The following is a 57,671-nucleotide window of genomic DNA, read 5'->3' on the forward strand; positions in this document are numbered from 1 at the left end:
ATGAAATGTGAAAAGCCAGCGTCTTTAGGCGCTGGCCGGTTTTAGGGGCTTATAGCCCCAGAGCAAACCACCCTTTTGAAGGGTGGTGCTGATTTATCTCTGCTGTATCTCGCTAGGTAGCAAAATCGTTTCCCTTGTGCCATCGTCAAAAGTATGGACTTCAGTAGGCAATCCGCTGACGTAGCGAAAAGGCAGATCAATGGTGATATCCATTTGGCTTTCTTTATTAGTAAAGCCAATGGAAACAAAGCCCTGATTGTTGATTAAAGTAAAAGTTAATAAGTTATCTAGAGGGAAAAGTCCCTGTAAATCATAATCAATCACAAACCAGATGCTATCAATCAGTTCGCTAGGCATACTGGAAATGACCCCGGTCGATGCATAACGGCGGCGATTCGTATCAAAAATTTCAAACATCGTAAAAACCTCACTTTCTTGGTGGTTTCTTATAAATAAATTTTAGTGACTTGTGCTAAAAAAATCAAACATTACGCTTTTATCTTAAAAATATTCTAAGGATTACTTTTAAGGAAAGAAATTGGCATCGCAAGTGTTGTTATGGTAAATTAGAAGAAGAAATTTTTTAACGACAGGAGCACAGGATGCGGCTAGATAAATTAATTGAAATAAGTTATCAAACTTCTCGTTCAGAAACGAAGCAGTTGTTAAAAAGTCGCCAAGTTTTTGTCGATGGCAAAAGTGAACTTTCTGGGAGCCGCAACGTTGATAGTCAGTTACATAAAATTGAGGTGTTAGGCAAAGGGTGTCCGCAAACGCAACATGTTTATTACTTATTAAATAAACCTCGGGGCGTGGTTACCACCGTTTACGATGCAGAAAAAGAAACCGTGCTTGATTTATTGGCAGCGGCGGATAAGCGAGAAAATATTTATCCGGTGGGGCGTTTAGATCGTGATACGGAAGGTTTGGTGTTTTTAACGGACAACGGGCCTTTAGGTTATGCTTTGATGCAAGCAAAGTTTCAAGTAGCGAAAATTTATGAAGCGCAGATTAATGCTGAAGTGACAGCAGCAGATATTGCGGCGTTTGCTGAAGGAATTGTTTTTGCAGATGGCACTCGTTGTCAACCGGCAAAATTGGAGATTTTAGCAGCTTGCGCTGATGAAAGTCAGGTGCGTTTAGAAATTGTCGAAGGTAAATTTCATCAAGTGAAAAAAATGTTTTTAGCTTGTGGGAAAAAAGTGACGGCTTTAAAACGGCTGCAATTAGGTCCGTTGAAGTTGCCTGCTGATTTAGCAGTGGGCGCTTATCGTCCGTTAAACGAAGCGGAGTTAATGACATTATTGCCGTTTTTTTAATGAAAGAAAAATTGTGAAGTAAGAAGGGTTAGCAATGAAATATCAAACATTATTATTTGACGTTGATGATACGTTATTGGATTTTCAAGCAACAGAACGGGTGGCTTTAAAGCGACTGTTTGCTTTTGCCGGAGTTACGGAAACACCAGCTTTGGTAGCGAAATATAAAGAAATGAATCACGAATTGTGGCGTTCCTTTGAAAGAGGTGAACGGACGCGAGATGAAGTGATTTATCAGCGTTTCGGGATGTTTTTTGAAAGTCTAGGTAAAAAAGTTGATGGCGTGGCTTTGGAAAATCAATATCGCATTTTTTTAGAGGAAGGGCATGATTTAATGCCGGATAGTCGTGAAATCATCACTGATTTAAGTCAGCGGGCGGATTTATATATTGTGACGAATGGTGTTTCCCAAACGCAATATCGCCGGTTAACAGATGCGAAATTATTGCCGTTTTTCAAAGATGTTTTTGTTTCAGAAGATACCGGTTATCAAAAACCGATGATTGAATATTTCGATTATGTCTTTGACCGAATTCCTAATTTTGCAAAAGAGCAAGCCGTCATTATCGGGGATTCTTTAACTTCTGATATTCAAGGTGGGATTACAGCGGGGATTGATACGATTTGGTTAAATCCGCAAAAAACAACTGGGATGATTCAGCCAACTTATGAAATTCAACAATTAACAGAGCTTTACGGCATTTTAGGTAGCTAAAAAAATTTTTCTTAATGGCAGAAAAGGCATAGCATTTCGCTAAGGTTTCGCTATAATAAAGATAATCAATTTAAACAAAATGAAAGAAGGCGGATTTATGGTAGCGGCCAAACCGATTATTATTGGGGTAACAGGTGGCTCAGGCAGTGGTAAAACCAGCGTTAGCCGGGCGATTTACAATCATTTTCCCAATCATTCTATTATGATGTTGGAGCATGATTCTTATTATAAAGATCAAGGTCATTTAACTTTTGAAGAGCGTTTAACGACAAATTACGATCATCCTTTGGCTTTTGATACGGATTTATTGATTGAACATTTACAACAATTGTTAAGTTATCAAGAAATTGAAAAACCAGTTTATGATTATGTGCGCCACACGCGCAGCGATCAAGTAGTTGTGCAAGAGCCGAAAGAAGTCATTATTTTGGAAGGCATCTTGATTTTAGAAGATCAGCGCTTGCGGGATTTAATGGATATTAAATTATATGTGGATACGGACGACGATATCCGCATTATTCGCCGGATTAAGCGGGATATGGAAGAACGCGGGCGGACATTGGATTCGGTGATTGAACAATATTTATCAGTAGTGAAACCGATGTATCATCAATTTATCGAGCCGACTAAACGCTATGCCGATATCATTGTGCCAGAAGGTGGCGAAAACCACGTAGCCATCGACCTAATTACAACTAAGATTGAAAAGATTTTTGCAGAATGCAACGATTAATTTACTGTTAAATGATTTTGTAACAGATCAGAGGAGCTTTTTTATGAAGAAAACCAAATGGTATGGTTACTTATTTGCGTTAATTATGATATTTATGTACGTGATGGGGATTTATGATTTTTTTATGATGCTAACTCATAATGAAGCCTATTACTTAAGCCATAATTATGGACCGCAAGTTATTGAATATTTTACTGCTTATCCCTTTTATTTTATGATTTTTTGGATAATTAACTTATTGGCAGGTTTGGCAGAGCCACTTTTATTCATTTTGAAAAAGAAAGCGGCAGTAATCACCGCCTTAACCGCTACTTTAGCGCAATTTATTTTGTTAGTCTTGACTTTTGCTTTGCGAAATAGGTTGGCTGTTTTAGGAACTGGGGTGGCGCTTTTTGATGTGGGAATTTTACTGCTGACGTTGCTTTTTTACTTGTATTGTCGCCGTCAAGTGTTGCGAGAAAAAGCCTAAAGAAAGGTGGTTGACGTGATGCCGCAAACAATTCGCTATGGCATTTTAAGTGCCGCTCAGATTGTGCCACGTTTTGTGGCGGGTGTGAGAGAGAGTCAAAAAGGAGAAGTTGTAGCGATTGCTTCCCGAAAACTTGAAACTGCGGAAAAAATGGCGCAACAGCTAGCGATTCCGCAAGCTTACGGGAGTTATCAAGCCTTATGTCAAGCGCCAGATGTCGATATTGTTTATATCGCCAACTATAACAAAGGTCATTACGCCGCGGCTAAGCTGGCTTTAGAAAATCAAAAGCATGTTTTATTGGAGAAGCCTTTTACTTTAACTTTGGCGGAAGCTGAAGCTTTATTTGCTTTGGCTGAAAAAAATAATTGTTTTATTATGGAAGCACAAAAAGCTGTTTTTTTACCAGTGATTCAGCAAGTCAAACAATTTTTAGCAGCCGGTCGCCTGGGCAAAATTCAGTGGTTGCAAGCAGTAATGGCTTTTCCCAATATCGACCATTTAACTTGGTTTCATGATTTAGCCGCTGGTGGCGGTGCTTTGCATGGCTCAGGCAGCTATCCTTTGACAGTAATGCAATATTTAACATCTGAAGGAATTGCTGATTTTGCTGGCACGAGTACGTTAACAGCTAGCGGAATTGATGAACAGTGCAACTTAACTTTCCAGCTGGGAGAAAAAATTTTAGGCGATATTTTTTTAACAGTAAATTTAGATTTACCAAGTCAGCTGACAATTTATGGTGAAAAAGGTAGCCTAACCATTCCCTATTTTTGGAAGGGAAAAGAAGCTGTGGTCCACTATCACGATGGCAAAGAAGAAAAAATCAGCACAGATTTCAGCAGTGAATTTGTTTTTGAAGTCAATCATGTCAATGACTGTTTGTTAGCTGGTGAAAAATTAAGTCCGTTGATGACTAAAGAGCGAACGCTGACGACTGTGAAAGTGGTAGAAACTTGCTATCGACAGTGGGAGAAAAAATAATTTATTGCTGTGAAAAAAATTAAAAAGATTGGCAAGCAAGGCAATCTGTGCTAAAGTGTCCTTATGCGACGGGTCGAGTAAGCTAAGTTAAGCAATTAACAAAAAATAGCTGAATGACTGCAGGAGTACACGATTGGCGACAATCACCTGCCGGATGCAGGGGTACTGGGCAAAGGATTTTGTGGAGAAAACTTTGTCTGCTTGTTTACAAGTATTGCAAAAAAAGCTCAAGTTTCTTAGGAAACTTGAGCTTTTTCTTTATCATCAATTTTAGTCAGGTAAAATATCTTTGGTTTTTTCAAATTCTTGTGCGATTTCTTCGGGTGTGTAGGTTTTTTTAACTAAAATGTTTTTGTCGCTATTATTATAGGCTTCTTTTCTAACCATAATATTTAGGTTTTTGCTTAAATCTTTGATTTCAAAAGCAATTGCGCCATCAATTGTTCCACCAGGTTTAATGTTTAATTGACTATTTTCATAACGATCTTTAAATGGTTCGTAATAAGAAAGTCTGTAAGAAGTGTATAAATCATCCTCTGATAAATCGTCTTCTTCAGTTGCGTCAATATAATCCCCAACTTCATTCCAAGCTTCCATTTTTTCATCACTATTATTAACAAGCGTATAAGAGAGAACAACATGACCTGCAGCGTCATCATATTTACCGATGTTTCCTAAGAAATCAACAGCAGTAATTGTAAATGAAATTTCATCATTTTCAAAAGTTGTATTTAATAATTCGCCACTAGCTTTTGGTTCTTCTTTTTTAGTTTCTGTTTTTTTATCAGTAGTTTTTTTCTCTTCTTCGCTAGATGCAACTGTTTTTTCATCGTCATCTTTTTTCGTACTTGGTTTAGTTACCGTTTTTTCGCTTTCTTCTTGTGCTTCCACTAAAGAATCAACCGTTTCTTCTAAAGCATCCACTTTTTTTGCTAGTTTATCAATTTTAGCAGTTGTTGCGGAATCTTCTGTAGCTGAACTACCACAAGCAGACAAAGCTAAAAGACAAACTAAAGCACCAGACAAAATAAATCTTTTTTTCATTTTTATACCCCTTTTTGTAAAAAATTATTTAATTTTTGAAAAATATTTCCTTTTCTATCATATCATTAGTAAAAGTCTTCATCAAGTTTGATAATCATTTCCAAAGGTCTTTGATTGCTACAAAAAACATGCTACACTTGATTAAATGCAGAAAAGGGGCGAAGAGATGCGGATTTTTATTGATGGCGATGGTTCGCCAGTGAAAGCAGAAACGATTGCTTTAGCAGGGGAGTTTGGGCTGTCAGTTGTGATAGTGACCAGTGTTGATCACTACACAACCAAAGAGTATCCGGCTTTCGTTTCTTTTGTTTATGTGGATCAAGGCAATGATGCGGCCGATTATAAAATTGTGAGTTTGATTCAAGCGGGGGATTTATTGATTACCCAAGATTATGGCTTAGCTTCATTAGTTTTAAATAAAAAAGTTCGCGTTTTTCATCAATCTGGTAAAGAATATACGCCAGCCACAATTGATCAAATGTTGGAGCAGCGTTATCACAGTGGAAAAATGCGCCAAGCTGGTGTGCGGACGAAAGGCCCGAAAGCTTTCACTAATGCTGAACGACAAGCCTTTTGTCAGCAGTTAAGAGCAGCTTTGTCGGAAAAATTATGATTTTTTTACAACAGAGAAAGCTTTTGTGGTAGAATATGAAAAGTGTAAATAGACGAAGTGAGATTTGTTATTTAAGATAACTGGTTAATTGGAGGATTTTTTATGAAAATTATTCTATTATATGGTGGTAAAAGTGCAGAGCATGAAGTTTCAATTGTCTCCGCTTTTTCAGTTTTAAATGCAATTTATTATGAATACTATACAGTCCAACTAGTGATGATCACGAAAGAAGGACAGTGGTTAAAAGGTCCGCTATTAACAAAAGCACCAACTAGTGAAGCGGAATTAGATTTAGTCGGTAGCAGCCAAGCGATGCAAATCAATCCTGGTGAGATTAAAGAAGAAGGTGCTGTGGTTTTCCCGGTGTTACATGGACCAAATGGAGAAGATGGCACGATCCAAGGTTTTTTAGAAACTTTAAATATGGCTTATGTGGGTACGGGTGTTTTAACTAGTGCTTGTTGCATGGATAAAATCATGACGAAATACATTTTACAAACAGCTGGGATTCCCCAAGTTCCTTATGTGCCAGTTTTAATTAATCAATGGCAAGAAACGCCACAAGTGATTTTTGAAAAATGTGAAGGCACGCTAGTTTATCCGATGTTTATTAAACCGGCGAATATGGGTTCAAGCGTCGGAATTTCAAAAGCTGAAAATCGTGAAGAATTAGCGGCAGCTTTAATAGAAGCTTATAAATTTGATACCCGTGCGATTGTGGAACAAGGCATTGATGCCCGTGAAGTTGAAGTGGCGATTTTAGGCAATGATGATGTGCGCACGACTTTACCGGGAGAAGTTGTCAAAGATGTGGCTTTTTACGATTATAATGCCAAATATATTGATAATCAGATTACCATGCAAATTCCGGCAGAAACAACGGCTGAAGTACAAGAAAAAGCCCGTGAGTACGCTAAACAAGCTTACACTATGCTGGGGGGCAGCGGGTTAAGTCGTTGTGATTTCTTTTTAACTGCTAAAAATGAATTGTTCTTAAATGAATTAAATACCATGCCAGGCTTTACGCCATTTAGTATGTATCCTTTGCTATGGGAGAATATGGGCTTACAGTATGGGGATTTAATTGAAGAATTAATTCAATTAGCGATTAAACGTTTTGAACAACGTCAAGGTTTATTTGCGGAAGAACGGTAAGAAAAGACCTTAAATTAATAAGGTTGAGATGAGGGAGTCCCCTTTTTCTCAACCTTTTTTACCGGCGTGAAATCGGATTTTTTAGGAAAGAAGGATAACAAAGTGAAGTTAACAGTAGAGGCAATTGCGAAGGCTGTCAAAGCAAAGCAAGGGCGCGGGGATAAAAAGACAGTAATTACTGGTGTCGAGTTTGACAGTCGTAAAATTACAGCGGGGAATTTATTTGTGCCATTGGCAGGCGCTCGTGATGGGCATGATTTTATTGAACAGGCGATTGCCAATGGGGCGACCGCAACTTTGTGGAGTCGCTCTTTAGAGGAAGCTCCGAAAACCATCACGGTAATCTTGGTAGCAGAAATTTTACCGGCCATGCAAGCTTTAGCTAAATTTTATTTAAAAACAGTGGCGCCAGATGTAATTGCTATTACTGGTAGTAACGGTAAAACCACTACGAAAGATATGACGGAAGCTGTTTTAGCGCAAAAATTTGCAACTTATAAAACTCAAGGAAATTATAATAACGATATCGGCTTACCTTATACGATTTTACAAATGCCTGATACGACTGAAAAATTAATTTTAGAGATGGGTATGGACCATTTCGGCGAGATTGAATTACTTTCGCAAATTGCTGAACCAACAGTTGCTGCCATTACGATGGTGGGAGAAGCTCATATTGAAAATTTAGGTTCGCGGGCGGGCATCGCTAAAGCCAAAATGGAAATTGTTAGTGGCTTGCAAAAAAATGGTGTTTTATTTATTCCAGCTGATGAAGAATTGTTGGCAAATGAGGTTGCTGAACTACCACAAAAAGTTAAAACTTTTGGTTTAGCAGCTGGGGATATTGCTGGTAGGGTTATTGCGGAAGAGGCAGAAGCCACCACTTTTGAAGTAGCAGGGGGGAATTTTACGATTCCTGTGATTGGTGCTTATAATGTCAGCAATGCTTTAATCGCTTATGGCATCGGAACTTGGTTTGGTTTAACGATTGCGGAAATTCGTGAAGGCTTAGGGAGTTTCCAATTAACTAAAAATCGGACGGAATGGTTGAAAGCCGCTAATGGTGCGGATATTTTAAGTGATGTTTACAACGCAAATCCAACAGCGATGGCGTTAGTTATCGATACTTTTGTAAAATTACCACGGGCAACTGGGAAAAAATATTTAGTTTTAGCAGATATGTTGGCGTTAGGGGAGCAGTCTTTTGAAATGCATGCTTCTTTGGAAAGTCATATTCAACCAGCAGATGTGGCGGAAGTCTTTTTATATGGACCGGAAATGATGGCACTCTATGTTTTATTAGTGAAAAAATTCCCACAACTAAACGTGCATCATTTTGATCAAGAAAACAAAGCGGGCTTAATTAACAGCTTGAAAAAAGTTTTACAACCAGAAGATGCTGTCATGTTAAAAGGTAGTAACGGTATGCAGTTAAATCAAGTCGTTGCCGCTTTAATGGAGCAAGCAGAAGAAGCGTAAAAAATAACCTATCGCAAAAATCAGTAATGATTTTGCGATAGGTTATTTTGTTTTATTTTAATGGTGTAGTTACGTATCTATTTTTTTGTATAGCCTTTAACTTCAAAAGTTTTAGCAGCTTGCTCATAAGATAAAGTTGAAAAATCAGTGCCTAATAATTCTTTCAGTTTTTCTGTGTCGGCTTTTTCTAAATCGAAATCAAGGGTGACTTCCATCGTGGTATCAGTAAAATCGAAAGTCGCTTTGACGCCTTCAGTATCAGTTAAATCAGCATATTCTTGACTGAAATTTTCTTGTAAATCATCTTTGATTTCATCAGTCCATTCTGTCGCAAAACTTTCCATCGGGTAAGAGGTGGTCTGTTTAATGGCAACAATTTTATCTTTTTTATGCGTTAAAGTGACGTCAACGATTGTGCCGCCAATATCACTTTCAAAAGTATCTGACTGAACTGAAGTGCTACAACCGCTAAAAATTAGTAAAAAGACAAAAGTTAATAAAAATCGTAAAGTTTTTTTCATAATCGGCTCCTTGATTAAATTATTTATTTGCTTGAAGGGTTAAAATTCGACGTCGCTAAAATCGTCGTCATCATCTGAAAAAGTTGGCGCGTCGTAAATCTGTTCTTGATAGTCAGATGTAACTTTTGAAGGTAGACAAGTCAGGACAAATAGCACAAAGCCACCAAATGGAATCAACTGCAAAAACATCAAGGCCCAATGAAAGCCAGCGTCGCGTAGTCTGCGAACCATTATTGATAAACTTGGTATAAAAATCGCTAAAGAGTACAACAATAACACAGCCATAAGTGCAATGGTTACTGAAAAAGAAAAATCAGAAACTCTGAAAGCTGTGACAGCGCTAAAGAAAATAGCACCAAAAATTAAGCTTACATAAATAATGAAATGCAGCAAAATGGCTAGCCAATAATCTGAACGGGTAGTGGTTCCTTCGAAATTTACGTAGTTTTTCCAAAAAGCAAGATAACTTTTAAACATTTAAATACTCCTTATTTTTAAAATAGTGAAAATAATTGCTATAAAAACAGTATAGCAAATAAAGTTATTGGTAGGAATCTCTTTTTTTGTTTGCACAAAAAGTTGGATACGGAGATTCTATGAATAGTTGGAATGAAACGCTAAATATCATTAAACAATTAAATACAGTCTTGGCTTTTTACAGACTTTCCTACGAAGGTTTCCCGTTTTCTGAAATTTTCATAATAATTTGAAATTTTTCGATTTCCGTGCTATAATAGTTCTTTGCAGAAAAAGAAAATTAACGACGAATAAAGTAATCTTTTAGATATATTGAAAGAAAGCTAGCACATCAGTGTTTGGCTTTTCTATTACTTGAAATAAGTGAGTAAATGTGTGCGGAGTGTGGCGAAGCACGGAACTTGGCGACACGGCGGTGAAGAAATCTTTTTTCTTTTCTTTTTCTGAGAATAAATGATGTTACAGTTAATAAAATTGGTTAACTGTAATAATTTCTAAGAATAAAGAAAACGTAGGAGGATTTTTTTTGAAATTTAAAGAATTAAATTTATCACCAGAGATTTTAGCAGCAGTAGAACGTTCAGGTTTTGAGGAAGCAACACCCATTCAGGCGGAAACAATTCCGTTGGCTTTAGAAGGTAAAGACGTGATTGGGCAAGCACAAACAGGAACAGGGAAAACGGCTGCTTTTGGTTTGCCAATGTTAGAGAAAATCGACACTAGCAAAGGAATTTTACAAGGGTTAGTTATCGCCCCTACTCGGGAATTAGCGATTCAAACTCAAGAAGAATTATACCGTTTAGGTAAAGAGAAAAAAGTTCGGGTTCAAGCTGTTTATGGTGGCGCTGATATCGGCCGTCAAATTCGTGGCTTGAAAGATCGTCCCCATATCGTTGTAGGGACACCTGGTCGGATGTTAGATCATATCAACCGCCACACTTTAAAACTATCAACTGTGGAAACATTAGTTTTAGATGAAGCAGACGAAATGTTAAACATGGGCTTTTTAGAAGATATCGAAAGCATTATTTCTAAAGTGCCAGCTGAACGTCAAACGTTGTTATTCTCAGCAACAATGCCACCAGCAATTAAAAATATCGGCATGAAATTTATGCAAAATCCTGAGCACGTTCAAATTAAAGCCAAAGAAATGACAGCAGATTTGATTGATCAATATTATATCCGTGCTAAAGACTTTGAAAAATTTGATGTAATGACTCGTTTGTTAGATGTTCAAACACCTGAATTAACAATCGTTTTCGGTCGAACAAAACGCCGGGTAGACGAATTAGCTCGTGGTCTTGAAGCCCGTGGTTATAAAGCTGAAGGAATTCATGGTGATTTATCACAACAAAAACGGATGAGCGTTTTACGAGCATTTAAAGGTGGTAACTTAGACATTTTAGTTGCTACAGACGTAGCGGCTCGTGGTTTAGATATTTCTGGCGTAACTCACGTTTACAATTACGATATTCCACAAGATCCTGAAAGCTATGTTCACCGGATTGGTCGGACAGGCCGGGCAGGAAAAGATGGTATTTCAGTAACTTTCGTAACTCCAAATGAAATGGGCTATTTACATGTGATTGAAGGTTTAACGAAAAAACGCATGTCTCCAATGCGCCCACCAACCGAAAAAGAAGCTTTCGTTGGTCAATTAGGCAATGCGATTGAAGAAATTGAAAGCAAACTTGATGAAAATGGTTTGGATAAATATTTACAAACAGCTGATAGCTTATTAGAAAAATATAGCGCCCAAGATTTAACAGCCTTGTTATTAAAAACTTTGGCAAAAGATCCAACATCAGTTGTTCCTGTTAAAATTACCCCTGAACGTCCTTTACCAGGTACGAAAAAATCACAAGGTGGTCGCGGTGGCGGCGGTAAAGGTGGTTATAACCGTAATCGTAAAGAAGGCGGCAACGGCGGTGGTTACCGTGGCAACAATAAAAATAGCGGCGGTAAAGGCGGCAGCCAACGTTCGAAAGAATATGGCAACAATAAAGGTGGCGGCAACAAAGGCAGCCAAAACAAAAACAGTAACTGGAGCGGCGGCAAACGTCGTAGCGATAAAAAATCAAGCTCTGGTTTTGTTATCCGCAACAATAACGATTAATAGTAAAGTGAGTGGGACAGTGAGTTTTTGTCCCGCTCCTTTTTTTGAAGCCTAAGTTAGCTAGCAAGGGATTTACTGTTTTTTTCAAAGCGAAAAGTGAATTGTAACTAGGCTTTTTCGTTTTTTTTTGCTAAAATAGAAATCAATTCAGCGATTTTACAAGGAAGACTGTGATAAGATGATAAAGGGCATTGGAATTGACGCTTTAGATTTGGCACGCGTGAAAGAAATTTTAGAAAATAAACCACGTTTTCCGCAACGGGTCTTGACGCCGGCTGAGTTTCAGCAATTTAGTCAGTTGCCACCTCATCGTCAAGTAGAATATTTAGCAGGCCGTTTTTGTTGTAAAGAAGCTTTTGCTAAAGCTTGGGGGACCGGGATTGGTAAAGGCGTTGGTTTTCAAGAAATTGAAATCTTAAGCAACGAATTAGGGGCGCCAGTAGTTACGCAATCCCCTTACAAAACTGGGCAGGTTTTTGTGACGATTACCCATACAGCAACGGTAGCGATGGCCCAAATTTTATTAGAGGGAGAGTAATAGCTATGGTAACTTCTTATTATCGACCAACCAAGGCAATTATACATAAAGAGCGAATTACTTATAATGTTGCCAGTGCTTTACAAAAACTCCCAGCCGGTACCGAACTTTTTGCAGCGGTTAAAGCAGAAGGTTATGGTCACGGGGAAATTGCAACGGCACAAGCGGCTAAAAAAGGTGGCGCAACCGGTTTTTGTGTGGCGACTTTAGATGAAGGAATTGCGTTACGACGCGCCGGTTTTAGCGAACCAGTTTTAGTGTTAGGGATTGTTGAACCAGAATTTGTTTTAGTTGCTTTAGAGGAAAAAATTTCTTTAACGGTGGCGACGAATGAATGGTTGCAAGCGGCGGCAACAGTTTTAGCTGACGTGGAAACCGCAACCGAATTATTATTACATATTAAAGTTGATAGTGGCATGGGACGAATTGGTTTTGCTGAATTACCAAGTTTGTTAACGGCTGTTGCAACGATTCAAAACAATACAAAAATGTGTTGGCAAGGAATTTTCACCCATTTTGCTACAGCGGATAGTGGTGACCAAGCTTATTGGCAGCAACAAGTTCAGCTGTTTAGCCAGTGGTTACAAGCTTTACCGACATTACCCCGCTACGTTCATACTGACAATAGTGCGGCGCTACTATTTCACGAAGATCAGTTAGGCAATATGGTTCGTTATGGTGTCGGTATGTATGGCTTAAATCCTGCTGGCGGAGAATTGACACCGTCTTTAGATTTACAACCGGCGCTAGAGCTTGTTTCTAAATTAGTCCAAGTGAAAAAAGTTCCCGCTGGCGCTTTTATTGGCTATGGAGCGACTTATCAAAGTCAACAAGCTGAATGGATTGGCACCGTGCCGATTGGTTATGCTGATGGTTGGTTGCGAAAAATGCAAGGATTTTCATTATTAGTAGAAGGGGAATTTTGTGAGATTGTCGGTCGGGTCTGTATGGATCAACTGATGATTCGCTTACCAAAAGCCTATCCCCTAGGAACAACAGTCACATTAATCGGCGAAAATGGCACTCAAGAAATTACGATGCAACAAGTGGCGGAGCATCTAGATACGATTCACTATGAAGTTGCTTGTTTAATTTCTAGCCGGATTCCTCGAGAATATACAGAATGAGGTTTTTTAACAATGGTTAAAAGAGGAGATATTTACTATGCGGATCTCTCGCCGGTCATTGGTTCTGAACAAGGTGGCGTGCGACCGGTATTAGTGATTCAAAATAATTTAGGTAATCATTTTAGCCCAACGATTATTGTAGCAGCAATTACCGCTAAAATGGCTAAGCCTAAGCTGCCTACCCATATTGGCATTCATGCGGATAGCCGTGGAATTGCCCGTGATTCAGTTGTTTTGCTAGAGCAAATTCGTACAATTGATAAAAGTCGTTTGCGGGAAAAAGTTTGTCAGTTAGATAAAACAACGATGCTGAGTGTCAATCAAGCACTTTTAATTAGTGTTGGTGTTGAAATGGCAGAAGTTGAGGAGAGTATCTGAAAATAGAAATTCTGTGTTGTTTGCTAAATGAGCAAATAGCACAGAATTTTTTTGCGTTGACAGTTAAGAAATAATTAAGGATTAGTTAATAATGGCGTTAAGGTTTAGCAGTTATTCTATAGATATAGAATAAAGAGTAAGTAAGGAGTGGGGAAATGGACGATTTGTTTATCCAAGCAGTTACAACAGTGTTGGGGAATTTTCTTCTTTTTGGCACCATACCATTAATATGGTGGGGGATTTTTCATCGTAAAGAACAATCATTTACGGAGTTTGTAGGTTTGACTAAGCCGCAATTGACGAAACCTGTCGGTGTATTAATTGTGTTTTTGATTTTTTATGGGTTATTTATGATTTACGGTGAAGATTTAACTTTTGCTTTTGTGGATAAAGAACGATTAGCGGGAATTATTGCTGAAAGCGGGAGTACATCAAAAGGAGAATATGCAGGTTTAGCTATGTTGGCTGCTGGACCAGCGTTTATTAAAACCGTTTTAGGGAATGGTTTTTGTGAAGAATTATTCTTTCGGGGCTTTTTAGTCAAACGTTTTAAAGAAAAAATGAGTAGTTGGTTGGCTGTGTTTTTTGTAGCGGCTTTGTTTGCGGGAATGCATAATGTGCTGTTTATACTTACTGGGTTACCAGTCGGTGTTGCCTATCATCTAGGTAGTTTTTTATTTGTGACACTTGGTTCAGCGTTACTAGGGCTTGCCAATGAAAAAATCTTTAATGGTTCTATTTGGCCAAGTATTATTTTACACGGATTTGGAAATTTTATTTTTGCAATGCTGGGCGCTTTTTAAAAAGACGAGCGTGAGTTGATTCAACTCACGATCGTCTTTTATTATCGATAGTTAAATTTTAGTCAATAGTATGTGATTTTGTTCGATCTTCTAACATTTGTTGGAGGATTTTTTTGATTTCACTTAAGTCGTATGGGCTACAAAAATCACCATAAGTGTAAACTTGTTGGTGAGGATTGGCTTTAATTAGCTGCTCAGTGGCAACATTTGAAACTAAAATATCGTATTCTTTGCCATCTTGAAAAGGTAGCACTTGAACGGGATAATTTTTCCCTAGTTCTTGTTGAATGGTTTGAATCACTAAATCTTCTAAATAAGGATTTAACGATTGGTGAACCGCTACGGTAATCAACTCTTGATTAAATTCAGCTAGTTGATTGAAAATCGTTGTATAATTGAGTTCCGCTAACTGATTACTAAAAGCTTGCCGCTCGTGATAATCACTAAAGGTTGTTTGGCAAAAATTAATTAATTTGCGGATATCTTGAGCTGTGTAAGAAGCTCGCAATTTTTGGGCTAATTCATTTAAGCTCCAACTATCAAAATTAATAATCACACCGTCAAAATAATAAATTTGTGAGTGAAATTGATAAAGCAGGTGCTCAATGTAAGCCAAGCGTTGCTCAGAAATCGTTGGCGATAAATAATTATGAACTTGCAAGTAGTTTAAAACCATTTGAGACATAAAGTTAATGTAAGAATGATCCGCTTTATGAGCTTTGGCTAACCGATAAGAGAAACTTGTCCGTGGTGAAAAGTTCCGCATGCCACAGAAAAAGTCATAAAACATATAAGCTTCATAAATCGAGTATTGTGGTTCACTTTTAACGGAATAATTAACTAAAATGCGATTGATTTCGTTAAATAGTGGTCGTTCATAACTATCATAAGCCGGATTGAAAACAAATTCTTGATTGCGATTTAAACGTTTAGCTGAAATTTTCATCCATAATTTAATTTGTAAAATTTCTGATGTTTGAAAATCAATTGCTAAGTCATGACTTAGTTGATTAATAAAGCTAACATATTGGTTTGACGTTTCATTGGCAAAGGTTTCTTTATCTTCTGATAAAAACCAGTAAAAACAGAAAAAGAAATAGCGAATTTGTTTTTCTTCACCAACTAAGCGGCGGCGTTTAATTTTTAAATGAAACTCTTTTAACAAATCGTTCAACTCGGTAATTCGGCGGTAGTAAGTGGCGGAGCTGATATTGTGCTCTGCTTGAAACATCTCGCTAGGAATTTCTCCCCGCTCGAAAAGATGTTGCAAAATTTTATATTTCATCGAGTTTTGCAAAAAGATTTGCGTACAGTGCTCAATTGGGAAAGTGGCTGATTTTTCCAGAGAGACTTGGTCGCTTTCAATTGTTAGTTTTAACTGAGCGCCAAAATCTTCTTTTTGGATAAAAGCGATAATTAAGCGGAGATATTCATTTAGGGTGTTGAAGCTTAGTTTAAAGACGCGAACCAGCTCAGCTTTGGTGACTATGTTTTGGGTATTATATAGGTAGAGAATAATATCGTTCATTACATCGTATGGCTTTTCAAGAAAATCCCGTTTATACATAGTGCACCCCCTTTTTTATCCTGTTAACTGAAAATATAGCCCAACCACAAGCTATAAGATATTTTAATTCAGTTAAATTTTAATGACTAATTGTGTTTTTCTTTACAATAAAATGACACATCTATTACAAGGATACTTCAACCAAGGAGAAATTTCAATGTTTTTTAGAAAAATCTAGCAAACCCTTGTAAAGACGAATTATTTTTTAAAATTTGAGACCTAAAAACGGGCAATTTATGTTATTTAAATACTTTTTTATGGTAATATGAACAGGAAAATATATTTTTCTTAATCAGTATGGTAAAATTTAAGTGAGTAACATGTTGAGAAAATATTTCGCTAGTTGATAAAATACACTTGATATTTAACTGGATTTTTGATAAACGACGTTAGAAGGTACGTGGTGATTTCCATTTAAAAGCTAGAAATAGCGTTTGTTGAGAACTAAATCACGCATTTTCCTTTTGGTACATTAAAGGAGTAATAAGATGAAAACAATTATTATTGGCGGTTCCCATGGAGGCATTCAAACAGCCTTAACATTAAAAAAAGTTAAACCTAAAGATACAGTCATTGTTTATGAACGCAATGATTTTATTAGCTTTATCGCTAGTGGCATTAATTTATATTTAAAAGGTGCGGTAAAAAAATTAGCTGATGCGCAACTGTTTAAAGAAAAAGAAGTGGCTAAAGCCGGCGTTGATTTAAAAAAACGCCATGAAATTACCGCCGTTGATTTTGCAGAAAAACGCGTGGAAGTCAAAAATTTAGCTACCAATCAAGTCAGTTGGGAAAGCTACGATTCGTTAGTTTTGGCGATGGGTTCCACTCAAAAATCGGTGGAGCTATCGGAAGAATCTGACGGCGATTTTGTGAAAACTTACAAGAGCTTTGCAGAATCACAAACTTTGTTAGCTGAAATTGAAGCGGCTGAGTCAATCACGATTGTTGGCACTGGCTATATTGGGGTGGAATTGGCTTGCACCTTCTGTCAAATCGGCAAGGGTCATAAGATTAATTTAATCGAAAGTGGTTCGTCCATTTTAAATCGTTACTATGAAGAAAAATTGGTAGCGTCAGTTGAAACGGTTTTTAAAGAAAATAATGTCAAATTGCTGTTAAATGATACAGTATTTAGCGTAGCACCTTTAGCTAACGGTAAAAAATTAGTTAAAACTACTAAAACGGAATTAGAGAGTGACTTAATTATTTATGCCATTAATGGGCGCCCGAATACCGGTTTGTTAGAAGGGCAAATGATTACTTTGCCAGACCATACGATTAAAGTCAATGAATATATGGAAACCAGCGTTCCTGATGTTTATGCGGTGGGGGATTTGGTGGCTTACCCAGTCACTAATGTTCGCGGCAGAATGTATACGCCGTTAGTGAATGAAACGGTGCGGACCGCTAATGTGGCGGCCATGAAAATTGCCGGAATGCCAGTCAAGTATCAAGCAAACCAGCGAACGACTTTTACCAAAGTTTGTGGTCGCTATCTTGGTAGTATTGGCATGACGGTAAAACAAGCCGACTTTGAAGGCCGCGATTATAAAACCTTTTTATATGAAACCAAAGATGGCAACGGTGAGTTATTGCAACTGTTTTTAGTTTTTGACGAAGTTAGTTATGTGGTTTTAGGTGCGCAAGTGACTGGTTCAGAAAATTTAAATGGCGTGATTGATTATCTCTCTTTAGTGATTAACCGCCAAGTGACAGTGGAAGAGTTGGTTACGATGGATTGCGCTTTTCATCCAGAAATTAATCTACCTTACCATTTTATTAATGAAGCAGCTTTACGCTGTATGCAAAAACAATTACGTCGCAGATAAAGTATAAGATTGTTGTGGGAAACCATGACAATCTTATTTATATCCCTTAGTTTTCGGTTTTAGCAGGAGCATTTTTGAAAATGTGACGGATTTTAGCGAGAGCTTTTAATAATCTCGAAAAAAATGTTTAAAATAAGTGGTTAATTATGATATGATTAAAGGGAGTGGAAATATTTCCTGATGTTTTTTGTTAAACAGAATGATTAAAATGATAAAGGTAAAACATGAGAGGTGGTAACAAAATGGTTGCATTGTTTAATTTTGGTAAAAAGAAAAAAGATAAATATGAAGATTTCGATGAGTTCGACGATTTTGATGAATTTGATGATGATGAAGATTTCGACGACGAAGATGAATTTGATGAGTATGATGATGACGAGGACTTCGACGATGAAGATTATGATGATGACGAAGAATACGACGACGATGACGACTTTGAAGATGACGACGATGATGAAGAATACGACGACGAAGATTTCGAAGATGACGATGAAGACACCGTCGATTATTTAGCTGAAATTAGCGAATTACAAGCAAAAGTTGCTGAATTAGAAGCAGCCAACCAAGCCCTTAAAAATCAGCCAGCTAAAATGACTGATGTGGCTGAGTTAGAACAAAAAATTGACGAACAAGAAGTTACAATTAGCGTTCTAACGACTAAATTGACTGAAACTAGATCAACAGAAATTACTGATGTGTTGAAAACACCTGAATATTTAATCTTACAAGATAAATACGCTGAGTTAAAAGCGGAGTATGATCAAAGCCAAGTTTCAGATGTTACTTTAAGTTTAACTCGTGAAGATATTGCAGAAATTTTAATGCAAGCAAAAGTGCAAGCGAAGAGTATTATTCGTAAAGGCACTGAGCAACGAGAAGAAATTTTACAAAAAGCCGATCAAGATGCGGCTGAAATTATTGTTAACGCTCAACGCAAAGCAGATGAAATTGAAGTGGCTGGCCAACAACGAGCTGATTCTTTAGTGAATGAAGCCAAAGGTCGCGCAGAAGTAGTGATTGCCGATGCCGAAGAGAAATTAAACGATTTTAAACGTTCTTCTGCTGAGTACAAAGCTAATTTTGAAAAAGCTAAACAAGAATCATTAATGCTGATGGATCGCTTAATTGCTGAATCAGAACAACTAGAAAATTCAAACTTGGAAATTAGCGAGTAGTAAGTTAGCAGGCTGGAGGGAAAAATTCCCCTGACAGCCTGCTTGTTATTGCTATGCTAGAGATTGGAAGGATTTGAATCAGCATGAGTAAAAAAGAGAGTTCACAGCAAAATCAAACAAAGAAAAATGTCATACATCTTGATTTGAAGAATGGAGGCGATGCCAGTATGGCGACAAAAACTTTTAGCAATCCCAATGAATCAGCTGAATGGCTAGCTTCAATGGAACAAGAAAATCGTTATTTAACGCGACAAATCATTCAATTAGAAGAAGAAAAAAAACGGCTGCAAGGAGAGTTAAAGCGTCCTTCACAAGCAGCACAATCCGCTGGCAATTTAGCTTACCCTGAGCAAGTGAACCAGTCATTAAGTGTTTTAGAAGAAAAAAGTGCCCGATTAGAGCAACAATTACTAACAGCTAAAAACTTTATTGATAAATTAAGTGAAGCAGCGGCCAATGATGAGCAAATTATTCGTGAAAATCAAACTTTGCAAAATCAATTGGTAACGACTCAAAGCGCCTTAAGTGATGAAAAAGTCCAACAACATTTGTTGCAAGAACAAATTACTACCTTGGAAGAAGCCATCACTTTAATGAAACGTCAAAGTGCTAGCAAGGTTGAACGGGAAGACTTAGAAGAATTACAAGCTCGAACTCATGACTTAGAAAATGATATTACTCGATTAACAACGGAACGCAATCGTTTATCTGTGCAATTGTTAGATGCCCAAGAGCAAGAAAAAATCTTAAGCACTGACGCTGGGAAAAAGCAAGAAACGATTCAAAAAATCAGTCAAGCTTTAGAGTTAGCGCAATTAGAGTTAGCGGAAGAAAAAGCTAAACACATTGTTGACCCTAAAACTTCACCAGAATATGTGGCGTTATTAGAAGAAAACATTAGCTTGCGCTCCCGCAATCCTAAAGATTCAGCTGATTACTTAGAATTGTTAACTGAGAAAAACAAATATGAGCAAAAATATAAAGCTTATAATCCTAAAGCCAGCAAGGAATATTTAGAGTTGTTAGTCATTACTGAGCGACAACGAGCGCAATTGGCAGAAATGATTGCCAGCCAAGAAATGATTCGCATTACTCAAGATGAAATTGCTGATATCTTATCAGAAGCACAGCGAAAAGCCCGTCGAATTATTGAACATTCTGAAGAACGAGCTTCTGATATTATTAAAGATGCCGAACGCAAAGCCCAACGGATGCGGACTTCATTGAATCATTATAATGAAGATTTGCAAGCGATGGTGACAACTTCGGTAGATGTATTTAGTAAATTAGCTGAACAAGCAGATGGTTTAGATCAAGATTTTGAATTGTAACATTTAAGGTAGACAGACTCATAAATACCGGTAGCGCGACGAAAGTGGCGGCTACCGGTATTTATATGAGGTTGAGGAGGTTTTATTTGAAAGGGGTGAGGGAAATGTAGTTGATTAAGAGAGTATTTGTCAGCTTGTAAGGGCTCCAAATAGCTTTTTTTCACCAATTTAGTTATCATAAAGATAATATATTTTAGCTGCACTGATTTGCTTTTCTATAGATAAAAACAAGTCGTTCCGCTTTAGAAGGTTAAAAAATTATTAGCAAATGAATTTAACGATAAATCAAAAATGGGTGGGGAAATGAAGCCGGAATTTTAGGTGTAATTTTTCACTGCTTTTTTATTGAAAGGCGTAAATTTAACTTGCTAAGTAGGGGAGAGATTGATAGATGATAAAAAAATTGCTTGCCAATGTTGGTGAGTATAAGAAGCAGAGTTTGATGACTCCCTTATACGTCGCTTTAGAGCTAGTATTAGATATGATTATTCCACTAGTTATGGCTAAATTAATTGATGAAGGCATAGAAAAAAATGACGGTGGGATGATTATCAGATTAGGCGGTATCTTATTTGTTTGTGCAATTATTGCGCTATATTTAGGAGCGATGTCAGGTCGGACGGCGGCTGTTGCTTCAGCTGGTTTTGCCAGCAACTTGCGGAAAAATATGTTTGCGAAAATTCAAACTTTTTCTTTTGGCAATATTGACCGTTTTTCAAGTTCCAGTTTAGTAACCCGCATGACAACCGACGTCACCAACGTTCAAAATGCTTATCAAATGATTATTCGGATGTTAGTAAGAAGCCCGTTGAACTTTACTTTTTCATTAATTATGGCTTTTACTATTAATCGTGAGTTATCAATGATTTTTGTGGGAGTTTTACCAGTTTTAGCGCTAGGTTTATTCGGAATTGTTCATTTTGCTCATCCGCTATTTGAAAAAGTTTTCCGGATTTATGACCGTTTAAACAATATCATACAGGAAAATTTACAAGGGATTCGCGTGGTTAAATCTTATGTGCGAGAAGACTTTGAAGAACAAAAATTCGATAATGTTTCAACCGATATTTATAAAGCTTTTTCAAAAGCCCAACGAATTGTGGCTTTCAATAGTCCGATTTTACAATTTTGTGTCTATACTTGTATGCTTTTACTTTCTTGGTTGGGTGCGAAACTAATCGTAGTTGATGGCTCTTTAACAACTGGGGAATTGGTAAGTATGTTTACTTATACAATGCAAATTTTAATGAGTTTAAACATGCTTTCAATGGTATTTGTAATGGTGATTACGGCACGTACTTCAGCAGAACGGATTGTTGAAGTTTTAGATGAAGAAAGTGATTTGCATAATCCAGTCAATCCTTTGATGAATGTCGCTGACGGTTCGGTGGCTTTTAAAGATGTTTGCTTTAGCTATGCCAATGACGCAGAAAAATTGGCCTTAGAAAAAACCAATTTAAGTGTTGCATCAGGTGAATTTATCGGGATTATTGGGGGCACAGGGAGTTCAAAATCTTCCTTAGTGCAATTAATTCCCCGTTTATACGATGTTACTGCTGGCGCCGTGGAAGTTGGTGGTCATGACGTTAGAGAATATGATTTAGAAACTTTGCGAGATGAAGTCAGCATGGTTTTACAAAAAAACACTTTATTCTCTGGTACGATTAAAGAGAATTTACGTTGGGGTAATGAAAATGCCACGGATGAAGATATTATTCGGGTATGTAAAATTGCCCAAGCCGACAGTTTTATTGAAGAGTTCCCTGATAAATATGACACGATGATTTCTCAAGGGGGAAATAATGTTTCCGGTGGCCAAAAACAACGCTTATGTATTGCCCGAGCTTTGTTGAAAAAACCTAAAATTTTAATTATGGATGATTCTACCAGTGCCGTCGATACGAAAACTGATCAAAGTATTCGGGCTGGTTTGAAACAAGAAATTCCAGGTACGACAACTTTTATTATCGCTCAAAGAATTTCTTCTATTCAAGATGCTGACCGCATTATTGTAATGGAAGACGGTAAAATTAATGGCATCGGCACTCATGATGAGTTGTTAGTATCCAATCAAATTTATCGTGAAGTCAATGATTCTCAACAGAAAGGATTTGGTCAAAGTGAAGAATAAATCAATTCAAAGAATCGGACGAAATCCTTTAAGAACTTTAAAACGTTTATTAACTTTTATGTTTTCGATGTATCGCTTACGTTTAGTTGTTGTCATTTTACTTATTTTAGTGGCAGCCTATGCCAACGTACGCGGCTCATTATTCTTACAAGTGGTGATTGATCAATATATTACGCCGATGCTAGCTACTTCAAGTCGCGATTTTAGTGGTTTGTTAAAAGCGGTTATCACGATGGCGGGAATTTATTTAACCGGGATTTTAGCGGCTTTAGTTTACAATTTATTGATGGTAACCATTAGTGAAGGTACGCAAAAGAAAATCCGCGATCAAATGTTTCAGCATTTAGAAAAATTACCCTTACGCTATTTTGACTCTCATGCCGATGGCGATATTATGAGTCACTTTACTAATGATACTGATACGCTGCGACAAATGATTTCCCAAAGTATCCCTAACTTATTAATGGCTTTAGTTACTTTTGTTAGTGTTTTTATTGCCATGATTAGTTTAAGTATTCCTTTAACGCTCTTTGTGGTTTGTTCAGTAAGCTTGATGTTTTTCGTGATTCGGACAGTTGCTAACCGTAGTAGCCGTTTCTTTGGTCAACAACAAAGAAATATCGGGTGGTAAATGGTTATATTGAAGAAATGATGCACGGCCAAAAAGTGGTTAAAATCTTTAATCACGAAAACAAAGCCAAAGCGGAATTTGCTGTTTTAAATGAAGAATTACGCCAAAGTGCTACGGATGCCAATAAAAATGCTAACCAATTGATGCCGATTATGATGAATCTCTTGAACATTCAATATGTTTTAGTCGCTGTGATTGGTGGTTTATTAGCGATTTACGGCAATGCGGCGTTAAGTGTCGGGATGTTAGTTTCTTTTCTACAACTAAGTCGTTCTTTAAATGGACCCATCAGCCAAATTTCACAACAAATTAACTTTGTGATTATGGCATTAGCTGGGGCAGAACGGATTTTTGATTTATTAGATGAAGAAGTAGAAGTTGATGATGGCTACGTGACTTTAGTTAATGTTGAACGCCAAGGGGAACAACTTGTTGAAGCCAGTGCTCGCACAGGTTTATGGGCGTGGAAGCATCCTCATTCAGATGGCAGCGTCACTTACACTCAGTTAACTGGTGATGTGGTTTTTGAAGATGTTGATTTTGGTTACAACAGCGATAAAATGGTTTTACATGACATTAATTTGTATGCTGAACCAGGGCAAAAAGTTGCTTTCGTTGGTGCCACTGGTGCTGGGAAAACCACGATTACCAATTTAATCAATCGTTTTTACGATATTCAAGACGGTAAAATTCGTTATGACGGCATTAACATTAAAAAAATCAAAAAACATTCATTGCGTCGTTCGCTGGGCATTGTTTTACAAGATACGCATTTATTCTCAGACACGATTCGCGATAATATTCGCTACGGAAAATTAGACGCAACCGATGAAGAAGTGGAAGCGGCAGCTAAATTGGCTAACGCTCACAGCTTTATTCAACATTTACCTGAAAAGTATGACACCCAACTTTCAGGCGACGGCGAAGGGCTATCGCAAGGGCAACGGCAGTTATTAGCGATTGCCCGGGCAGCGATTGCTGACCCACCGGTAATGATTATGGATGAAGCGACTTCAAGTATTGATACCCGAACAGAAACGATTGTTCAATCAGGGATGGATAAATTGATGGCGGGACGGACTGTTTTCGTAATCGCTCACCGTCTATCAACGATTCAAAACTCAGATGTGATTATGGTGATGGACCACGGTCGCATTATTGAACGGGGCAGCCATGACAGCTTATTAGCTGAAAAAGGCATGTATTATCAGTTGTACACTGGTAAAGTTGAATTAGATTAAAAAATAAAAATAAGCGCTTGGCTACCGAAAAAGGTGGTCAAACGCTTATTTTTTTAGTGGTTTTCGGTTAAATATTCCACAGCAAACTGAATTTTAGTTACGTTGGCTTGCGTTGTTTGTGGAAAAATAAAATAAGAATTATCTAAAGTGGATAAAACGACACAAGGTCCTTTATCACGATAATTGTATTCGGTATGAATGGAGTACATACTAGCGCTAGGAAAATTCAAAGTCGTTTCAACTTGGCTACCGTAATCTGTAAAGGTTAAATCACAACCTTGAACTTGCTGCTGCAAGCGACCTGTCCCTAAATCAATAAAATTGACAGCATTGGGTAAGGCTTCAATTTTAACAGGAATATCTAAGTGATAATTTCCCCGTTGGATTTCTTGAATGACTTGTTGCCGTTGCCATTCATACCAATCGGGAATATGAATTTTTGAAATGGCGAAATCGGTTGAACTTTTGTTAGTTGTTTCTAAAATTAATTCACCTAATGGCGACAGTTCCCACTGACTTTCGCAGTTTTGACAGCGTAATTTGCTGCCGGCAGAAGTCATTTGATATTCGCTACCGCAGGCACAACATTGATATAAAGCGTGATGTAAACCTTCTGCCCGCCAAGTTTCGCTAATTTCGATTTGTTGTTCTTTTTGCCAAGCGTATTCATCGTAGCTTAAAGCTGCTTGGATTTTTGCTTGTAAGGTTTCAACTGGTAAATCAGCGACTTCTTCAGCAGTGAATAATTGGGTCATTTCAGTAGTTAAGGGGATATTTTTGCGTTTTTTCAAATTCCAAATCGGACTTTGCAAGTAATTGCCATGCATATTTAAAGTCACTACCGGTACTTTCAGCATTTTTACCATTTTGCCAACTGAAGTGGGAAGTTGACTGTGGGTACCGACATTGGCGTAACGGGCTTCCGGATAAATCACCACAATCCGGCCTTCTTTAATCGATTGTTGGATATTTTTAATTAAAGCAAAATCATTCACAAATTTTCGCGTCCCTAAACAACCGGCTTGACGATAGAGCCACTCGCCGTAATATTCAAAACCATCCAACTCAGAAATGTAATTGGCCCGCTGTGGAAAAAGCGCTAAGGGTGTAATATAAAAATCCATAAAAGCGTGATGACTGCCTAAAACGAGATAAGGTGGTTTAAGTCCTTGCATATTGTGCTTCTGAATTTTTAAATGATTGCTTTTGCCAGTTACCCAGCAAAACAGCCAAATCAGTGGTAAGAAAAATAAATTTTGTTTAGGTGGTTTTCGTTTACGGTCAAAAGGAGTTAAGTCCGGTTGCCGTTTTTTTCGAAATAATTTCATGATAATATTTCCTTTTAGCTGCAAGATTTGTTTCTTTTATTATTCATGAAAAAATACCAAAAGACAATAGCTTGGCTAAGATAAAGCTGTAAAAGAATAGTTTACTTATAAAAAAGCCAGCACTTAGTTAAGCGCGCTAGCTTTTGTAGTTAATTTTTTAACAAATCGTAGAGAATATAAGCGGCTAAAAGGATTAAGAGGGTCAGCGAAAGTAGTAAGACTGCAATAAAATATTTAGGATAAGGGTAGCTTACCACCAAGTTGTTTTCACCTGCATGGTTTTCAAAGGTTGGCGTACCGATTTCCGATAGTTTTAAATCTGCATGAGTTAATTCTTTACCATTTAAAGTTAGCTGAGTATTTTGATAAACGACAACCGGAAGATTGATGGTTTGATTTTCTTGCCCCGTCCATTGAATGACTAGCTTTTTATCAACGACTTCTTTTACGAAGTTGTCGTTTTCGAAAATGATATTAATGGCATATTGGTCATATTTATTATTCTTGCTTTGGCGATAAATCGGAACGTAGTCAGGGGTTGATTTTTGCATCAACTTAAGGGCGACTTGTTTGTCAGCTGAAAAGAAGGCTTCTTTTGCCAAAGTAGGATCATCACTCATTAAATAAGTATGCTTGCCACTTTTAAAAGGATCGTCTTTTGTTTGCCAAGCCTGACATTCAACTGCCGATAATGTCAAAGCTTGAATTAAAACTAAAGATAATAAAGGTAGCAAGAATTTATTGGCGTATTTTCCTAGTTGTGAGTAATGTCTAGCAAGCAGTATTATAAATAAAACTGTCGCTGGAACGACAAAACGAAAAGGAAATTGAATCAAATTAACAATCGCTAAATCTTTTTCTGATAAAAATTTCCAAGGAACTAAATTAGTAGCTGCCGCTAAAAATCCTAAAGCAGCAATCAGCAAAAAGCGGTCAAAACTAGCCAAAGCTCGCCAATGATAAATGCTGAAAAAAGTAATCGTTGGAATTATTACAACCAACAACCATGAGTTGGTTATCCAGTGAGAGCTATGAGAGGTAATCGTGTTAAAATAAATCGTTTGATTAATAAAAGGAGGTAAAATTTCATTATGAGTATACAATTCGTAAAAACTATACCAAATATTTAAAGTTAGTAAAATGAAAACCAAAACAGCTCGAATCGCTGCCGAAAACAAGTCTTTAGCTTGTTGTTTATCTTTAAAAATCACGAAAATAAAACTGCATAGATAGATAATTACTAATAAAACCGTTGAAAATAAATGAACTTGCGCCATTAAAGCCACAAAAAAGCCAGTTTCCAACACTTTTAATTTATGTTGCGTCAGTAACGTCACCACTGGAATTAAACATAAGGGAAAAAGAGCCGCGCCCCAACTGGAAAAGCCTTGGCGAATTACCCAATACTGAATGGAGTAAGTGGTCACGTAAAAAATACTAAAGGCAACCGCCTGATTACTTTTCACTTGGCATTTTTTCAAAAGTAAAAACATGGCGCTGCTAGCTAAAAAGAATAACAAGAAATTTGAAAGTAGTTGATAGCCAAACCATGAAGGACTAAGCCAAACCAACAGCCCTTGCAAATAGCCCATTAAAGCCCCGTATAAAGCGTTAACGACGCGACCAGACTGCTGAAAGCCGTACATATTAATGAAATATTGAAAGTTGCCTTCTTGGATTTGTTGAGAAACATCATAAAAGCGATTAAAGTGAAACAACGAATCGGAGGAAATAACCATGCTCCGTGTTAATAATTGCGGTAAAATCAATAATAAAGAAACGAGAGCGAAGTAGCAAAAAGCTCGTTTATTAGTCATTTTTTCTGGTACTATTTTCTGTAATATATTTTTAAGCAAAAAAATCTTCCTTTCCAACATTTGAAATGGTCAGAATTTATTTGAATTACGAATTATTTAGTGAACGTATTTTATCTTAGCAAATTAATTTGTAATAAATGGTAGTTAACTATCGGGTTTAACAAAGACTTAATAAATAGTCTTTTGAAAGAAAAAGTTAAGTGAATTGTGAATAATTCTATTTACTTTACGGGAAAACGGTTGCTTTCAAGCAGAGACAGGAAATTTATTTTGAAAAAGGTGAAAAAGTTTCAACGAACAATTATCTGAAAATTCATTATTTTCTTTATTGACAAACTTTTCTGTTTACGATATACTAAATAACAATTCAACTGTTAGGAGATTTGATTATGAATAACTTACAACAACCACAGCTGAATAACATGTATTACTTTAGCTATTTTAGATAGGTTTGTATTCACAACATTGTGGGTGCAAACAGAACCAATGGTTTGTATCTATGATGGCTAGAGGATTTTGTCTTGAACAAAAACGCCACGTAGAAAATTCGCTAAGTGGCTAAATAAGTAATTTTTTGATTGCGTATTTCCGTCCATTTAGATGAATTGTCTAAATGGACTTTTTGTTTTCAATTTTAAAGAAATGGTTAGGGAAGCAAACTTTCAATACCAATTAGGAGGAAAAAAGATGAAAAAATTAGCTTTATTAGGGATAGCAGCTGCGGCGGGTTTAACATTAGCAGCTTGCGGTAATGGCGGAAGTGCAACTGAAAAAAGTGGCGACAGCGATGAAATGAAAAAAGTAGGTGTTTTACAATTAGTAGAGCACGGTTCTTTAGATGCTGCTTATGAAGGCTTTGTAGAAGGTTTAGCTGAAGGCGGTTATGTTGAAGGAGAAAATTTAAAAATTGAATTTCAAAATGCGCAAAACAGCCAAGATAATTTAATGAGTATGAGTCAACAATTAGTAAATAATAAGCCTGATTTATTATTAGGGATTGCAACTTTATCAGGGCAATCATTGATTAATCAAACAACTGAAATTCCGATTGTGGTAACAGCGGTAACGGATTTAGTCGATGCCAAATTAGTCGCTAGCAACGAAGAACCTGGTGGCAATTTAACCGGTACAACCGATATGGTTCCGATTGAAAAACAAATTGCTTTATTATTAAATATCGTTCCTGAAGCTAAAACAGTGGGCATTATGTACAACTCAGGAGAATCAAACTCTAAATTACAGGCTGACTTAGCGCAAGCTGCTTTAGAAAAAGCTGGCATTAAGGTAGAAGTTAAAACTGCTACTACCACCAATGACGTACAACAAGTAACCGAAGCTTTAGCGAAAAATGTCGATGCTATTTATGTGCCGACTGATAACACTTTTGCCAGCGCTGCTGCGATTGTCGGCGAAGTTGCCAAAACAACTAAAACACCAGTTATCACAGGTTCGGTTGAACAAACAACCGACGGCGGTTTGGCGACTTATGGCATCAACTACCATTCTTTAGGCAAACAAACCGGCGAGATGGCAGCGAAAATTTTAGATGGCAAAGCCAAACCAGCTGATACCGCAGTTGAATCTGCTAAAGAATTAGAATTAATTGTTAATACTGAAATGGCGGAAGCTTTAGGGATTGACCCTGACAGCATTGTCGCACCAGAATAAACAAAAAAATAGCGATTGAGAAATTGCTTAAACATAATTTGAAAAAAATCTCAGTCGCTAGCAGTTACATAGTCAAACAGTGACAAAATCAAACTATCAAAACGAATCAGGACGGAGTTTGCAATTATGAGTAATTTATTTTCTTTATTAACTAGTTCTTTTGCCCAAGGGCTTTTATGGTCCTTGTTAGCGATTGGCGTATTTTTAACTTATCGAATTTTAGATATTGCTGATTTAACAGCGGAAGGGAGTTATCCTTTAGGTGGCGGGATTGCGGCGATTTCAATTGTCAATGGCCTTTCACCGGTTGTCGCTTGCATTTTAGGCTTTTTAGGTGGCGCAGCTGCTGGTTTAGTTAGTGGTTTATTGCATACGAAATTAAAAATCCCTGCTCTTTTAGCCGGAATTATTACCATGACTGGTTTATATTCGGTGACGGCTCGCGTGATGGGGGCACCTAACTTAGCTTTAATTGGTGAAGATACGATTTTTAGCCTATTACAAAAACGTGGTTTATCCAAAGAATTAGTGGTAATTATTACGGGTTGTGTGGTAGTTGCCTTGGTGATTACTTTGTTAGTTTTATTTTTCAAAACCGAAATCGGCTTAGCAATTCGTTCCACTGGCGATAATATTGCGATGAGTGAAGCCAACGGAATTAATACGGATAATATGAAATTAATCGGTTATATGTTATCAAATGGCTGTATTTCTTTAGCGGGTGCTTTATTAGTTCAAAATAATGGCTTTGCCGATTTAAATTCCGGAACCGGTACAATCGTGATTGGTTTAGCTTCCGTGATTATCGCCGAAGTAATTTTCCGTAATCAGCCGCTATTATTCCGGTTGCTAACGATTGTTTTAGGAGCGACCGCTTATCGCTTTATTTTAGCTTTAGTCTTTAGCGCTAATGTGCAAGCCAGCGATTCAAAATTGGCTTCAGCCTTAGTATTAGCGGTTTGTTTAGCTTTACCAGAAGTGCGTAAAAAATTAGGCCTTGGTACTCGTAAGAAAGGGGACGCTTAAGATGACTCCAGTATTAGAAATTAGCAATTTACATCATTATTTTGAAAAAGGCACCGTCAATGAAAACCACGTTTTAAAAGGCATTAACTTAACTATGAATCCCGGCGAATTTATTACGATTATTGGTGGTAACGGCGCTGGTAAATCGACATTGTTAAACAGTATCGCCGGTACTTTATCCACAGAAATTGGTAAAGTGATGTTAAACGGCAAAGATGTGACGAAACGATCCGTGATGAAGCGTTCAAGCCAAGTGAGCCGAGTCTTTCAAGATCCTAAAATGGGGACAGCAGTGCGTTTAACAGTGGAAGAGAATTTGGCGCTAGCTTTAAAACGGGGGCAAAACCGCGGTTTTAGTGCCGGTGTTAAAAATAAAAACCGGGCGTTTTTCAAAGAACAATTAGCCACTTTAAATTTAGGCTTAGAAAATCGTTTAGGTACAGAAATTGGGTTACTTTCTGGCGGGCAGCGGCAAGCAATTACGCTGTTAATGGCGACTTTGCAACGGCCAGAATTAATTTTATTAGATGAACATACGGCGGCTTTAGATCCGAAAACTTCTTTAACGGTGATGAGCTTAACCGAAAAACTTATTCATGAGCAGCAATTAACCGCCTTTATGGTGACTCATGATATGGAAGATGCCATTCGCTATGGCAATCGTTTAATTATGCTACATCAAGGACAAATCGTGGTGGACCTTCCTCAATCTCAAAAACAGGATTTAACTGTAGCTGAGTTGATGGATTTATTCCATAAAAATAGCGGAACTGAGTTAAAGGATGACCAGCTATTATTAGCATAACCCCCCCTTACAACTTACTTTTTATTTTCAATAGCTAGGCATTCAAAGTTCCCTATGCAAAAAGAATCCTCAAGACACTTCATTGAAGGTTAAGTGTCTTGAGGATTTTTGTTTTATTTGCGTAGCTTTAATTAGTTACCAATTAAAAAGTCTAAAATATCCCAGCCGTCAGAATTTTGAGCTTTATACAATTCAGTATAACCACACTGGCTGCAACTTACAGTGATGAATTTTTTATTTTGCACATCGAAAATTTTTGCAAAATTGCCCCCGGTTGCTTGAAACTGATCTGACTCATAATGGGTGTTGCCACACTTCTCGCAAATATACTGTTTTTTCTCCATAATAATTTCTCTCCTTTAGTTGTAAGCTTTAACTTTATATTTATAGTATAGCGTTTTTTTGAAAAAAAGACTCCACCGAAAGACTGATTTTTAGCTGCTTATTTAGGCGGATAAATATTACGGAAAGCTTGATAGCAGTCTGTCAATTGATTTTGACAAAGAAAATTTTGCGTTTCCCACTAATTGCTAAAAAAATTTGGTATGATGAGCTTGTAAAAATGTGAGTGAAGGATGAGGACGATGACTTTTGGTAAAAGGTTAAAAGAATTACGTAATGCCCAACAATTAACGCAAGATGAGTTAGCGAAGAAAATTTGCGTTTCCCGTCAATCTATTTCCAATTGGGAAAACGACAAAGGTCAACCGGACTTGGCAAATTTAATTTTATTAAGTGAATTATTTAAACTTTCGATTGATGAGTTAGTAAATCAGAAGGGATCTGGAGAAATGAAGAAACCACTGTTGAAATCGCAGCTAGATAAAGCTAGTGTCATTTTGTTAGGAATTTGGTCGGTGTTACTGGTGGTTTTACAAATTGTTTTAAATGTTCAATCTACTTTGTTGCTGTTACTTTATGCTTTAGGTGGTTTTGGAATTACGATAAATTATATGCGAAAAACCAAACGCTTAGCCAATTTATTTGGTCAAGGGGAAGATACCTACGATATTGTTTTTTACGTATGGGTTTTCTTTGCAATGGCGATTGTTGCTAGCGTAACAGCACAAACTGCACTCTTTGGTGGAGGAGGACCACTTCAATGAAAAAAGGTCTGATTATCACTTTAGGGGAGCAACCCTTTAACAGTCTACAATGGGCGCAACAAGATCAAAATTATTTACCCCGTTTAAAAAATTATCTGCAGCTAAATTACCCTGATTATACTTGGGAAAGCCAGCCTTTTTATAAGCTACAAGCTAGCGATGATTTTGAAGCTGTGGCTGTTACGCCGATTGCCCAGCTGCATTTGAGGAAAGTTCAAGCCTGGTTTCCTGATATTCGATTAATTTCGGTGCCACAAGAAGATTTTATGCGGATGATGGCGGCTAAAGGCGCCGTTATGGGGTGCACTACTGGCTATGTTTTAAATGATGCGCCAGTTATGATTTCCCAAAAACAATTGGCGCAGTTAGGTGAGTTTTCTGCTGATGCTCTGCGAATGTTAATGCGGGACCAGCCGACAATTTATTGGAATGTAGTGCCTTTTGCTGAGTTAAAAGAACTTTTAACTCAAAAACAAAAAAATATAACGGTGGCTTTAACGCCGCGAGCGTATTCTTATAATAAATATTTGGCAATCAATTTTCCAGAAGTAAAAATAATCAAAGTTACCCCAGAAGCTTTTGAAAAGAAATCTTATCAAACGGAATGGTCTTTATTAGGAATCGGCGCTGCCACTTGGTTTATTTTATTATTATTAGTGTTATTTAGATAAAAAATAGTTTGGAGGTTTTATGATGAAAAAAATCGCCTTTGTTTTATATGGAAAACAATTAGTTAGTGTGACTTATATTGGCGGGCTACCTTATACTAAAGATTTGGAGAAAAAACTTCAGGCAGCGTTAGCTGATACTTATGAAGTAACCTTCAAATGGGAGGAAGCATTAAAAAACCAGACTGTTGATGCGCTAATTATTCCTGAGCCGTTTATGCCGATTTTAAATGAAGGGAATATCCCTGAAATTAAAGTGCCCGCCCACTTACTGCTAGATAAACAAGTCGTAGAAGTAAAAAGAATTATTGATGAATTTTTTTATTAAAAAACGAAAAGGCTTTCTTTTGAAAGAAAATCAGGTATAATATACTTAGATAAAAGAAAGGAGCAATTTACATGAAAAAAATTCTATTTGGTTTGGTTGCCATTGTTGGAATCTTTGCAGTAAGTCAAGAAGCTGAAGCAAGCACAAAAATGTATCGTTTATACAACCCCAATAATGGGGAGCATTTTTATACAGAAGCTTGGGTTGAGCGGGATAGCTTATTTACGAAAGGCTGGAATTATGAAGATGTGGCTTGGTTAGCACCAAGCAGTGGTGAAGCTGTTTATCGGATGTATAATCCTAATGCTGGTGACCATCACTATACGCGTGATAAAAACGAAGTGACAATGTTAAAAAATTCCGGTTGGAAAGAAGAAAATATTGGCTGGTATTCTGATTCGCAACAAAGAGTGCCGATGTATCGTTTATACAATCCTAATGCCAAAACCGGCACCCATCATTACACTGCTAATCAAGCAGAAGTCGATCAGTTGAAAAAAATTGGTTGGGAATATGAAGGAATCGGTTGGTACGCAGAAAATGTCGATACTTCTACCGGAGTTGTACCAGCAAATATTCGGGGAAACTTCCAAGGAACCAATAAATATGACGGTTCAGTTATTCGGGTAGCTTTCGCTAAAAATGAAATCATTGCTGGCGGAAAATCTTATGTTGCAACAGCAATAAATTCTTCAGGAGCTAATACTTTAGTCAGCTGGGATGTTGCTGAATTTGAAAAAAGATACAATGTGAAAGTCCCTGGTCCGCAAGCTTTTTGGATGCGTCCAGAAGGGAACCACTATATTTATGGTGATGTAAATACCGTTTATAAAAAATAATTAACAATTGCCTAATGACGATTTCTTAGTTGTTAGGCAGTTTTTTTATCCCAAAAGCTGCAGAAATCTGCTACACTAGAAGCAATAACAAATGCGGCTAAAAAGCAAGTAGCGAGGTAAATATGACGACGAAAGAAAAAGTTTTAGAAATTTTGCAATTAAGCAATACCACCGTTTCTGGTGAAAAAATGGCGCAAGTGCTGGCTATTTCAAGAACGAGCATTTGGAAAGCCATTAAAGAATTGGAAAAAGCTGGCTATCAAATTCAGCACGAAGCCACAGGTTATCGTTTAGTGGCTGCTGATGTTTTATCAGTCAAAGAAATTCAGCAGGCTTTGCTAAAACCTGAGTGGTTAGAGGAAATTCAAGTTTTTAACGAATCAGTTTCAACCATGATTGATGCAAAAAAAGTAGCGATTGAAAGTAATCCCCCCACTGCTTTATTTGTGGCGGACACCCAAACGGCAGCGAAAGGCCGCTTTGGTCGGCCGTTTTTTGCGAAACCTTCGCAAGGTTTATACTTTAGCTTGTTGCTAAATCCTTATCGCAGCTTTGAAGAGTTGCCGCAATACACCGTAATTATGGCGGTGGCGATTGCTCAAGCGATTGATAAAATCGCGGCTGTTGCTACTGAAATAAAATGGGTTAACGATATTTATTTAAACGGCAAAAAAATCTGTGGGATTTTATCGGAAGCCATGAGCGATGTGGAAACCATGCAAATTTCTCATATTATTATCGGCGCCGGCATCAATTTCAGTATTCCCCAACAAGATTTTGCGCCTGAAGTACAAGCAAGAGCTACTTCGATTTTTCCAGATGGGCAAACAGATTGCACCCGTAATCAATTAATGGCAGAAATTATCAACCAGTTTTTCACTTTATTAGAGGAGCCACAAAATGCTATTAAAATTTATCGCGAGAAATCCTTTGTCTTAGGGAAAAAAGTTTCTTTTGTTAAACAAGGAACGACTTATGAAGGCTTGGCTACCTCAATTACAAATCTTGGTGAGTTAGTGGTGGACGTCGATGGTGCAGCGATGGTTTTATCTTCAGGGGAAATTAGTTTAGCGAGTATTGAAAGATAAGTGGGTTAGAGAATAATAATAAAACTTCTGTTTCGGTGTGAAATGGAAGTTTTTTTGTTATTCTGTAGTTTTTTGCTGTATTTTAAGATTGGTTAAAAATAACAGCCCCATTCCACATTACAAAAATAGAATCCAATCTTGTTAACATTATTCTGCCAGAATTTTCCAGCTTATATGAAATTTTTGCTGTCTTTTACAATCGCGATAGTTTTTTTGTCAGAGCTGAGTATAATAACAGTAACTGAATAGATAGCGCATTCAATGAAGGGAATGAGGTGAGAGTCCTCAACAGCCCCTTTCTACTGTATAAGCAGACGAAATCGAAAAGAGACCACTTAACGGGAAGGTCAGAGAGTAGGACGAAGCAAAGTCAGGATACCTTGGTTGATTGTGAGTGGAAAAATTGGATTGGGAAGATTTTTATGGCTGAAAGCTGTTGTGACTAGCACAATAGTTTATTTAGCATGATTACGTCTCGAACTTTGTGTTTTCACATTGTTTGAGGCGTTTTTTCTTTTCCTTTGGCTATTCATTTATGAATGGGGGGGATTTATTGAGTCAATTTATTTGTAAGACGTGTCAATTTATTTATGATGAGGAACAAGGAGATAGTAAAAACGGCATTCCGCCTAAAACGCAACTCAAAGATTTGAAAAATTCTTTATGTCATACTTGCGGGATGCGTAATTTACAACGCTATCAGGTAATTTCACAAATTAGAAGCTGAAACGTATAATTTTTTTAGCGGACGTTGGCATGCGGATTTATTTATGGAGCAATTGCAGATAAAAACGATGATGAAAATTTTAGATGTTGGTGCAGGAACAGGTCGAGTAACCAGAGAATTATTACAGAAAAATTTGAAAGTGACCGCCTTAGAGCGTAGTCCGCAAATGATTGCTGAAATGCAAAGACAAAAATTAACAGAAAATACTGATTTTCAGCTAATTACAGGCGATTATCAACAAATGACGACACAACAAAAATACGACTGTTTAATTTTTTCAGATAATCTTTTGCAAGAATTATTTTGGGAAAGTGATTTGCAGACTGTTTTTACTAAAGCTACTCAGTTGTTAAAAAAAGGTGGCAGCATTTGGGTGGAGTTACTAATGCCATTAACAAAGACGATTAACTATCAACGCAGTAAACTAGCAAATTTACAAACAGAATATATGATGGAAGTTCAGCTAATAACGAATGAAGAAAAGGCCACTCTTCGCTATACAAATCAACTGGAGAAATTTGTAGCTGGTTATGCTACTGAGAAATATCGAGTGACCCGGGAGTTAAAAATCCTTTCAGAAACAGATATTATTGAAGCTTTACCAGGTAATTTAAAATTGGAGAGAGTGCTTGATGTAGCAAAAGAAATTCATTTTCCAGATACAACAGGGAATAATTTTCTTTGGGTAGATGGTGGTTATCCACTACCAAATTCTCACCCGCAAATCAGCAAAAAAGTTTTAATACTAAAAGAAAAATAAAGAAAAGAGGAAACCTTATGAAAAAAATCTGTTTATTATTATCAACTGTTTTTTTACTAACTGCTTGTGGTACCAACAAAGGCACGGAAACTAGCAGCAGCTCTGAGACGCTTGCTTCAACAACTAGTTCTACTACAACTGAAGAAACGCTGATTACAACTTATGATTTTGTAAAAAATCCTGTAGAATTGGCTTTTGAAAAAGTTCCGGAGCGAGTAGTAGCAGTTTATCAAAGTCCAATTGAAATTATGCTAGCTTTAGGTTTGGCAGATCATTTAGTAGCGACAGCGCAACTAGATACAGATGTGAAGCCAGAATATCAAGCAGAATTTGCAGATATTCAATATTATGATGTTTCACCAGGGAAAGAAGAAATTTTAGGTTTGAATCCTGATTTTATTTTTAGTTGGTACTCGTACTTTGGACCAGAAAAATTAGGAGATATTTATTTCTGGAATGAACGAGGTACTAATACTTACATCGCTCAAAATAGCGGTATTCAAACACCCAATACTTTAGCTCACGAATATGAAGATATCCGCAATATTGCTAAAATTTTTAAAGTAGAAGAACGCGGTGAAGAAATTATCGCGGAAATGGAAGCAGAAATAGCCAAAGCTAAGGATTTTGTTGAGGGTAAAGAAAAAGTCAAAGCGATTATTGTTGAAGTAGCAAAAGATGGAATGTATCGTGTTTATGGTGCTGACAGTATTGGTGGCGATATGGCACAACAAGTTGGCGCAGAATTAGTGATGGATAAAAATGGCACGATTAGTAAAGAAGAGTTAGTTGCTTTGAATCCAGAAGTTATTTTCTCAGTTTACTTTGGTGAAGCGATTGAATCTGAACAGGCGGTCAGTTCTTTTACTGAAAACGAAAGTCTACAAAATTTAAGTGCTGTTAAAAATCAGCGGGTTGAACCGATTGTTTTAAGTGAAGTATATGCAACTGGGATTCGGACGTTTGACGGTATTGTGACGATTTCTAAGGGTTTATACCCAGATTTATATGAATAAGCAAACAACTGAAAGCCAGCTACAACACTATCAAAAAGCTCATTGGAAATTTAGTTTAATCGTGATTGCATTAAGTTTATTATTACTGTTTTCAATTGTCTACTCAATAACGTTTGGCTCGGTAAATATTTCTTGGCAAATGGTTTATCAAATTATTTATGGACAAGTAACAGATAACTCAGCAATTTTAGCAGGGGTTGATAGTGGCTGGATTGATATTGTTTGGATGATTCGTTTACCGCGAGTATTATTGGCTACCGCAGTGGGAGCCAGTCTGGCGTTGACGGGAACGGTTATGCAAGCTATTTTACGAAATCCTTTGGCAGATCCTTACGTTTTAGGAATTTCCTCAGGGGCCTCTTTAGGAGCTACCTTGTCGATTATGTTAGGTGTCGGGATTTCTTTTGGAGCTAATTATATTGGTGTTTGTGCTTTTTTAGGAGCGCTACTGGCTTCTCTAATCGTTTTGTTTTTAGGGAATTTTCGCAATCGGGAAGGGATTTCCCGATTATTATTAGTTGGGGTGGCATTAAGCTCCTTGTGTTCGGCTTTATCGAGCTTTATTGTCTTTATCTCGGGGCGAAAAGAAGGCATGCAGACCTTGAATTTTTGGTTGTTAGGGAGTTTGACGGCGGCTAATTGGCAATTGTTAAAAGTTTTATTGCCATTAGTTTTGGTTATTTGCCTATTCTTTTGTTTTCAATCTCGTGTTTTAAACTTAATGCTTTTAGGAGATGAGACAGCACGAACATTAGGACGAGAGAATTTCTATTTTAGAATTTTATATATTCTGTTGGTGTCTATTTTATGTGGCTTTGTGGTTTATGCTTGCGGAATTATTGGTTTTGTTGGTTTAGTAGTTCCTCATATTACGCGGATTTTAGTAGGGGTTAATCATCGTCGGATGGTACCTGTTACCATCTTATTTGGAGCAATTTTTCTGATTTGGACAGATGTTTTATCACGAATGATTATTAAAGGTTCGGAAATCCCTATTGGTATCATCGTTTCGGCGATAGGTGCACCTTTCTTTCTTTACTTAGTGATGCAAAATCCCCAAAAGAGAGGGGGAAAATAAATGAGGGCTAGCTATCAAATTAAAGATTTAATAGTGGAATTAAATCATAAGACCATTTTGAAAAAACTTAACTTAACTTTAGAAAAAGATTGTTTTATTGGGATCATTGGTCCAAATGGTAGTGGGAAAACGACTTTTTTGAAATGTCTTTATAAAGAAATCAAAGGTTATCAAGGAAATGTCCATTTTTTTGAAAAAGACTTAAAAAACTGGAAGGCCAGAGAAATTGCGAAACATAACGCAGTAGTTACACAAATCAGTGAAGTTTCTTTTGATTTTAATGTTTTGGATATCGTTTTAATGGGGCGGGAGCCTTATAAAGAATGGTGGCAAGGAAATGTTAAAGCAGATATTGAAATTGCTTTAAAAAATTTGCAAGCAGTGGGGTTATCTGCCTATAAAGATGTGGCTTTTGCGCAGTTATCTGGTGGCGAAAAACAGCGGGTTTTACTAGCGCGAGCTTTGACACAAGAAGCAGAATGCTTAATTTTAGACGAGCCGACGAATCATTTAGATGTAAAGAACCAAATCGATTTTTTAAACTTAGTAAAAAATTTAAAGCTAACAGTGATTGCCGTGATTCATGATTTAAATTTAGCAGCTAATTATTGTGATCAATTATATTTATTAAAAGATGGTTTGATTCAAGCTGCGGGTGCACCTAAGGAAATTTTAACTGCAGAGCTGATTCAAGAAGTTTTTGAAGTAGAATGTAAAGTCTATCAGCTAGAAAATCAGTTGCAGATTGTTTATCGAATGAAAATGTAAAAATTTGTTGAGCTAAGCGTTTTAATGGTTTAGCTCTTTTTTTGTTAAAAAGAAACCATGAAGTTTTTGTGATTATAAATTCAAAAATGTGATATAATGGAAAAAATTAGTAGGAGGCGTTTTATGAACGAAGACAAACTGCTGATTAAAATAGCAGAAATGTACTATCAAGAAGATAAAAATCAAAGTCAAATTGCTAAAGAGCTGAATATTCATCGTTCAACGATAAGTCGGTTATTAAAAAAATCTCGTGAAGAAGGGATTGTGCAAGTTACAATTAATTATGATAAAGACGAGGCGTATGAACTGGAAAAAAAATTACAGGAAAAATTTGGATTAGAGCGAGCCAGTGTGGTTCAAGTTTCATCAGAAGTTGCTGAAGAGCAACGTCTATCAATGGTAGCTGTAACAGCTGATGAATATCTAACTTCCATCTTAGAAGACCAACAAATGATTGGTTTTTCTTGGGGAGGAACACTTTCTGCCTTTGCAACAAATATGAGTCCGAAAAATTATAAAGATATTTTATGTATCCCTTTAATTGGGGGGCCAGCTGGTAGATTAATTAGTGATTATCATGTAAATACAATTACCTATGAAGCGGCTAAAAAATTGAATGGTCGAGCTTTGTTAATTGATGCGCCCGCATTTCCGGAGTCAAAAGAAGTTAAGGAAGCATTAATGAATAATCCTTTTAATCAAGAGTTAATTGAGCACTGGAAAAAAGTTGATATTGCAATTTTTGGTATTGGTAGTCCACATTTAAGCGGTCGGCGGGCTTGGACTGATTTTTATGGGGATGATATGTTAAATCAGTTAACGCAACAAGAAGTAGTCGGCGATGTTATTTCGAAGTTTTATAATAGCCAAGGAGAACATGTGCTTAGTGATTTAGATGAACGAATTATTGGGGCGAGTTTAGAAGATTTGTTACAAATTAAAATCCGTATCGGGATTGCTGAATCTAAAGATAAAGCATTAGCGATTCTAGGTGCATTACGTGGGCGCTATGTTAATGTTTTAGTAACCACAGCAGAAACAGCTCGAGAAATTTTGATGTTAGATGAAAAACAAACGATCTAAAAGTGACTTGATCTTTTGTTATAAAATTTGAATTTGAGAGAGTTCTATATAAAAAAATACAGAGAATTTTACTTTTTTAGTAATAATTCTCTGTATTTTTTTATACCTTTTAGCACAAATGTGAACATCGTGTAAAAAAAGTGAAAAAAGTTATTGACAAAAAGAAAACGTTTCACTTATAATGAAGTCACAAAAGTTAAAACAAAATCACAAATGTTAGGATGATGGAAATGAATTGGTTAGCTATTGAAGGAAAAGTTGTTATTGTGACAGGTGGCTCATCAGGAATCGGTTTAGCGATTGTCACTGAACTTTGCGAATTAGGTTGTAAAGTAGTGAATGCAGATTTAGAAACGGGAAACTTTACTCATGAAAATTTACTTTTCGTTAAAACTGATGTATCTTCACGAACTTCTGTAGAAGCGATGCTGGAGCGGACTATTGAAGCTTATGACACTGTTGATGCGGTTGTTAATAATGCAGGGATTAATATGCCGGCTTTGTTAGCGGATGCGGCAAATGCCCATGGGCAATATGAATTGAATGATGCAGTTTTTGATAAAATAGTAGCGATTAATCAAAAAGGCGTGTATTTAGTCAGCCAGGCTGTGGGCAGAATCTTAACTGAAAAAGGTTCAGGTGTAATTATTAATATGTCTTCTGAAAGCGGATTAGAAGGTTCGGAAGGACAAAGTGCATATGCTGCAACAAAAGCTGCAATTAACAGTTTTACTCGTTCGTGGGCAAAAGAATTAGGTAAAAAAGGTGTTCGTGTAGTCGGAATAGCACCCGGCATTATGGAAGAAACGGGTTTACGAACACTTGCTTATGAAACTGCGTTAGCCTATACTCGCGGAATTTCGGTAGATGATTTACGATCTGGATATAGCAAAACCAGCACCATTCCGTTAGGTCGTAGTGGCAAATTGGCGGAAGTTGCTGATTTAGTTGCGTACTTTGTGTCAGATCGTTCAAGTTATATTAGCGGTGTAACTGTGAATATCGCTGGTGGAAAGACGAGGGGATAAGATGAAGCAAGTTATTTTAGTTGCTCATGGCAAATTAGCGCTAGAAATGAAAAATTCGGTAGAAATGATTTTTGGAGAGTTGCCAAAGTTTTCCGCTGTCGAGTTTTGTAAAGAAGACGGCTTAGATAGCCTTAAAGAAAAAATAAATCAGGCAGTTACGGATTCTACAGAGCAAGTCTTAATATTGGCGGATTTATTTTGTGGCACGCCCTATAATGCAAGTTGTGCAATTTGCATGGAAGATAAAGGGAAAGAATACGAAGTTGTTTCAGGAATGTCTTTACCGCTGGTTTTAGAAGTAGCCAGCATGATTGATAACACTAATATTAAAGAAATAGCAGAAATATTAAAGGAGGTATCAATGCAAACGGTTCGTTCTTTTAAAGGTCAAGAAATAGAAGAAGAGGAGGATTTTTAATTATGGAAATCAAATTAGCAAGAATTGATGATCGGTTGATTCATGGACAAGTAGCCACTGTTTGGGCAAAAGAAGCAGGTGCTGGTCGAATTATCGTGGTAAGTGAAGAAGTAGACAATGATGAAATTCGTAAAACATTAGTTAAACAAGCAGCACCTCCAGGAATTAAAGCAAACATTGTCAATGTTGAAAAAGCAGTAAAGGTCTATAACAATCCTAAATACGCTAAAGAAACTGTCTTTTACTTATTTACTAATCCAACTGAGGTTGTCGAAATGGTTCAAGCAGGTGTGCCAATTAAAACAATTAATATTGGTGGTATGCACTTTAGGGATGGTCGGACCCAAGTAACAAAAGCTGTTTCAGTAGATAGTAAAGATGTTGTTGCTTTTCGTAAATTAGCTGAATTAGGCGTGGAATTAGATCTTCGGGTAGTAGCAACTGATTCAAAAGGTAACTTTGAAGAAAAACTGAAAGAAGCAGGATTTTAAAAAGATGCAATTATAAAACAATAAGCGATAAATTGAGGAGGATAAAAATGGAATTATCAGTGATACAAATTATTTTAATTTTTCTTTTTTCATGTGTCTGTGGTGCAGGGAGTGTGCTTGATGAGTTTCAAACCCATCGACCATTGATTGCTTGTACCGTTGTCGGTTTAATTTTAGGGGATTTGACAACAGGTGTCATTTTAGGCGGCACTTTAGAGTTAATTGCATTAGGGTGGATGAATATTGGGGCAGCCCAATCTCCCGATTCTGCTTTAGCCAGTGTTATTTCAACCATTTTGGTAGTAGTTGGAAAACAAGATATTCAAGCCGGAATTGCGATTGCTTTACCAGTAGCAGCCGCCGGTCAAGTTTTAACAGTTTTTGCACGGACGCTTACAGTCGCGTTTCAACATGCAGCAGACAGAGCAGCAGAAAATGCTAATTTTAGCAGAATTATTTTCTTACATTTCAGTGCTTTATTTGTACAAGCACTACGGGTTGCGATTCCAGCAACAGCGGTAGCGGCTTTTGTTAGTGCTGAAATGGTAACTAATATGTTAGATATGATTCCTGATGTTGTAACTGGTGGATTAGCAGTTGCTGGTGGTTTTATTGTAGTTGTTGGTTACGCTATGGTTTTAAATATGATGAGTGTAAAATACTTAATGCCGTTTTTCTTCTTAGGTTTTGTTCTAGGTGGCTATTTGAACTTCAGCTTACTTTCTTTTGGCGTAGTGGGCTTAATTATGGCATTGGTTTACGTTCAATTAAACCCTAATTTTAGCAAGCAAGCAGCACAAGGTATGTTGGCAACTGTTGATGGTAGTTTAGATGACGAGTTAGAAGATTAGGAGGAAGTAATCATGGAAGCAACTCAATCAAATGAGATTCAATCAAAAATCACGAAGCAAGATTTAATTCGAACTTTTGTTTATTCAAATTTTCAACAAGCTTCTTTTAATTATGAAAGAATTCATGCCTTAGCGTTTTGTGTAGATATGATTCCAACGATTAAACGGGTTTATCATACGAAAGAAGACCAAGCGGCAGCCCTAAAACGCAATATGACTTTCTTTAATGTTACGCCAGCAGTTTGTGGTCCGGTTATCGGTGTAACGATGGCAATGGAAGAAGCCAAAGCTAACGGTGCAGATATCGATGAAGGAACAATCAATAGTTTGAAAATCGGTTTAATGGGTCCTTTATGCGGCGTGGGTGATCCGCTCGTTTGGGGAACTTTACGTCCGATTGCAGCGGCGATTGGTGCCTCACTTGCTTTAACAGGAAATGTTTTTGGTCCAATTATTTTCTTCTTAGTTTTCAATGCAGTCCGGCTTGCGATGAAATGGTTTGGCTTAACTTATGGCTTTAAAAAAGGCTTAGATATTGTAAAAGATTTATCAGGTAATTTATTACAGAAATTAACTGAAGGGGCAACTATTTTAGGGCTATTTATCATGGGGGTACTTGTGACTAAATGGACGACAATTAATATTCCGTTAGTTGTTTCTCGAACAGAAGGCGTTGATGGTCAAGAAGTCATTACAACTGTTCAAAATGTATTGGATGATTTGGTGCCGGGCTTATTAGCTTTAGGGTTAACCTTGTTAATGATGCGTCTGCTGAAGAAAAAAATCAGTCCGATTGTATTGATTTTTGTCTTGTTTGCAATTGGTATCTTAGGTTATGGTTTAGGCATTTTAGCATAAATAAAAGTAAATTTGGCAACGAGTGGTCATGAAGGAAGTTAAGGTTATAGCTCACTAAAGATATCAATAAACGGCAGCTATAATTTGAATCCCAAATTTAGTTGCCGTTTTATTAAGTGTCATTCAAGCTACTAAATAAAATTAGTATGAATGAACACTATAAAATGAATAAGTTAAGGAGAAGTAGCAATATGAAGACAAAAGCAGTTCGCATATACGGCAAAAAAGATTTAAGATTGGAAGAATTCGAGCTTCCAGCAATTAAAGAAGATGAAATTTTAGCATCAGTGATTACTGACAGTATTTGTATGTCAACGTGGAAGTTAGCAAATCAAGGAGCGGATCATAAAAAAGCGCCGAATGATTTAGCGGAAAATCCCATTATTATCGGTCATGAATTTTGTGGAGAAATTTTAGAAGTTGGTTCAAAATGGCAAGGTAAATATCAAGTGGGAGAACGTTATGTTTTACAAGCAAATTTACAATTGCCTGATCGACCTGATTGTCCCGGTTATTCATACGCTTATACCGGTGGCGATGCTACTTATATTGTAATTTCTAAAGATGTAATGGAACAAGATTGTTTAATTCCTTATCAAGGGGAAACTTATTTTGAAGGTTCTATGATTGAACCACTTTCTTGTGTGATCGGTGCTTTTGAAGCGAATTACCACTTAGTTCCTGGCTCTTATCAACATGCAATGGGAGTCAAAGCCGATGGAACAATGTTGATTATGGGTGGAACAGGTCCGATGGGATTATTAGCGATTGATTATGCTTTGCATGGTCCGATTACACCGAAAAAGCTGGTAGTTACAGATATGAGTCAAGAAAAATTAGATCGGGCTGAAAAATTATATCCTAGTCAAAATGGTATTGAAGTTCATTATGTGAATGTTGCTGAGATGGCTGATCAAGTTACTGAATTGAAAACGATTGTTGGCGATGCTGGCTTTGATGATATTTTTGTAATGGTTCCAGCTGCCGGCTTGTTAAAAGATGCTTCAGCTTTGTTAAATCCTGATGGCTGTCTGAACTTTTTTGCTGGACCACAGAATAAAGATTTTTCTGCAGAAATTAATTTTTATGATATTCATTACGCGTTTACCCATTATGTCGGTACTTCTGGCGGGAATACAGAAGATATGCGCAAAGCAGTGGCATTGATTGAAAATAAAAAAGTTCAAGTTGCTAATGTGGTAACTCATTTACTTGGTTTAAATGCTGTTGGAGAAACAACTTTGAACCAACCAGAAATTGGTGGTGGTAAAAAATTAGTCTATACTCATAAAAATATTGAACTAACTAAGTTAGCTGACGTTGCTATTCAAAGCGATTTAGGAAAAATATTAGAAAAAACTGATGGTATCTGGAGTAAAGATGCTGAAGATTATATTTTAGAAAGCGCTAAAGAAATTTAAATACAGAGGTGAAAAAACTGGCTTTAAGTCAGTTTTTTTATCCTATCTACCTTAGAGGTTAAGATAACTTATTAATAAAAAAGTTGACAGCCCTTTCATTCTGCAATATAATTTGGTTGATAAAGCAAAACAATTAAATATTGAGCAATGAAGCTCCTAAAAGAACAGTGACTAACTGGTTTCTTTAGGTGCTTTTTTCTTTTTAAATAGCGAATTATAATAAAATAGAATTCGATAGGGTGAAAGACAATGAATGGAAAAATTGTTATTGTTGATGATGAAGCAATTACTAGGATTGATATTAGAGGTCAGCTTCAAAGTGTTGGTTACGAGGTGGTTGGCGAAGCAGCTGATGGATTTGAAGCGATTAGAGTATGTAAAAAAACACTACCGGATGTAGTCATAATGGATATTCAAATGCCAAATTTAGATGGTCTTAGAGCAGGTAAAAAAATTGTGCAAGATAAATTAGCTAACAGTTTGGTCTTTTTATCAGCATATAATGATATTGAATACACGACTAATGCTAAAAAAATCGGAGCTATCGGTTATTTAGTGAAACCGCTCGATGAAAAATCTTTAATTTCTACAATTGAAATGAGCATGGCAAGAGGCAAAGAAATCAATCAAATGCTAATTGAAATTGAAAATTTAAAAAATAAATTGGCAGAGCGGAAAATTATTGAGCGTGCAAAAGGTGTTTTGAGTCGCGAAAAAGGTCTCTCAGAAGGAGAAGCATATCAAATGCTTCGACAATTGAGCATGGATAAGCGTTGTAAAATGAGTGAAATCGCTGAATCAATTATTATTGATGAAATATAGTTTTAACTGTAAAAAAATTTAAATATCAGACAACATCGATGTTGTTGGTAATAAGCAAAGGCGCTTAGAGAAAATCAGGAAGTAATTCCCTGTTTTCTTTAAGCGTCTATTTTTGAGAGGAGTGTTTTTTACAAATAAAAAGAGAAGTATGATTTTGAAAAATAGGAGGTAAAAGGATGCGAGATGATTTACTAAAAGCTAAAGTATTAAGTATGAAAATAATTACTAATGCAGATGAATCTTTGATTAAACAGTTAGAGTTGAAAGAAAATCAACGTTCTTTAGGAATTGTTACTGCAGATACTGATGACGTCACTTATGTAGCGTTAGACGAAGCAACTAAAACCGCTTCAGTCGAAGTGGTGTATGCCAAAAGTATGTATGCCGGGTCGGCTAATGCCAACAGCCAATTAGCTGGTGATGTGATTGGGGTTGTTGCTGGCCCTAATCCAGCTGAAGTAGCTAGTGGTTTAGCTAGAGTGGCTGAAGTTGTTGAAAATGAAGCTAGTTTTATTAGTGCTAATGCAGATGATACGATTGTTTATTTTGCTCATGTTATTTCACGCTCTGGAAGTTTTCTTTCGAAAGAGGCCAATATTAATGAAGGTGAATCAATCGCTTATTTAATTGCACCGCCGTTAGAAGCGATTTATGGTTTAGACGCTGCTTTAAAAGCTGCCGATGTTAAAATGGGTGTTTTTTATGGTCCGCCATCTGAAACCAACTTTGGTGGCGCTTTGCTTTACGGTAGTCAATCAGCTTGTAAGGCAGCTTGCAATGCATTTGCTCAAGCAATTCAAAATGTAGCTGATAAGCCGCTAGATATTTAAAAAAGAGAAATAAACGAGGAGGAAAAAATTATGTCAAGTACAAATGCTTTAGGAATGATTGAAACAAAAGGGTTAGTTGGTGCGATTGAAGCAGCCGATGCAATGGTTAAAGCCGCAAATGTTGTGTTAATTGGTAAAGAGCAAGTGGGTGGTGGATTAGTAACAGTAATGGTTCGTGGCGATGTAGGAGCAGTGAAGGCCGCGACAGACGCCGGAGCAGCAGCGGCTGAACGTGTTGGTGAATTATTATCTGTGCATGTAATTCCACGTCCGCATACAGAAGTAGCGGCTATTTTACCAAAATAAAAAGTCTGAATTCTGAAAAAAGATGACTACCTGAACTATATAATAAAATTTTAATCAGAAAGTGAGAATAATCATGGTAGAAAAAATATTAAGTGTTGGTATCGATGTGGGGACAACTACAACACAATTGATATTTAGCGAACTGTTGATTGAAAATACAGCTTCTGATTTTGCGGTTCCTAGTATAAAGATTGTAGATAAAAATATCGTCTATCGTAGTGCTATTTATTTTACGCCATTAATAAATTCAATGACTATTGATGTGATGAGAATAAAACAGATTATTGAAAACGAATACACTAAGGCTGGAATTAATAAAAATCAGATTGCTACTGGTGCAGTTATTATTACTGGTGAAACAGCTAGAAAAAAAAATTCTGAGTTGGTTTTAGAATCGTTAAGCGAATTTGCTGGAGATTTTGTAGTTGCCACGGCTGGTCCGGAATTAGAATCTATTTTAGCTGGTCGTGGAGCGGGAGCAGATATTGTTTCTGAAAAAGCTCATGAAATTGTTGCAAATTTAGATATCGGTGGTGGTACAACCAATATTTCAGTTTTTAAAAACGGAGAGATTATTGATACTTGCTGCTTAGATGTAGGTGGCAGGTTGGTTAAGGTGGACGAAAATACTAAACAAATAACTTATCTTTCTAAAAAAATTGAAAAATTAGCAGAATTAAAAAAAATCCCGATTAATCAAGGAACAATCCTTGACGCTGAGCTTGCTAAAGAGCTAGTTTTTTTACTAAGTCAAGCACTTGGCGAGGTATTAGGTTTTTGTGAAAAAACGGAGTTGTCAACATTTTTGATAACGGATAAAGATTTGAAAAGAGACTATGAAATCAATCAAATTATGTGCTCAGGAGGCGTAGCCGACTGTATTTATGTTGAAAATTTGAAGAATGATTTTGTATATGGTGATATTGGCGTTATTTTGGGTCGCGAAATTAAAAATAGCCACTGGTTTAATCAAGTTAAAGTTGCTCAGGCAAATGAAACAATTCGGGCGACTGTTATTGGTGCAGGTAATCATACCACCACGATTAGTGGTAGTACGATTTTATACTCTGAAGATCTTTTTCCACTAAAAAATTTACCAGCTATTAATATTAAACTTTCAAAGACAACTTTAGTTTCGGAAAAATTAGTTAGCCAGATTCGTGAAAAAATAAACTGGTTTAATTTATCAGATGAGCAACAGTTAGTTGTTTTATCGCTGACAGGAAATCGGCAGTTTTCATTCAATGACATTGAGGAGTTAGCTGAAATTATTTTATTAGGGATGAAAGAGTTACTGCAGAATAATGAACCATTAATTGTGGTAATCGAAAAAGATATTGGTAAAATAGTCGGCTTGATGCTACAAAAACTTAATCAAAAGAAGAATCCAATTATTTGTATTGATTCAGTTAAAATTAACGACGGTGATTATATTGATATCGGCTCTCCTTTGTCAAACGGAAAAGTAGTGCCGGTTGTCGTAAAAACATTAGCGTTGGGTTATTAAACAGAGAACTATTATGAAATAAAAAATAGGAGGGAATTTAATGAGATTAAAGACAACTGTATCAGGAACTTCTTACCAATTTACATCTGTTCGTGATGTTTTGGCAAAAGCGAACGAAGAAAAATCGGGAGATGTTTTATTAAGAATTGGTGCTAGAACAGCACAAGAGCGAGCAGCTGCAAAAGTTGTTTTAAGCGAGTTAACACTAGAAGATATTAGAAAAAATCCAGTGATTGATCCTGAAATAGATGAGGTAGCTCGAATTGAAGAAGAAACAATTAATGAAACAATTTATAATGAAATAAAAAATTGGACAGTTGGCTATTTAAGAGAAAAAATTCTTGCTCATGAAACCAATAGTCGTGAGCTGTTAAGAATAGGCAAAGGATTAAACGGTGCAATGGCTGCGGCTGTCGCTAAAATTATGTCTACGATGGATTTGATTTATGCAGGGAAAAAAATTATCGCAATTGCTACTTGTAACACAACAATTGGATATCCGGATTCATTAGCTTTTAGATTGCAAGGCAATCATCCAACGGATTCTACTGATGGAATTTTACTTTCTGTTATGGAAGGAGTTTCTTACGGATCGGGAGATGCCTGTATTGGTATTAATCCAGTTGATGATACAGTAAGTAATATTACTAAGATTATGGAATCTATTCATGAATTTACTATTGAATGGGAGTTACCAACGCAAACGGTTGTTTTAGCTCATATCAGCACACAAATGGAATGTGTTTCTCAAGGCGCGAAAACATCGATGTTATTTCAAAGTTTAGCTGGAACCGAAGATGCTAATAAGGCTTTTGGGATTGACGATAAAATGTTAATGGAAGGCTATGATTTAATTCATAAATATGGTGTGGCTAGTGGAGAAAACTTAATGTACTTTGAAACAGGTCAAGGATCAGAGTTATCAATTGGCGCAGCTCATAATATTGACCAGCTAACGCTTGAAGCTAAAAAATATGTGTTAGCAAGAAAATACAAACCATTTATGTTAAATACAGTATCAGGATTTATTGGTCCAGAAACAATTTTTGATGGAAAACAGATGATGAGAGCAGCAATTGAAGATCATTTTATGGGAAAACTTTTAGGGATTCCGATGGGGACAGCGCCTGTATACACTAATCATACAAAAATGGATCAAAATGATCATGAAATGGCTACGATGCTGTTATCTTTAGGTGGTTCTAATTTCTTTATGGGAGTTCCTTGTGGTGATGATGTTATGTTAAGTTATCAGGATACGAGTTATCACGATGATGCTACTTTAAGAGAATTAACTGGTAGAAAACCAATTAAAGAATATCACGAGTGGTTAATGAAACATGAAATTATGGATGAACATGGAATTCTTACACCAAAAGCAGGAGATGCAACATTATTTTATAAAAAATAAAGAATAAAGGAGTGTAAATATGGAGATTTCTGAAAAAGATTTGAAGATTTTAGTTGAAGATGCGGTAGAAGCACTATTAACTAAAGAAAATAAATCAAGTGAACAAGTTGTTGCTAAGCGTCAAACAAGTATTATTTCTGAAGAAGAAGTAGCTGATATTACAGCGATTGATTTACAAAAAAGATTATTAGTTCCTGATCCTGTCAATAAGGAAGCCTATTTAGCTATGAAAGCTAAAACACCTGCTCGTTTGGGAGTATGGCGTAGTGGACCTAGAATGAAAACTGAAACTTTATTGAGATTTTGGGCGGATCACGCGGCTTCACAAGATGCTGTTCAAGGAGAAGTTTCTGAAGACTTAGTTAAAAATTTAGATCTTTTACCAATTCAAACAAAATGCAGAGATAAAGCAGAGTATTTAACTAGAACGGATTTAGGTCGAGAGTTTGAAGAAGAAGAATTAGAAAAAATTCGTAAGAGCTGTGAAAAAAATCCTCAAGTACAGTTAATTATTGCCGATGGTTTAAGTTCTACTTCTATTGAACGCAATGTAGAAGATATTTTACCAGCAATTCGTTTGGGGTTAGAAGCAGAAGGTATAAAAACTGGGAAGGCAATTTTTGTAAAATACGGTCGTGTACCTTCAATGGATGTGATTTCTGAAGTTACTGGGGCAGAAGTTTGTTGTTTATTAGTAGGAGAAAGGCCAGGGTTAGTTACTGGAGAAAGTATGAGTGCTTATATGGCTTACAAAGCAACGATTGGTATGCCAGAATCAAATCGAACAGTAATTTCTAATATTTATAATGGAGGTACACCTACTGTTGAAGCTGGTGCTCATATTGCAACAATCCTTAAAGAAATGTTGAATAAAAAAGCCAGTGGGGTTGATTTAAAGCTGTGATAATAGTAATCTATCGGAAAAAGTTTAGTTTAAAGCTTTTTTCGATAGATTTGTGTTTTTTAATACATAGTTTTGCAAATTATAATTTGATTGATAACAAGATAGCGGAATAAGGAGAAAATGATGATTGATAGAATGAAGCGGTTATGTGAACGCTATACTTTGCTGTATCCAGAGGAAATTGAACATATAGTAATAGAATCTAAAGCAATTTTAACTAGCAAAATTTTTTCTGATAAAGAAGTCTTTGTTGATGTTATTGATCAAGGGACAGGTGAAGCAAGAGTTGTTTTTCATAGGAAACCAACTGCGAAGCCAACCATGTATTCTGAAGGTTTAGTGGGTAAATTAATGAAACGAAAAAATGAACCTGGAGTTTATCGAACGTTAGAAACATCACTAAACTCGACAGATTTATTAGCAAAAAGCCCAGATGGTCGAGTGATTATTCAACAAGTTTATCCGTTAATGTATAAAGCTCATGTTATTGGGGCTGTGGTAATTGAAGAAGCTTCTCAGGCAGTAATTGCTGCACCTCAAGTTGAAGTACCCGTTGCTACTAAAGAAAATCCGCAACGCTACATTGTAGATAATATTGACTATGCAGTGTTAAACTTCAACGAAAAAGGAATCCTAAATGATTGTAATGATTTTGCAGTTAAATTATTTCAAGACTTTGGATATTTAGGGAATATTCAGGGGTTACATTATGATAATCTATCAATTGACCATTCAACTTTTAAACAAATTTTGGCATTAGGAGCTGCTTGTGAAGGCGAAAATTCATTAACCAAAGAAGTTCGTTTTTTTAATGGTTATTATAGTTTGAAATATGTATTTTATCGAGAAGCTAGGGGTGTTATTTTAATTATTCAGAACATTACAGAGTTAAAAGAAACAAAATTGGCTATGATTAGAAAATCAGAGGTTATTCAAGAAATTCATCATCGAGTTAAAAATAATTTACAAACAATTGTTTCTTTATTACGGATTCAAAAAAGGCAGATGGCAGATTCAGAAGCTAAAAAAGTTTTTTCGGAAACTATTAACCGCATTTTTGTGATTGCAGCAAGTCATGAATTACTTTCTAAAGAATTTGAAGATAAGATAAAATTAGTTAATGTTTTAGAGAGCATTGTTAATAATTTGATGAAAAGTTATGACCAAAGTAAATTAATAAAAATTGAACTGATGGTTGATTCAACGATTGTTTTAGCAAGTGATACTACAGTAACTTTAGCGTTAATTATTAATGAATTGGTTCAAAATGCTTATGACCATGCCTTTACTGGTAAAGAATCAGGCTGTGTTACTATTACTTGTAGAGAAAATCAAGAAGGTCGGATTGAGCTGGAATTAACAGATGATGGTGTGGGATACAACCCACAAGAAAAAGAAAAACAAAATTTAGGGCTACAAATTGTACATAGCTATGTTAGAGAAAAGCTGTGTGGGCGAATCAGAACTTATAGTAATAGTAAAGGGACGAAAATTCTGATTTCTTTTCAAAAAAAGAAAAAAGTATAAAAAGCAAATTTCAAGCCAGTTCTTACAAAAAGGAAAAAATTCCACCTTTAAATGTGCTACAATTTCAATGAAAGCGTTAAATATAATTGAGCGAGGAGCGAAATAAGATGTATGTAGGCTTTGATATTGGTGGCACAACGATAAAATATGGGGTAGTAGATGAAGTGGGCAACATTTTGGAGAAATCTTCTATCGCGACAAATTATGATAAGACAGCATTTTATAATGATTTAGTATCGATTATTGAAGATGCGCAGCAGCGTTATACCATTAAAGGTGTGGGTATCAGTGCGCCGGGTGTGGTGCAAAAAGATGGTTATATGTTAACGGCGGGAGCCATTCGACCTTTATATGGAGAAAATTTTAAAGTGGTTTTGGAAGCTAGAACAGGCTTACCGGTTACGGTTGAAAATGATGCTAACGCAGTAGCGATTGCTGAAAAATGGATTGGTAACGCGCAAGATTTTGATAATTATTTGTGCTTAGTTTTAGGAACTGGTGTTGGTGGCGGTATTGTGATTAACGGGCAAGTTTATCGTGGCGCGCATGGTATGGCGGGAGAATTTGGCTGGACGGTGATTAAAGATTTGCCGGCAACTGGTGATATTGAAGAAGTTTCTGTTAATAAGAAGACGGCGGTAGCGGGCGGTTTAGTTAAGCTTTACAACAAAGCACTACAACTGAAAAATCCCCAAGCGGAGCGTCTTAATGATGCACGAGAAATTTTTCAATTGGCAGAAGCTGGCGATGTTTTAGCTGAAGAGATTACCCGCCAATTTTATCTGGATTTAGCGGTTTGTTTAATTAATTTAATTAGTTGTTTTGACCCAGAAGCGATTTTATTAGGCGGTGGCGTTAGTAGCAATGAAATTTTCCACCGACGCTTGCAAGAAACTTTAGTTGAAGTGGAAAGTCGCCATGAATCAATCAATGCTTTGCGGGGTAAAACGATTGCGCCGGTGATTTCGACTAATTTAAAAAATGATGCTGGTTTAATCGGAGCAGTCTATCAAATTCATCAACTTATGAAGTAAAAATTTATGGTATACTCTTGTTAGAGAGTGGGTGAGGCAGATGCCAGTTTTTGAACATTTGAATTTAAGCCAGTTGTCAGCAGTGGAACAAGAAATTTATCGTTATATTGTGAATAATCTTGAAAAAATTCCTTATATGCGGGTTCGGGATATTGCCAACGGAGCGCATGTTTCTTCGACTTCGGTTTTTCGTTTTGTGCAAAAAGTGGGTTATGACTCTTATCCAGAATTTCGTTTTTATATTAAAGCCTTTCTTGAAGAAAAAAATGTGGCGGAAAGTGAGCGCCAGTTATCTTTAGAGCAGCGGATTCAAGCTTTAAACATGAATATTTTTCATCCTGATGTGGAATATCAAATAAAAAAAATGGCGAAAGCTGTTGAAAAAGCCGATTTGGTTTTATTTATGGGGTTAGGAGCATCTGGGGCGATTGCTCAATACAGTGCGCGGAAATTAGCTAGTTTAGGCTATTTCGCGATTAGCTTAGATGAATTAACTTATCCTATTCGCAGTTTTTTAAAAGAAAATCAAAAAACGGTGTTAATTTTCTTTAGTATTTCCGGAGAAACTAAGGAATTGATTGAAGTGATTTTAGGCATTAAAAATCAAGCTTCTGTGGAGAAATACTGTATCACGCAAAATCATAAAAGTACCTTAGCGCAGCTGTGTGATTACTCTATAGAGTATGCAATTAAAGAAGAACGTAAAGAAATTTATTTAGATTTGTCTAGCCAATTACCAGCAATTGCTATTTTGGAAACATTAATTGGCTACTTAAAAACAGAATAATTTACCCAAGTTGAGAGCTGCTTTTGCTTTTGGAGCAGACTCAACTTTTTTTGCCGATTGTGGAACAGGGTGTTCCGGCGGTGGTAAAAACCTTCAATAGAATAGACTTTCTACCAAAATAGCCAAACAATGATTATTTTAAACTTGTAACCGCTATAATGTAGTTAGGAAAACAAACGTCAGTTAAAGCAATTGTTAACTGACTAAAATGAAAAGCAAAGAGACTTCAACAGCGGCCGCAAGAAGTTTTGGAGCTAAACAAACAGAAAAAGGTGGCTTAACCATGCAAAAATTTAATGATTTACTGGAACGCACATTAGTCCCTGTGGCAACTAAGCTGAATAATCAGCGTCACGTAGCTGCTATCAGAGACGCATTTATGTTAATTTTCCCGTTAACAATTTCTTCTTCTTTAGTTATTTTAATTAATAATATTTTATTTTCAAATGATAGTTTTATTGTGCAATTATTCAAACTAAATAAGCTATTTCCTAATTTGGAAAGTGCTCAACAAGTTTTAGCGTCTGTTGCCAATGGTACGATTAATATTATGAGTATTTTTATCGCTTTCTTAGTGGCACAGTTGTTAGCGAAACATTTTAAAGCTGATGAAACATTAGTTGGTTTAACAAGTGTGGCTTGTTTTATGATTTTCTATCCAGCGCCATTTAGTGCCGATAATATTTCTGTTGTTTCAACGAAATATTTAGGAGCACAAGGTTTATTTGTAGCGATGATTGTGGCTTGCTTAGTTGGTGAGTTTTTACCGAAATTATTTAAAATTAATAAACTACAAATTAAAATGCCAGATATGGTTCCGCCAGCAGTTACTCGCTCTTTTTCAGGTTTGATTCCAATTGTAATGGTGATCGCGGGCGCAGCCTTAATTAACTTCTTCGTCTTGAAAATTGCCCCAGAAGGCATTAATGAATTAATTTATAATGGTATCCAAACGCCGCTGCGTAATTTAGGTGGTAATGTGGTTGGTGTACTTTTACTAGCTTTTGTACAGACTTTACTATTTTCTATTGGGATTCACGGACCAAATACTTTAACGGCTGTTCGTTCAGCGATTTTCGCAGAACAAGATTTAGCGAATTTAGAGTTTATTAACAATGGTGGTTCACTATGGGATGTACCTTACAAAGAAACTTGGGGCATCTTAAATGATATGTTTGCCAACATGGGTGGTACCGGGATGACTTTAGGTTTGATTATTGCGATTTTTATTGCTTCAAGAAGACCGGAATATCGTGAAATGGCGAAAATGTCAATTGTCCCAGGGATTTTCCAAATTAACGAGCCAATTATTTTTGGGTTACCAATCGTGATGAACCCAATTATGATTATTCCTTTTGTTTTAACGCCAATGGCCAATATTTTAGTAGGCTATTTTGTAACAGTGGTTTGGCCGATTATGCCAACGCCAGCAATTGGCGTACCGTGGACGACACCAGGGATTATTAATCTATTTTTAGGTTCCGGTGGTAATTTAATGGGTGCTGTTGTAGGTGTTGTCTGCTTAGCTGTTTCTGTAGTGATTTATCTACCATTTGTGATTGCATCAAATCGCGCAGCTAGAAATGCTAGTTAAGCACTGTTTTTGATTTTAACGGGGAAAATGACTGGTTAACATTTTCTCCGTTATTTACTTTTAGAAAAAAAGCATAATATTATGATTTTATAAGGAGCGGATTACATAATGGAGAATCAAATGCCGAAAAACTTTCTTTGGGGTGGGGCGTTTGCGGCTCATCAAGCGGAAGGTGCTTGGGATGTAGGCGGTCGCGGCATGAGTATCGCGGATGTTATGACTGCTGGTGGTAACGGTATTCCCCGTAAAATTACCCAAGGTCTGCAAGCTGGAGAATATTATCCTAATCACGAAGCGATTGATTTTTATCATCGTTATCAAGAAGATATCAAAATGTTTAAAGAACTTGGCTTGAAATGTTTACGAACTTCAATTTCTTGGAGTCGTATTTTCCCTACGGGTGTTGAAGAAGAACCTAATGAAGCTGGCTTACAGTTTTATGATGATTTATTTGATGAATTATTAAAAAATGGTATTGAGCCAGTAATTACTCTGTCGCATTTTGAAATGCCCTATGCTATTTACGAAAAATTTGGTGGTTTTGCTAATAAGGCAGTAATTCCTTTATTTGTAAAATTTGCTAAGTGTGTTTTTACTCGTTATCAAGATAAAGTGAAATACTGGATGACTTTTAATGAAATTAACAATCAAGCAGATGGTCAAAGTCCGCTGCATGTTTGGACCAATTCAGGCATGGTAATTGCTGAAGGTGAAAATAAAGAAGCTTTAGTTTATCAGGCAAGTGTTAATGAACTAATCGCTAGTGCTGCTACTGTGATTGCCGGCAAAGAAATCAATCCTGATTTTCAAATTGGCTGCATGATGGCTTATGTGCCGGTTTATCCTTATTCATGTCATCCAGATGATATGATGGCTTCCGTTAAAATTAATGAGCGTCGCTATTTTTATAGTGATATTCATGTTAGAGGGAAAATCCCTACGTATGCAACGAAATATTGGCGGAAGAAAGGCTATCAAATTGAAATTTCTCAAGAAGAATTAGCGATTTTAGCCAAAGGAACAGTAGATTATATCGGCTTTAGCTACTATATGTCTGCTTCTGTTTCCACTTTACCAGAGGTTGAAGGCCAAGCGACTGCAGATGTTCCGCAAGCGAAAATGGTGAAAAACCCTTATATTGAAGTTTCCGACTGGGGTTGGCCAATTGACACTGTGGGTTTGCGCTATATTTTAAATACTATTTATCAGCGCTATGATTTGCCGTTGTTTGTAGTTGAAAATGGCTTCGGCGCCTACGATAAATTAACTGAAGACAATCAAATTCATGACGATTATCGCATCAATTACTTGCAAGGGCACGTGGAACAGTTGAAAAAAGCCGTGATTGAAGATGGTGTCCCCGTTATCGGCTATACCCCGTGGGGAATTATCGACATT

General features: G+C 36.6%; 55 protein-coding genes, 2 pseudogenes and 1 riboswitch (1 of these 58 running past the window's edge). Of the genes and pseudogenes, 49 read left to right on the forward strand and 8 right to left on the reverse strand.

Features of this window, described 5'->3' with window-relative positions:
* Nucleotides 1-93: 93 nt before the first annotated feature.
* Complete coding sequence (locus tag M2139_RS09270; RefSeq protein ID WP_280738556.1) at nt 94-417, reverse strand: DUF960 domain-containing protein; 324 nt, start codon at nt 415-417, stop codon at nt 94-96.
* Nucleotides 418-602: 185 nt separating this feature from the next.
* On the opposite strand from M2139_RS09270, the gene M2139_RS09275 reads away from it, so the two are divergent.
* From M2139_RS09275 to M2139_RS09295, 5 genes are all read left to right on the forward strand, one after another.
* Entirely contained in the window at nt 603-1,319 is a 717-nt protein-coding gene (locus M2139_RS09275; protein WP_280738557.1) for a 16S rRNA pseudouridine(516) synthase, read from the forward strand.
* A 34-nt stretch (nt 1,320-1,353) separates the two neighbouring features.
* On the forward strand, nt 1,354-2,034 hold the full coding sequence (locus tag M2139_RS09280) for a YjjG family noncanonical pyrimidine nucleotidase (protein WP_280738558.1): 681 nt from the start codon (nt 1,354-1,356) through the stop codon (nt 2,032-2,034).
* 97 nt (nt 2,035-2,131) lie between these two features.
* Complete coding sequence (udk, locus tag M2139_RS09285; protein ID WP_280738559.1) at nt 2,132-2,767, forward strand: uridine kinase; 636 nt, start codon at nt 2,132-2,134, stop codon at nt 2,765-2,767.
* Nucleotides 2,768-2,810: 43 nt separating this feature from the next.
* Nucleotides 2,811-3,236, forward strand: a complete 426-nt coding sequence (locus M2139_RS09290) for a hypothetical protein (protein ID WP_280738560.1) — start codon at nt 2,811-2,813, stop codon at nt 3,234-3,236.
* 18 nt (nt 3,237-3,254) lie between these two features.
* A complete protein-coding gene (locus M2139_RS09295) occupies nt 3,255-4,220 on the forward strand; it encodes a Gfo/Idh/MocA family oxidoreductase (protein ID WP_280738561.1) in 966 nt (321 codons plus the stop codon).
* Between the two features lie 270 nt (nt 4,221-4,490).
* Here M2139_RS09295 and M2139_RS09300 read toward each other — a convergent pair whose 3' ends face one another.
* Nucleotides 4,491-5,264: a DUF5067 domain-containing protein gene (locus M2139_RS09300; protein ID WP_280738562.1), complete on the reverse strand. Its 774-nt coding sequence runs from the start codon at nt 5,262-5,264 to the stop codon at nt 4,491-4,493.
* Between the two features lie 166 nt (nt 5,265-5,430).
* Between M2139_RS09300 and M2139_RS09305 the strand changes: the two genes are divergently transcribed.
* The 3 genes from M2139_RS09305 to murF all read left to right on the forward strand — a co-directional run bounded on the left by M2139_RS09305 (nt 5,431) and on the right by murF (nt 8,511).
* On the forward strand, nt 5,431-5,877 hold the full coding sequence (locus M2139_RS09305; RefSeq protein WP_280738563.1) for a YaiI/YqxD family protein: 447 nt from the start codon (nt 5,431-5,433) through the stop codon (nt 5,875-5,877).
* A 102-nt stretch (nt 5,878-5,979) separates the two neighbouring features.
* Complete coding sequence (locus M2139_RS09310) at nt 5,980-7,032, forward strand: D-alanine--D-alanine ligase (protein ID WP_280738564.1); 1,053 nt, start codon at nt 5,980-5,982, stop codon at nt 7,030-7,032.
* A 102-nt stretch (nt 7,033-7,134) separates the two neighbouring features.
* Nucleotides 7,135-8,511 (forward strand): UDP-N-acetylmuramoyl-tripeptide--D-alanyl-D-alanine ligase, encoded by a 1,377-nt coding sequence (gene murF, locus M2139_RS09315; protein WP_280738565.1) that lies wholly within the window; start codon nt 7,135-7,137, stop codon nt 8,509-8,511.
* 77 nt (nt 8,512-8,588) lie between these two features.
* Here the strand turns inward: murF and M2139_RS09320 are convergent, their stop codons facing one another.
* Together M2139_RS09320 and M2139_RS09325 are read right to left on the reverse strand one after the other, a co-directional pair.
* Nucleotides 8,589-9,032, reverse strand: a complete 444-nt coding sequence (locus tag M2139_RS09320; RefSeq protein ID WP_280738566.1) for a DUF1307 domain-containing protein — start codon at nt 9,030-9,032, stop codon at nt 8,589-8,591.
* Nucleotides 9,033-9,071: 39 nt separating this feature from the next.
* Nucleotides 9,072-9,509: a DUF805 domain-containing protein gene (locus M2139_RS09325; RefSeq protein ID WP_280738567.1), complete on the reverse strand. Its 438-nt coding sequence runs from the start codon at nt 9,507-9,509 to the stop codon at nt 9,072-9,074.
* A 526-nt stretch (nt 9,510-10,035) separates the two neighbouring features.
* On the opposite strand from M2139_RS09325, the gene M2139_RS09330 reads away from it, so the two are divergent.
* The 5 genes from M2139_RS09330 (at nt 10,036) to M2139_RS09350 (ending at nt 14,471) form a co-directional block, all read left to right on the forward strand.
* Nucleotides 10,036-11,625: a DEAD/DEAH box helicase gene (locus M2139_RS09330; protein WP_280738568.1), complete on the forward strand. Its 1,590-nt coding sequence runs from the start codon at nt 10,036-10,038 to the stop codon at nt 11,623-11,625.
* 178 nt (nt 11,626-11,803) lie between these two features.
* Nucleotides 11,804-12,163 (forward strand): holo-ACP synthase, encoded by a 360-nt coding sequence (gene acpS / locus M2139_RS09335; protein WP_280738569.1) that lies wholly within the window; start codon nt 11,804-11,806, stop codon nt 12,161-12,163.
* A gap of 5 nt (nt 12,164-12,168) precedes the next feature.
* Nucleotides 12,169-13,290 (forward strand): alanine racemase, encoded by a 1,122-nt coding sequence (gene alr, locus M2139_RS09340; RefSeq protein WP_280738570.1) that lies wholly within the window; start codon nt 12,169-12,171, stop codon nt 13,288-13,290.
* Between the two features lie 12 nt (nt 13,291-13,302).
* Nucleotides 13,303-13,668, forward strand: a complete 366-nt coding sequence (locus M2139_RS09345; RefSeq protein WP_280738571.1) for a type II toxin-antitoxin system PemK/MazF family toxin — start codon at nt 13,303-13,305, stop codon at nt 13,666-13,668.
* A 155-nt stretch (nt 13,669-13,823) separates the two neighbouring features.
* A complete protein-coding gene (locus M2139_RS09350) occupies nt 13,824-14,471 on the forward strand; it encodes a CPBP family intramembrane glutamic endopeptidase (protein WP_280738572.1) in 648 nt (215 codons plus the stop codon).
* 58 nt (nt 14,472-14,529) lie between these two features.
* On the opposite strand, the gene M2139_RS09355 is transcribed toward M2139_RS09350, so the two are convergent.
* A complete protein-coding gene (locus M2139_RS09355) occupies nt 14,530-16,038 on the reverse strand; it encodes a helix-turn-helix domain-containing protein (protein WP_280738574.1) in 1,509 nt (502 codons plus the stop codon).
* A gap of 488 nt (nt 16,039-16,526) precedes the next feature.
* Between M2139_RS09355 and M2139_RS09360 the strand changes: the two genes are divergently transcribed.
* The 5 genes and pseudogenes from M2139_RS09360 (at nt 16,527) to M2139_RS09380 (ending at nt 24,379) form a co-directional block, all read left to right on the forward strand.
* A complete protein-coding gene (locus M2139_RS09360; RefSeq protein WP_280738575.1) occupies nt 16,527-17,870 on the forward strand; it encodes an FAD-dependent oxidoreductase in 1,344 nt (447 codons plus the stop codon).
* Nucleotides 17,871-18,112: 242 nt separating this feature from the next.
* On the forward strand, nt 18,113-19,045 hold the full coding sequence (locus M2139_RS09365; RefSeq protein ID WP_280738576.1) for a hypothetical protein: 933 nt from the start codon (nt 18,113-18,115) through the stop codon (nt 19,043-19,045).
* A gap of 83 nt (nt 19,046-19,128) precedes the next feature.
* Nucleotides 19,129-20,376, forward strand: coding sequence for a hypothetical protein (locus tag M2139_RS09370; RefSeq protein WP_280738577.1), 1,248 nt, complete (start codon nt 19,129-19,131; stop codon nt 20,374-20,376).
* Between the two features lie 391 nt (nt 20,377-20,767).
* Entirely contained in the window at nt 20,768-22,507 is a 1,740-nt protein-coding gene (locus M2139_RS09375) for an ABC transporter ATP-binding protein (RefSeq protein ID WP_280738578.1), read from the forward strand.
* Nucleotides 22,508-22,565: 58 nt separating this feature from the next.
* Nucleotides 22,566-24,379, forward strand: a pseudogene (locus M2139_RS09380) (ABC transporter ATP-binding protein).
* Between the two features lie 53 nt (nt 24,380-24,432).
* Here the strand turns inward: M2139_RS09380 and M2139_RS09385 are convergent.
* Both M2139_RS09385 and M2139_RS09390 read right to left on the reverse strand, forming a co-directional pair.
* Nucleotides 24,433-25,707, reverse strand: a complete 1,275-nt coding sequence (locus M2139_RS09385; RefSeq protein ID WP_280738579.1) for a 1-acyl-sn-glycerol-3-phosphate acyltransferase — start codon at nt 25,705-25,707, stop codon at nt 24,433-24,435.
* Between the two features lie 149 nt (nt 25,708-25,856).
* Nucleotides 25,857-27,563, reverse strand: coding sequence for a hypothetical protein (locus tag M2139_RS09390; RefSeq protein WP_280738580.1), 1,707 nt, complete (start codon nt 27,561-27,563; stop codon nt 25,857-25,859).
* 648 nt (nt 27,564-28,211) lie between these two features.
* Here M2139_RS09390 and M2139_RS09395 point away from each other — a divergent pair.
* The 3 genes from M2139_RS09395 to M2139_RS09405 all read left to right on the forward strand — a co-directional run bounded on the left by M2139_RS09395 (nt 28,212) and on the right by M2139_RS09405 (nt 31,023).
* Nucleotides 28,212-29,192 carry an ABC transporter substrate-binding protein gene (locus M2139_RS09395; RefSeq protein ID WP_280738581.1) on the forward strand — a complete coding sequence of 327 codons (981 nt, stop codon included), beginning with the start codon at nt 28,212-28,214 and terminating at the stop codon, nt 29,190-29,192.
* Nucleotides 29,193-29,318: 126 nt separating this feature from the next.
* Nucleotides 29,319-30,218, forward strand: a complete 900-nt coding sequence (locus M2139_RS09400) for an ABC transporter permease (protein ID WP_280738582.1) — start codon at nt 29,319-29,321, stop codon at nt 30,216-30,218.
* 1 nt (nt 30,219) lies between these two features.
* Nucleotides 30,220-31,023, forward strand: a complete 804-nt coding sequence (locus M2139_RS09405) for an ABC transporter ATP-binding protein (protein ID WP_280738583.1) — start codon at nt 30,220-30,222, stop codon at nt 31,021-31,023.
* A 131-nt stretch (nt 31,024-31,154) separates the two neighbouring features.
* Here M2139_RS09405 and M2139_RS09410 read toward each other — a convergent pair whose 3' ends face one another.
* Nucleotides 31,155-31,367 (reverse strand): zinc ribbon domain-containing protein, encoded by a 213-nt coding sequence (locus M2139_RS09410; RefSeq protein WP_280738584.1) that lies wholly within the window; start codon nt 31,365-31,367, stop codon nt 31,155-31,157.
* A 240-nt stretch (nt 31,368-31,607) separates the two neighbouring features.
* Here M2139_RS09410 and M2139_RS09415 point away from each other — a divergent pair, with 240 nt between their 5' ends.
* From M2139_RS09415 to M2139_RS09550, 28 genes and pseudogenes are all read left to right on the forward strand, one after another.
* Nucleotides 31,608-32,129: a helix-turn-helix transcriptional regulator gene (locus M2139_RS09415; protein ID WP_280738585.1), complete on the forward strand. Its 522-nt coding sequence runs from the start codon at nt 31,608-31,610 to the stop codon at nt 32,127-32,129.
* Complete coding sequence (locus tag M2139_RS09420) at nt 32,126-32,800, forward strand: hypothetical protein (protein ID WP_280738586.1); 675 nt, start codon at nt 32,126-32,128, stop codon at nt 32,798-32,800. The genes M2139_RS09415 and M2139_RS09420 overlap by 4 nt, the downstream gene beginning before the upstream one ends.
* Before the next feature lie 19 nt (nt 32,801-32,819).
* Nucleotides 32,820-33,125, forward strand: coding sequence for a hypothetical protein (locus M2139_RS09425; RefSeq protein WP_280738587.1), 306 nt, complete (start codon nt 32,820-32,822; stop codon nt 33,123-33,125).
* 71 nt (nt 33,126-33,196) lie between these two features.
* Complete coding sequence (locus M2139_RS09430; RefSeq protein ID WP_280738588.1) at nt 33,197-33,964, forward strand: hypothetical protein; 768 nt, start codon at nt 33,197-33,199, stop codon at nt 33,962-33,964.
* Nucleotides 33,965-34,086: 122 nt separating this feature from the next.
* Nucleotides 34,087-35,052: a biotin--[acetyl-CoA-carboxylase] ligase gene (locus tag M2139_RS09435; protein WP_280738589.1), complete on the forward strand. Its 966-nt coding sequence runs from the start codon at nt 34,087-34,089 to the stop codon at nt 35,050-35,052.
* 264 nt (nt 35,053-35,316) lie between these two features.
* Nucleotides 35,317-35,433: riboswitch (cobalamin riboswitch) on the forward strand.
* 172 nt (nt 35,434-35,605) lie between these two features.
* Entirely contained in the window at nt 35,606-35,779 is a 174-nt protein-coding gene (locus tag M2139_RS09440; RefSeq protein ID WP_280738590.1) for a rubredoxin, read from the forward strand.
* A 19-nt stretch (nt 35,780-35,798) separates the two neighbouring features.
* A pseudogene (locus M2139_RS09445) lies at nt 35,799-36,539 on the forward strand (class I SAM-dependent methyltransferase); the annotation flags it as partial.
* 17 nt (nt 36,540-36,556) lie between these two features.
* On the forward strand, nt 36,557-37,555 hold the full coding sequence (locus tag M2139_RS09450; RefSeq protein WP_280738591.1) for an ABC transporter substrate-binding protein: 999 nt from the start codon (nt 36,557-36,559) through the stop codon (nt 37,553-37,555).
* Nucleotides 37,548-38,633, forward strand: coding sequence for an iron ABC transporter permease (locus M2139_RS09455; RefSeq protein WP_280738592.1), 1,086 nt, complete (start codon nt 37,548-37,550; stop codon nt 38,631-38,633). The genes M2139_RS09450 and M2139_RS09455 overlap by 8 nt, the downstream gene beginning before the upstream one ends.
* Nucleotides 38,634-39,401 (forward strand): ABC transporter ATP-binding protein, encoded by a 768-nt coding sequence (locus M2139_RS09460; protein WP_280738593.1) that lies wholly within the window; start codon nt 38,634-38,636, stop codon nt 39,399-39,401.
* A gap of 123 nt (nt 39,402-39,524) precedes the next feature.
* Nucleotides 39,525-40,484 carry a sugar-binding transcriptional regulator gene (locus M2139_RS09465; protein WP_280738594.1) on the forward strand — a complete coding sequence of 320 codons (960 nt, stop codon included), beginning with the start codon at nt 39,525-39,527 and terminating at the stop codon, nt 40,482-40,484.
* 230 nt (nt 40,485-40,714) lie between these two features.
* Nucleotides 40,715-41,512: an SDR family oxidoreductase gene (locus M2139_RS09470; protein WP_280738595.1), complete on the forward strand. Its 798-nt coding sequence runs from the start codon at nt 40,715-40,717 to the stop codon at nt 41,510-41,512.
* Nucleotide 41,513: 1 nt separating this feature from the next.
* The gene (locus tag M2139_RS09475; RefSeq protein ID WP_280738596.1) at nt 41,514-41,930 is read left to right on the forward strand and encodes a PTS sugar transporter subunit IIA; all 417 of its coding nucleotides are present in this window, start codon (nt 41,514-41,516) and stop codon (nt 41,928-41,930) included.
* A 2-nt stretch (nt 41,931-41,932) separates the two neighbouring features.
* Nucleotides 41,933-42,421, forward strand: a complete 489-nt coding sequence (locus tag M2139_RS09480) for a mannose/fructose/sorbose PTS transporter subunit IIB (protein ID WP_280738597.1) — start codon at nt 41,933-41,935, stop codon at nt 42,419-42,421.
* A gap of 47 nt (nt 42,422-42,468) precedes the next feature.
* On the forward strand, nt 42,469-43,272 hold the full coding sequence (locus M2139_RS09485) for a PTS mannose/fructose/sorbose transporter subunit IIC (protein WP_280738598.1): 804 nt from the start codon (nt 42,469-42,471) through the stop codon (nt 43,270-43,272).
* 12 nt (nt 43,273-43,284) lie between these two features.
* Nucleotides 43,285-44,130 carry a mannose/fructose/sorbose PTS transporter subunit IID gene (locus tag M2139_RS09490; RefSeq protein WP_280738599.1) on the forward strand — a complete coding sequence of 282 codons (846 nt, stop codon included), beginning with the start codon at nt 43,285-43,287 and terminating at the stop codon, nt 44,128-44,130.
* 191 nt (nt 44,131-44,321) lie between these two features.
* Nucleotides 44,322-45,551 (forward strand): zinc-binding dehydrogenase, encoded by a 1,230-nt coding sequence (locus tag M2139_RS09495; protein ID WP_280738600.1) that lies wholly within the window; start codon nt 44,322-44,324, stop codon nt 45,549-45,551.
* A 249-nt stretch (nt 45,552-45,800) separates the two neighbouring features.
* Nucleotides 45,801-46,373: a response regulator gene (locus M2139_RS09500; RefSeq protein WP_280738601.1), complete on the forward strand. Its 573-nt coding sequence runs from the start codon at nt 45,801-45,803 to the stop codon at nt 46,371-46,373.
* 176 nt (nt 46,374-46,549) lie between these two features.
* On the forward strand, nt 46,550-47,203 hold the full coding sequence (gene eutL, locus M2139_RS09505; protein ID WP_280738602.1) for an ethanolamine utilization microcompartment protein EutL: 654 nt from the start codon (nt 46,550-46,552) through the stop codon (nt 47,201-47,203).
* Nucleotides 47,204-47,233: 30 nt separating this feature from the next.
* On the forward strand, nt 47,234-47,509 hold the full coding sequence (locus M2139_RS09510; protein WP_280738603.1) for a BMC domain-containing protein: 276 nt from the start codon (nt 47,234-47,236) through the stop codon (nt 47,507-47,509).
* A gap of 73 nt (nt 47,510-47,582) precedes the next feature.
* Nucleotides 47,583-49,016 (forward strand): ethanolamine ammonia-lyase reactivating factor EutA, encoded by a 1,434-nt coding sequence (gene eutA / locus M2139_RS09515; RefSeq protein WP_280738604.1) that lies wholly within the window; start codon nt 47,583-47,585, stop codon nt 49,014-49,016.
* Between the two features lie 40 nt (nt 49,017-49,056).
* On the forward strand, nt 49,057-50,427 hold the full coding sequence (locus tag M2139_RS09520; RefSeq protein WP_280738605.1) for an ethanolamine ammonia-lyase subunit EutB: 1,371 nt from the start codon (nt 49,057-49,059) through the stop codon (nt 50,425-50,427).
* A gap of 19 nt (nt 50,428-50,446) precedes the next feature.
* Nucleotides 50,447-51,331, forward strand: a complete 885-nt coding sequence (gene eutC / locus M2139_RS09525; protein WP_280738607.1) for an ethanolamine ammonia-lyase subunit EutC — start codon at nt 50,447-50,449, stop codon at nt 51,329-51,331.
* Between the two features lie 123 nt (nt 51,332-51,454).
* The gene (locus tag M2139_RS09530; RefSeq protein ID WP_280738608.1) at nt 51,455-52,858 is read left to right on the forward strand and encodes a histidine kinase N-terminal domain-containing protein; all 1,404 of its coding nucleotides are present in this window, start codon (nt 51,455-51,457) and stop codon (nt 52,856-52,858) included.
* A gap of 107 nt (nt 52,859-52,965) precedes the next feature.
* Nucleotides 52,966-53,892 (forward strand): ROK family protein, encoded by a 927-nt coding sequence (locus M2139_RS09535; RefSeq protein ID WP_280738609.1) that lies wholly within the window; start codon nt 52,966-52,968, stop codon nt 53,890-53,892.
* Nucleotides 53,893-53,932: 40 nt separating this feature from the next.
* Nucleotides 53,933-54,679, forward strand: coding sequence for a MurR/RpiR family transcriptional regulator (locus tag M2139_RS09540; protein ID WP_280738610.1), 747 nt, complete (start codon nt 53,933-53,935; stop codon nt 54,677-54,679).
* A 283-nt stretch (nt 54,680-54,962) separates the two neighbouring features.
* Nucleotides 54,963-56,273 (forward strand): PTS transporter subunit EIIC, encoded by a 1,311-nt coding sequence (locus tag M2139_RS09545; RefSeq protein WP_280738611.1) that lies wholly within the window; start codon nt 54,963-54,965, stop codon nt 56,271-56,273.
* Between the two features lie 108 nt (nt 56,274-56,381).
* Nucleotides 56,382-57,671, forward strand: partial view of a 6-phospho-beta-glucosidase gene (locus M2139_RS09550; RefSeq protein ID WP_280738612.1) — the 5' portion only. It continues 150 nt past the right edge of the window; only the first 1,290 of its 1,440 coding nucleotides appear in the window; the start codon lies at nt 56,382-56,384; the stop codon falls past the right edge of the window.

It is taken from the genome of Enterococcus sp. PF1-24 (assembly GCF_029893325.1).
Lineage (GTDB): Bacteria > Bacillota > Bacilli > Lactobacillales > Enterococcaceae > HY326.

Coding starts and splice junctions, on each gene's coding strand:
- M2139_RS09270 (WP_280738556.1), bottom strand. CDS start 417: ATGTTTGAAATTTTTGATACGAATCGCCGCCGTTATGCATCGACCGGG.
- M2139_RS09275 (WP_280738557.1), top strand. CDS start 603: ATGCGGCTAGATAAATTAATTGAAATAAGTTATCAAACTTCTCGTTCA.
- M2139_RS09280 (WP_280738558.1), top strand. CDS start 1,354: ATGAAATATCAAACATTATTATTTGACGTTGATGATACGTTATTGGAT.
- udk (WP_280738559.1), top strand. CDS start 2,132: ATGGTAGCGGCCAAACCGATTATTATTGGGGTAACAGGTGGCTCAGGC.
- M2139_RS09290 (WP_280738560.1), top strand. CDS start 2,811: ATGAAGAAAACCAAATGGTATGGTTACTTATTTGCGTTAATTATGATA.
- M2139_RS09295 (WP_280738561.1), top strand. CDS start 3,255: ATGCCGCAAACAATTCGCTATGGCATTTTAAGTGCCGCTCAGATTGTG.
- M2139_RS09300 (WP_280738562.1), bottom strand. CDS start 5,264: ATGAAAAAAAGATTTATTTTGTCTGGTGCTTTAGTTTGTCTTTTAGCT.
- M2139_RS09305 (WP_280738563.1), top strand. CDS start 5,431: ATGCGGATTTTTATTGATGGCGATGGTTCGCCAGTGAAAGCAGAAACG.
- M2139_RS09310 (WP_280738564.1), top strand. CDS start 5,980: ATGAAAATTATTCTATTATATGGTGGTAAAAGTGCAGAGCATGAAGTT.
- M2139_RS09320 (WP_280738566.1), bottom strand. CDS start 9,032: ATGAAAAAAACTTTACGATTTTTATTAACTTTTGTCTTTTTACTAATT.
- M2139_RS09325 (WP_280738567.1), bottom strand. CDS start 9,509: ATGTTTAAAAGTTATCTTGCTTTTTGGAAAAACTACGTAAATTTCGAA.
- acpS (WP_280738569.1), top strand. CDS start 11,804: ATGATAAAGGGCATTGGAATTGACGCTTTAGATTTGGCACGCGTGAAA.
- alr (WP_280738570.1), top strand. CDS start 12,169: ATGGTAACTTCTTATTATCGACCAACCAAGGCAATTATACATAAAGAG.
- M2139_RS09345 (WP_280738571.1), top strand. CDS start 13,303: ATGGTTAAAAGAGGAGATATTTACTATGCGGATCTCTCGCCGGTCATT.
- M2139_RS09350 (WP_280738572.1), top strand. CDS start 13,824: ATGGACGATTTGTTTATCCAAGCAGTTACAACAGTGTTGGGGAATTTT.
- M2139_RS09355 (WP_280738574.1), bottom strand. CDS start 16,038: ATGTATAAACGGGATTTTCTTGAAAAGCCATACGATGTAATGAACGAT.
- M2139_RS09360 (WP_280738575.1), top strand. CDS start 16,527: ATGAAAACAATTATTATTGGCGGTTCCCATGGAGGCATTCAAACAGCC.
- M2139_RS09365 (WP_280738576.1), top strand. CDS start 18,113: ATGGTTGCATTGTTTAATTTTGGTAAAAAGAAAAAAGATAAATATGAA.
- M2139_RS09370 (WP_280738577.1), top strand. CDS start 19,129: ATGAGTAAAAAAGAGAGTTCACAGCAAAATCAAACAAAGAAAAATGTC.
- M2139_RS09375 (WP_280738578.1), top strand. CDS start 20,768: ATGATAAAAAAATTGCTTGCCAATGTTGGTGAGTATAAGAAGCAGAGT.
- M2139_RS09385 (WP_280738579.1), bottom strand. CDS start 25,707: ATGAAATTATTTCGAAAAAAACGGCAACCGGACTTAACTCCTTTTGAC.
- M2139_RS09395 (WP_280738581.1), top strand. CDS start 28,212: ATGAAAAAATTAGCTTTATTAGGGATAGCAGCTGCGGCGGGTTTAACA.
- M2139_RS09400 (WP_280738582.1), top strand. CDS start 29,319: ATGAGTAATTTATTTTCTTTATTAACTAGTTCTTTTGCCCAAGGGCTT.
- M2139_RS09405 (WP_280738583.1), top strand. CDS start 30,220: ATGACTCCAGTATTAGAAATTAGCAATTTACATCATTATTTTGAAAAA.
- M2139_RS09410 (WP_280738584.1), bottom strand. CDS start 31,367: ATGGAGAAAAAACAGTATATTTGCGAGAAGTGTGGCAACACCCATTAT.
- M2139_RS09415 (WP_280738585.1), top strand. CDS start 31,608: ATGACTTTTGGTAAAAGGTTAAAAGAATTACGTAATGCCCAACAATTA.
- M2139_RS09420 (WP_280738586.1), top strand. CDS start 32,126: ATGAAAAAAGGTCTGATTATCACTTTAGGGGAGCAACCCTTTAACAGT.
- M2139_RS09425 (WP_280738587.1), top strand. CDS start 32,820: ATGATGAAAAAAATCGCCTTTGTTTTATATGGAAAACAATTAGTTAGT.
- M2139_RS09430 (WP_280738588.1), top strand. CDS start 33,197: ATGAAAAAAATTCTATTTGGTTTGGTTGCCATTGTTGGAATCTTTGCA.
- M2139_RS09435 (WP_280738589.1), top strand. CDS start 34,087: ATGACGACGAAAGAAAAAGTTTTAGAAATTTTGCAATTAAGCAATACC.
- M2139_RS09450 (WP_280738591.1), top strand. CDS start 36,557: ATGAAAAAAATCTGTTTATTATTATCAACTGTTTTTTTACTAACTGCT.
- M2139_RS09455 (WP_280738592.1), top strand. CDS start 37,548: ATGAATAAGCAAACAACTGAAAGCCAGCTACAACACTATCAAAAAGCT.
- M2139_RS09460 (WP_280738593.1), top strand. CDS start 38,634: ATGAGGGCTAGCTATCAAATTAAAGATTTAATAGTGGAATTAAATCAT.
- M2139_RS09465 (WP_280738594.1), top strand. CDS start 39,525: ATGAACGAAGACAAACTGCTGATTAAAATAGCAGAAATGTACTATCAA.
- M2139_RS09470 (WP_280738595.1), top strand. CDS start 40,715: ATGAATTGGTTAGCTATTGAAGGAAAAGTTGTTATTGTGACAGGTGGC.
- M2139_RS09475 (WP_280738596.1), top strand. CDS start 41,514: ATGAAGCAAGTTATTTTAGTTGCTCATGGCAAATTAGCGCTAGAAATG.
- M2139_RS09480 (WP_280738597.1), top strand. CDS start 41,933: ATGGAAATCAAATTAGCAAGAATTGATGATCGGTTGATTCATGGACAA.
- M2139_RS09485 (WP_280738598.1), top strand. CDS start 42,469: ATGGAATTATCAGTGATACAAATTATTTTAATTTTTCTTTTTTCATGT.
- M2139_RS09490 (WP_280738599.1), top strand. CDS start 43,285: ATGGAAGCAACTCAATCAAATGAGATTCAATCAAAAATCACGAAGCAA.
- M2139_RS09495 (WP_280738600.1), top strand. CDS start 44,322: ATGAAGACAAAAGCAGTTCGCATATACGGCAAAAAAGATTTAAGATTG.
- M2139_RS09500 (WP_280738601.1), top strand. CDS start 45,801: ATGAATGGAAAAATTGTTATTGTTGATGATGAAGCAATTACTAGGATT.
- eutL (WP_280738602.1), top strand. CDS start 46,550: ATGCGAGATGATTTACTAAAAGCTAAAGTATTAAGTATGAAAATAATT.
- M2139_RS09510 (WP_280738603.1), top strand. CDS start 47,234: ATGTCAAGTACAAATGCTTTAGGAATGATTGAAACAAAAGGGTTAGTT.
- eutA (WP_280738604.1), top strand. CDS start 47,583: ATGGTAGAAAAAATATTAAGTGTTGGTATCGATGTGGGGACAACTACA.
- M2139_RS09520 (WP_280738605.1), top strand. CDS start 49,057: ATGAGATTAAAGACAACTGTATCAGGAACTTCTTACCAATTTACATCT.
- eutC (WP_280738607.1), top strand. CDS start 50,447: ATGGAGATTTCTGAAAAAGATTTGAAGATTTTAGTTGAAGATGCGGTA.
- M2139_RS09530 (WP_280738608.1), top strand. CDS start 51,455: ATGATTGATAGAATGAAGCGGTTATGTGAACGCTATACTTTGCTGTAT.
- M2139_RS09535 (WP_280738609.1), top strand. CDS start 52,966: ATGTATGTAGGCTTTGATATTGGTGGCACAACGATAAAATATGGGGTA.
- M2139_RS09540 (WP_280738610.1), top strand. CDS start 53,933: ATGCCAGTTTTTGAACATTTGAATTTAAGCCAGTTGTCAGCAGTGGAA.
- M2139_RS09545 (WP_280738611.1), top strand. CDS start 54,963: ATGCAAAAATTTAATGATTTACTGGAACGCACATTAGTCCCTGTGGCA.